General features: G+C 67.8%; 32 protein-coding genes and 1 pseudogene (1 of these 33 running past the window's edge). 10 read left to right on the top strand and 23 right to left on the bottom strand.

Features of this window, described 5'->3' with window-relative positions; all coding sequences use genetic code 11:
• A partial coding sequence (locus AC1D0A_RS18930) for an HNH endonuclease (RefSeq protein WP_476946530.1) occupies positions 1 to 527 on the top strand: 527 nt, incomplete at its 5' end.
• Between the two features lie 407 nt (positions 528 to 934).
• On the opposite strand, the gene AC1D0A_RS18925 is transcribed toward AC1D0A_RS18930, so the two are convergent.
• The 4 genes from AC1D0A_RS18925 to AC1D0A_RS18910 all read right to left on the bottom strand — a co-directional run bounded on the left by AC1D0A_RS18925 (position 935) and on the right by AC1D0A_RS18910 (position 11,574).
• Complete coding sequence (locus AC1D0A_RS18925; RefSeq protein ID WP_476946529.1) at positions 935 to 2,908, bottom strand: serine/threonine-protein kinase; 1,974 nt, start codon at positions 2,906 to 2,908, stop codon at positions 935 to 937.
• Between the two features lie 82 nt (positions 2,909 to 2,990).
• On the bottom strand, positions 2,991 to 7,310 hold the full coding sequence (locus AC1D0A_RS18920) for an FtsK/SpoIIIE domain-containing protein (RefSeq protein WP_476946528.1): 4,320 nt from the start codon (positions 7,308 to 7,310) through the stop codon (positions 2,991 to 2,993).
• 62 nt (positions 7,311 to 7,372) lie between these two features.
• The gene (locus AC1D0A_RS18915) at positions 7,373 to 8,719 is read right to left on the bottom strand and encodes a type 1 periplasmic-binding domain-containing protein (RefSeq protein ID WP_476946527.1); all 1,347 of its coding nucleotides are present in this window, start codon (positions 8,717 to 8,719) and stop codon (positions 7,373 to 7,375) included.
• The gene (locus tag AC1D0A_RS18910) at positions 8,716 to 11,574 is read right to left on the bottom strand and encodes a hypothetical protein (RefSeq protein WP_476946526.1); all 2,859 of its coding nucleotides are present in this window, start codon (positions 11,572 to 11,574) and stop codon (positions 8,716 to 8,718) included. The genes AC1D0A_RS18915 and AC1D0A_RS18910 overlap by 4 nt, the downstream gene beginning before the upstream one ends.
• Positions 11,575 to 11,806: 232 nt before the next feature.
• Here AC1D0A_RS18910 and AC1D0A_RS18905 point away from each other — a divergent pair, with 232 nt between their 5' ends.
• The 7 genes from AC1D0A_RS18905 (at position 11,807) to AC1D0A_RS18875 (ending at position 22,472) form a co-directional block, all read left to right on the top strand.
• On the top strand, positions 11,807 to 12,088 hold the full coding sequence (locus AC1D0A_RS18905) for a pyrophosphorylase (protein ID WP_476944135.1): 282 nt from the start codon (positions 11,807 to 11,809) through the stop codon (positions 12,086 to 12,088).
• A gap of 126 nt (positions 12,089 to 12,214) precedes the next feature.
• The gene (locus tag AC1D0A_RS18900; protein ID WP_476946525.1) at positions 12,215 to 17,854 is read left to right on the top strand and encodes a DUF6531 domain-containing protein; all 5,640 of its coding nucleotides are present in this window, start codon (positions 12,215 to 12,217) and stop codon (positions 17,852 to 17,854) included.
• Positions 17,839 to 18,153: a hypothetical protein gene (locus AC1D0A_RS18895; RefSeq protein WP_243181544.1), complete on the top strand. Its 315-nt coding sequence runs from the start codon at positions 17,839 to 17,841 to the stop codon at positions 18,151 to 18,153. Before AC1D0A_RS18900 ends, AC1D0A_RS18895 begins: the two co-directional genes overlap by 16 nt.
• Before the next feature lie 165 nt (positions 18,154 to 18,318).
• On the top strand, positions 18,319 to 18,783 hold the full coding sequence (locus AC1D0A_RS18890) for a hypothetical protein (protein ID WP_243181545.1): 465 nt from the start codon (positions 18,319 to 18,321) through the stop codon (positions 18,781 to 18,783).
• A 306-nt stretch (positions 18,784 to 19,089) separates the two neighbouring features.
• Entirely contained in the window at positions 19,090 to 19,629 is a 540-nt protein-coding gene (locus tag AC1D0A_RS18885) for a PadR family transcriptional regulator (protein WP_243181635.1), read from the top strand.
• Positions 19,630 to 19,634: 5 nt separating this feature from the next.
• The gene (locus AC1D0A_RS18880; protein ID WP_243181546.1) at positions 19,635 to 21,347 is read left to right on the top strand and encodes an ABC1 kinase family protein; all 1,713 of its coding nucleotides are present in this window, start codon (positions 19,635 to 19,637) and stop codon (positions 21,345 to 21,347) included.
• A 72-nt stretch (positions 21,348 to 21,419) separates the two neighbouring features.
• On the top strand, positions 21,420 to 22,472 hold the full coding sequence (locus AC1D0A_RS18875) for an alpha/beta hydrolase (protein WP_243181547.1): 1,053 nt from the start codon (positions 21,420 to 21,422) through the stop codon (positions 22,470 to 22,472).
• Positions 22,473 to 22,514: 42 nt separating this feature from the next.
• Here AC1D0A_RS18875 and AC1D0A_RS18870 read toward each other — a convergent pair whose 3' ends face one another.
• From AC1D0A_RS18870 to AC1D0A_RS18850, 5 genes are all read right to left on the bottom strand, one after another.
• Positions 22,515 to 24,269, bottom strand: a complete 1,755-nt coding sequence (locus AC1D0A_RS18870) for a gamma-glutamyltransferase family protein (protein ID WP_476946534.1) — start codon at positions 24,267 to 24,269, stop codon at positions 22,515 to 22,517.
• 106 nt (positions 24,270 to 24,375) lie between these two features.
• Positions 24,376 to 24,504: an MFS transporter small subunit gene (locus AC1D0A_RS18865; protein WP_275450873.1), complete on the bottom strand. Its 129-nt coding sequence runs from the start codon at positions 24,502 to 24,504 to the stop codon at positions 24,376 to 24,378.
• A gap of 1 nt (position 24,505) precedes the next feature.
• The gene (locus AC1D0A_RS18860) at positions 24,506 to 25,900 is read right to left on the bottom strand and encodes an OFA family MFS transporter (RefSeq protein WP_476946524.1); all 1,395 of its coding nucleotides are present in this window, start codon (positions 25,898 to 25,900) and stop codon (positions 24,506 to 24,508) included.
• Between the two features lie 199 nt (positions 25,901 to 26,099).
• Positions 26,100 to 28,529, bottom strand: a complete 2,430-nt coding sequence (locus AC1D0A_RS18855) for a Tex family protein (RefSeq protein WP_476946533.1) — start codon at positions 28,527 to 28,529, stop codon at positions 26,100 to 26,102.
• Between the two features lie 107 nt (positions 28,530 to 28,636).
• Entirely contained in the window at positions 28,637 to 29,242 is a 606-nt protein-coding gene (locus tag AC1D0A_RS18850; protein ID WP_459383999.1) for an SOUL family heme-binding protein, read from the bottom strand.
• Positions 29,243 to 29,382: 140 nt separating this feature from the next.
• Here AC1D0A_RS18850 and AC1D0A_RS18845 point away from each other — a divergent pair, with 140 nt between their 5' ends.
• Positions 29,383 to 32,985 carry a TM0106 family RecB-like putative nuclease gene (locus tag AC1D0A_RS18845; protein ID WP_476946523.1) on the top strand — a complete coding sequence of 1,201 codons (3,603 nt, stop codon included), beginning with the start codon at positions 29,383 to 29,385 and terminating at the stop codon, positions 32,983 to 32,985.
• A gap of 521 nt (positions 32,986 to 33,506) precedes the next feature.
• Here AC1D0A_RS18845 and AC1D0A_RS18840 read toward each other — a convergent pair.
• From AC1D0A_RS18840 to AC1D0A_RS18775, 14 genes and pseudogenes are all read right to left on the bottom strand, one after another.
• Positions 33,507 to 34,334 carry a triose-phosphate isomerase family protein gene (locus AC1D0A_RS18840; protein ID WP_476946522.1) on the bottom strand — a complete coding sequence of 276 codons (828 nt, stop codon included), beginning with the start codon at positions 34,332 to 34,334 and terminating at the stop codon, positions 33,507 to 33,509.
• A 70-nt stretch (positions 34,335 to 34,404) separates the two neighbouring features.
• Positions 34,405 to 35,754, bottom strand: a complete 1,350-nt coding sequence (locus AC1D0A_RS18835; RefSeq protein WP_028275652.1) for an MFS transporter — start codon at positions 35,752 to 35,754, stop codon at positions 34,405 to 34,407.
• Positions 35,755 to 35,891: 137 nt separating this feature from the next.
• Positions 35,892 to 36,017, bottom strand: a complete 126-nt coding sequence (locus AC1D0A_RS18830) for a hypothetical protein (protein ID WP_476851398.1) — start codon at positions 36,015 to 36,017, stop codon at positions 35,892 to 35,894.
• A gap of 12 nt (positions 36,018 to 36,029) precedes the next feature.
• Positions 36,030 to 36,797: an SDR family NAD(P)-dependent oxidoreductase gene (locus tag AC1D0A_RS18825; protein WP_476943273.1), complete on the bottom strand. Its 768-nt coding sequence runs from the start codon at positions 36,795 to 36,797 to the stop codon at positions 36,030 to 36,032.
• Between the two features lie 36 nt (positions 36,798 to 36,833).
• Positions 36,834 to 37,820 carry a 3-hydroxyacyl-CoA dehydrogenase family protein gene (locus AC1D0A_RS18820; RefSeq protein ID WP_243181553.1) on the bottom strand — a complete coding sequence of 329 codons (987 nt, stop codon included), beginning with the start codon at positions 37,818 to 37,820 and terminating at the stop codon, positions 36,834 to 36,836.
• 2 nt (positions 37,821 to 37,822) lie between these two features.
• Positions 37,823 to 38,305 carry a ribose-5-phosphate isomerase gene (locus tag AC1D0A_RS18815; protein ID WP_018775886.1) on the bottom strand — a complete coding sequence of 161 codons (483 nt, stop codon included), beginning with the start codon at positions 38,303 to 38,305 and terminating at the stop codon, positions 37,823 to 37,825.
• Positions 38,302 to 39,893: pseudogene (locus tag AC1D0A_RS18810) on the bottom strand (dihydroxyacetone kinase family protein). Before AC1D0A_RS18810 ends, AC1D0A_RS18815 begins: the two are co-directional and overlap by 4 nt.
• 149 nt (positions 39,894 to 40,042) lie before the next feature.
• Positions 40,043 to 41,047, bottom strand: a complete 1,005-nt coding sequence (locus AC1D0A_RS18805; protein WP_028275649.1) for a sugar phosphate isomerase/epimerase family protein — start codon at positions 41,045 to 41,047, stop codon at positions 40,043 to 40,045.
• Positions 41,048 to 41,125: 78 nt separating this feature from the next.
• Positions 41,126 to 42,235: a 2-hydroxyacid dehydrogenase gene (locus AC1D0A_RS18800; RefSeq protein WP_476946521.1), complete on the bottom strand. Its 1,110-nt coding sequence runs from the start codon at positions 42,233 to 42,235 to the stop codon at positions 41,126 to 41,128.
• Positions 42,232 to 43,572 carry an MFS transporter gene (locus tag AC1D0A_RS18795; RefSeq protein WP_476946520.1) on the bottom strand — a complete coding sequence of 447 codons (1,341 nt, stop codon included), beginning with the start codon at positions 43,570 to 43,572 and terminating at the stop codon, positions 42,232 to 42,234. Before AC1D0A_RS18795 ends, AC1D0A_RS18800 begins: the two co-directional genes overlap by 4 nt.
• A 170-nt stretch (positions 43,573 to 43,742) precedes the next feature.
• The gene (locus tag AC1D0A_RS18790; protein ID WP_476946519.1) at positions 43,743 to 44,453 is read right to left on the bottom strand and encodes a GntR family transcriptional regulator; all 711 of its coding nucleotides are present in this window, start codon (positions 44,451 to 44,453) and stop codon (positions 43,743 to 43,745) included.
• Between the two features lie 585 nt (positions 44,454 to 45,038).
• Positions 45,039 to 46,109, bottom strand: coding sequence for an alkene reductase (locus AC1D0A_RS18785; protein ID WP_243181558.1), 1,071 nt, complete (start codon positions 46,107 to 46,109; stop codon positions 45,039 to 45,041).
• Between the two features lie 82 nt (positions 46,110 to 46,191).
• Positions 46,192 to 47,247 (bottom strand): 2,3-butanediol dehydrogenase, encoded by a 1,056-nt coding sequence (locus AC1D0A_RS18780; protein ID WP_243181559.1) that lies wholly within the window; start codon positions 47,245 to 47,247, stop codon positions 46,192 to 46,194.
• 147 nt (positions 47,248 to 47,394) lie between these two features.
• Positions 47,395 to 49,185: an NAD(P)/FAD-dependent oxidoreductase gene (locus AC1D0A_RS18775; RefSeq protein ID WP_243181560.1), complete on the bottom strand. Its 1,791-nt coding sequence runs from the start codon at positions 49,183 to 49,185 to the stop codon at positions 47,395 to 47,397.
• Positions 49,186 to 49,390: 205 nt separating this feature from the next.
• Between AC1D0A_RS18775 and AC1D0A_RS18770 the strand changes: the two genes are divergently transcribed.
• Positions 49,391 to 50,265 carry the 5' portion of a helix-turn-helix domain-containing protein gene (locus AC1D0A_RS18770; RefSeq protein ID WP_243181561.1) on the top strand. Its footprint extends 463 nt past the window's final position, so the window shows 875 of its 1,338 coding nt (coding positions 1-875); the start codon lies at positions 49,391 to 49,393; the stop codon falls past the right edge of the window.

The raw sequence follows: 50,265 nt of genomic DNA, 5'->3' as shown, positions 1-50,265 counted from the left end.
TGGCCACCATCGACTACCGGGACCTGCTCACCCGGCTCGGGACGACTCCCGCCGAAGCAGGCGCCCCTGCCAACACCGCACAGCACGGCACCGGAACCAGACACGGCACCGGGACGCTGCTGTTCACCGGCCCCGTCACCGCCGGCACCGTCCGCAAAATCGCCTGCGACGCCGACATCATCCCGGTCGTCCTCGGCGGCGAGGGCCAGGTCCTGGACATCGGCCGCGCCTCCCGCGTCTTCCCGCCCCACATCCGCAAGGCCATCACGGCCCGGGACCGGGGCTGCGCCTTCCCGCAATGCACCATTCCGGCGCCCTGGTGCGAGGCCCACCACATCACCTACTGGTCCCGCGCCGGAACCACCGGAACCGGCAACGGAACCCTGCTCTGCTCCCATCACCACCACGTGATCCATAAGGAACACTGGAGCATCCAGATGCGCACCGGGATCCCCTGGTTCATCCCGCCACCCCACCTCGACCCAGCCCGGACACCCCGACGGAACACCTACTTCCGCCTGGAGTGACCCCGTGGCCGCCGCGTGACAGAAGCCCTGACGCCTGGGTGACCGTGTGGGTCGAACGGCAGCGGCCCGGACGGCCGGGTGGGCCACGTGACAGTAGCCCGGACGGAGGCGAGCCGTGCGGTTCGGGCGGCAGCGGGCTGGCCGCCCCGGGCAGCGGCCCGGACGGCCGGGTGGGCCGCGTGACAGAAGCTTGGACGGAGGCGGGCCGTGCGGGTAGGACGGCAGCGGGCTGGCCGCCCCGGGCAGCGGCCCGGACGGCCGGGTGGGCCGCCCCGTGAGCAGAAGCCCGGACGGCCGCAGCGGGCTGAGCGGCTCGCACGTCCAGGCCAAGGTCATGGCCGCGGGGGCAACCCCGAGCCCTCAGTCCTGGCAGCCCTCAGTCCTAGGAGCCCTAGGAGCCCTCGGTCTTAAGAGGTTTCCCGGGACGTGATCCCGAAGCTCGGAGACTGCAGCTCGGTGAAGTTCCCGACGCTGGCGCGCACGGTGCACTGGGGCGTGATCTGCAGGGCCGTCACGGTAAGCCCCGCGCTGTCCACCGCGAGCGCCCCGCCGCAGCCGTCGGAGAACCGTACTCCTTTCTCGCCGCCACTCACGGCGGCGAGCATCTGCGAGGGCTTGCCCGACGCGGGACTGACGTAGAGCGGGTTCAGCTCGTCGGCGCCGCCGGCCCAGACTGGCACAAGGGTGATCTTTAGCGGGCTAGGCGTCACGACGCGCGCCGGAGTATGCACCTCCACGCCCTTCAGCCGCTGGACGGTATAGGCCGTGCCCTTGACGGCAGGGTCCTGCGTCGCGGCCGTCGTCGCCTGAGACCCAGCCCGCAGCCACGCGTCGAGGGCCTGCTGGTCCGCGGGTGACACTGACACCTTGGCTGTGACCTGGGCTGCCCCTCCCGCCGGGACCTCCAACCCCGAGACCTTCCAGCCGCACTCGACGTCAAGGCCGGTGATCGAGGCCTGATTCCTGCTCACCGAAGCCCCGTCCCACGTGACGGCCGGGCACGCTTCCCCGTCGGCCAGGCCCGGGATCACCTCAAGGAAATCACCGGACAACGGCGCCTTCTGCGCCGCATACACCACAGTCAGGCGGACCTGACCGGAGGACGGCTCATAGGAGGCCTCCCGCGAGATTGTCAGGCCGGTCGGCAGCGCCGCGTCCTGAAGTTGCTTGGACACCTGGCCTTCCGCGGTGGGCCGCATTTGCTGACCCGAACGGGCGAGGACAACGAACCCAACGACCATCGCGACGACGAGCAGGGCTGCGGCACCGGCGAGCAGTAACGCTTTGCGAGTGCGCCAGAACGGGGTGGCGACCTGTTCCTCGAGCCGGGCCTCCGCCCGGGGCCGCACTTCGCGACGCGGGATTGGCCGGGCGATGGTGGCGCTGTCGGCCTCCCCAAGCTCGGGAGCCTTCCCGGCGTGGTCATCTGGCGAGCCTGACGCGAAGGCCGTGAGGTCCTCGTCCGTGAAGGCGCCCCGGACGACGGTGGCCGAGCGTTCGACGGCGTCGAAGTCCTCCGGGGCCTCGGTACGCGTGATCGGGCTGCTGCCGGCAAGGCGGGGTGCCAGACGCCGGAGCGTCGCCGCGGCCCCACTCGCCGTCGGGCGTTGGGCGGGGTCTTTGGACAGCAGCGAGTCGAGAACGTTCCACACTGCGTCGTCCACAGGGATCCGTGGCGGGCGCGAGGAAACATGGCGGTACGCGACGCTGAAGTCTGTCCCCGGCCCGGCGAAAGGAGTGCGCCCGGCGAGGAGCTCGTAGAGCAGAATGCCCGTTGAGTACACATCGCCCGGCGGGCCGGACCGGCCCTGGCTGATGAGCTCGGGAGGCATGTAGTGCGGGGTGCCGATGAGACCGGTCGTCTGGCGGATCTTCTCGCCCACGACGTCCGAGATGCCGAAGTCGGAGACCCGTACGTCGCCCGCGCCACACTCGGGCCAGGGGCGGGCGAGGAGAACATTGTCCGGCTTAATGTCGCGATGCGTCACGCCTCGTGAGTGCGCGAAAGCCAGTGCGTCGAACACTTCGGCGACGACGTTGAACGCGTCCAAAGGACGCAGCGGGCCCGCCTCCTTGACCGCGTCGCGCAGCGAGCCTCCCGCGACATAGTCCATGACGATGGCCAACCGCGCGCCCTCCACCACCATGTCGCGCACCGTGACGATGTGGGAGTCCTGCAGGCCAAGCAGGACGGATCGCTCGCGGACGAACCGCTCTACAAGCGAAGGATCGTCAGCGTGTTCCGGTCGCAGGACCTTGGCGGCAAAAGTCCGGCCGTCGGCCGAGGTGACGGTCCAGACCTCGCCGACGGCGCCGGAGCCCACCCGCTCGCCGAAGCGGTAGGACGCTCCCAGAGCCTGACCCGTCTGTGCGAATTGCATACCGTACTCCCCAACGCTATCGATCTGATTCCTCAAGGCCCCCGGCCGTCCACTCGTTCGTCCTAGGCGCCCGCCGCCGGGTTCAAACCTCGGCGTTCATCGACTGGATCAGTGCCAATTGCCCGCCGACGCCGACATATCCACGCCCGGCAGTCAGCGCCACCGGCGCCCTGCGCGGGAGTGCGGCGCCCAGCAGTTCGCCGTCGTAATCTACATCCGGTTGCAGCAGCACGCCCAGGCGGGATTTGCGGAGCGTCTTGGTCCAGTGACTGTACAGTCCCCGGAGATCCGCGGCCCGTCCGGCCGCAATGACGCACAGCCCCGGCTGCCCGGAGGTCACAGCCCCCGCGATGGATTGATCGGCGTCCTCGAAGCGCTCTGCGTCGTCGATGAGCAGGAACACCGGGCCGCGCTCGAGTCGCAGGGAGGCCAGCAGGGCAGGCACATCATCCGCGCCGACGGCCACGCGATCCAGATCGGCGAGGGCCAGGGGTGAGCGGCGATCGCAGATGCCCCACACCTGAGCCGGCCCGCGGGAGGTGGCCGCGCCACGCAGGGCTGCGGCCAGGGCCAGCAGCAGCGTGGACTTGCCCGAACGGGCAGGCCCGGCGACGAGCGCGTGCTCGCCCTCGTAGATCTCCAGGAACGCCGGTGAGAGGTCCGCCTCCTTTATCCCCACCGGGATGAGCCAAGGTTCGGCCTCCAGCCGGGGTTCCACGCCCAGCTCCAGCATCGTGACGTTGGCGGGCAGACGCCTGATCGCCGGGGACTTCGCGGGAGCATGCGCCCAGCTTTGCCGCACGCGATCCACCGCAGCCTCGACCCCGATACCGGGCGTGGCCACATGCATCTGGAGCGAGGTGCGGGGATCCACGCAGCGCCCAGGAAGCGCAGCGGGGATTTCCTTGCCCCGGACGCCGAGCGAGGAGTAGTCGTAGTCGTCCGCCAGCCGGAAGAGCCACTTCTGCAGCGTCACCTCGTTCATGGCCGAGGGCACCGCCTTGGCGCGTGTGGTGGAGACCGCGAAGGACAGCCCCAGCGCCGGGCCGTCCGCGTACGCCCGGTACAGCAAAGCCAGCAGTTGCTGCCCTTCGAAGTCCTGGAACTCGTCCCGCAGCGAGGCCAGGCCGTCCAGCAGCACCACGGCGCGGCGGTGCCTGCCAGGCACGGCGCGGCGGCTCTCGAGCTCGGTGTGCAGGTGCCGCAGGAACCGGGCCTGCTGCTCCTTGGCACCGGCCCCGGTTCCCACATACGCCACGGTGTGCGGCAGGCGTTCCAGGGCTTCGAGCTCACGGGAACCCATGTCGAGGATCATCAGGTCCAGCTCGGCCGGATCGGCGTCCTTCGCCAGCGTCAGCGCGATCGAGGCCAGCGTGGTGCTCGTGCCGGAGCCGGCCACGCCCATGAGCATCAGGTTCCCCACGGACATGTCCCATCCCGCCGCGGACTGGCGCTGCAGCTCCGGCTCGTCCACGATGGCCACCTGGACCGTGGAACCTCGGACGGCGCCCACCATCGGCAGCCGCGGGGGTGCGGGATCGGTGGGAGTGCCGGACGGAGCGGCGGGACGGCCGCCGTCGGCCTCCTGGAGGAATCCCTCCAGCTCCACACGCTCGCCCAGGGCCTCCGGCCAGACCTGCCGCGGCTGGGCGAACCCTGCCTCGGCGTTGGCTTCGACAACCGCGTCGATGAGGAGTTCCAGGTCGTTCTCGTCCACGCCCGCAGACCGTGGCGGCGCCGCCGCGGGAACGGGGACGCCGAACTGGCGGATCTCACGCACGTCCACGGCGGGCCCGGCGCCGAGCTGCGCCCGTCCGGTCACGAGGGCCGTCTGCACAGGGGTGATGTCGTCCTGGCCCAGTTTCACGAAGGCCCGGCCCATCTGGGCCCTGCCGATCGCCGAGGCGGCGGGCACACCGATGACGTTGTTGGAGTCGTCGCGGCTCTGCACCCGCAGGGCCACCCGAAGGTTGGTGTTCGCGAGGATGTCGTCGCTGACGACGCCCGCCGGGCGCTGCGTCGCCAGGATCATGTGCACACCCAGGGTGCGGCCCACTGCACCCACACTGACGAGCGCTTTGAGCACGTCCGGGAAGTCCTTGGCCAGCATGGCGAACTCGTCGATCACGAGCAGCAGCCGGGGCATGGGCTCGGCCGGGTTCGTGGCCAGGTAGGCGTTCAGGTTGTCGATGCCCTCGCCGGCCTCCGCGAAGACCCGCTGGCGGCGTTCCATCTCCGCTTCCAGGGCGCGGAGGGCCCGGTCGGCGAGCTGCTCGTCCAGATTGGAGATCGTGCCGATGGTGTGCGGAAGGCGTTCGCATGCCTTGAAGGCGGCCCCGCCTTTGAAGTCGACGAGGATAAAGTTCAGGCGGGTCGGATCGTTGCGTGCCGCGAGGCCGGCCACTAGCGAGCGGAGGAACTCGGACTTGCCGGAGCCGGTGGTGCCGCCCACCAGGCCGTGCGGGCCGTCCTGGACCAGGTCCAGGGTCAGGGTGCCGTTCTCCCCTGTGCCGATCGGCGTGGAGACTCCGGTGGGAGCCTGCCAGAGGCGACGGATCGTGGCCGAGTCCGGGCGATCGTAACCGAGGAGCCCGGGCAGCCGCACGAGCGGGGGCAGCGAGGCCCCGGGCACGCTCAGCTCCGGATCGTCGAAGTGCGCCACGCGCATTGCGCAGCGCAGGGCCTCCTCCTGGTCCAGTCCTGCCAGGATGACGTCCTCCACGCGGGTCAGGTTCTCCGGCTGGTCCACGGTGGCCGCGGCGTCCGCCCCGACCCTGATGATCGTGGTGCAGGAGGCCGGCAGCTGCTCCTCCGAGGTCGCGATGACGATGCCGGCCACCCGTGACGGGCTCTGCTGCGGGCTCCCATGGGCCCCGGGTACGGAGCGGCCCGTGCCGAGCAGCGCGCGTGCCGGTGAGTCCCTGCCCTCCGTGAGGACCTCGGAGTCCAGAACCACCAGCATCGCTGGTGTGGGAAGCTCCTGCACTGCGTCCTTGAGCGTGCGCAGCATGGCCAGGCTCGCCTCACGGTCCGCGGACATCCACCGCTCGCCCGTGCTGCTGCCGGCTTGGCGCGTGTGCGGCAGCCATGAAGCCCACTCCCACTCGTCAGCGCGTCCTGCGTCGCAGAAGACGCCGATGGCCAGGTCGGCTGGGCCGACGTGCACCGCGGCCTGGGCCAGGAGGGATCGCGCGAGCGCCAGAGTCCCCTCCCGCGGCCCGACGATACCCACCACACCGGCGTCGGTCAGGTCCACGAGCACGGGCGCGGCCTGAAGGCGCGCGGCCGCGAGGGAGTCCTTCACGTTCTCATCCAGCCGCGACCCGGCGGTGCGGTCCACCTCGGGCTTCCAGGGGACGTCACCTGTGCCGGCGTGCAGGGCCAGGAAGTCGTCCGCGTCGGCGCGGCGCTGCCACAAGGACGTGGCGGGGAGTGCGGGGCGCCGGACTACGGTCGCGGGATCGGGGATCATCCGATGGCGTCGTGCGGTCTCCGCCGCTGCGGCTGCGCGGATCTGCCGCTCGAATCCCTGGAGCGCCACGGCGAAGCGCTCGTCCTCTTCTTTGAGGCCCCGGGCGTGGCGGCGCTTTTGTTCGAACCACATGCCCACGGCCATGACCGGGCTGAGCATGGCGAACATCGCGAAGCGCAAGTCCCGCAGGATCAAGACCATCGCCGCCGCCATCACGAGGGGCGCGAGCACCGTGATGTAGCTGAATTTGCTGGCTGGCGGCACTTCCTTGCGGCTCGGCGGGACCAGGGGCTCGCCCGCCGCGGCCTGCCCGGGGCGGGGAGGCCGGTTGAAGGGCGCTGTCGCCGCCGGTGTGAGGTTGTGCAGGCTGCCGGGCGCCGGGGCGGGCGTCTCGTCAAGGGACCGGCGCAGAAGGAGCACCGCGCCGCCCGCCGTGATCGTGGCGGTTTCGGTCACCAGGACCCCGTCCTCCCCCACCGGCTCGCCATTGACGAGGGTGCCGTTCGTGGACCCGCCATCGAGCACCCGCAGCCCGTCCTCTTCCCGGCGCAGGCGGCAGTGGTCCCATGACGCGCTTTCGGTGGGAAGGCTCAGATCGGCGTGAGGGGACCGGCCGATGAGCATCTCTCGCCCGTGCGGAACGTCAATCACGCCGCCGGTGCGCTGGCCGCCGGCGAGCGTCACGCTCCAGCCGCGCACGCGCTGCGGAATCTGCCACGGCGCCCGCGAGATGCGGCTGCCCTCCAGGAAGATCAGCTCTGAGACGGGGGTGGAACCACGCACCTCGGCCTCGTTGACGAACACCGCCTCATCGGGTGCCAGCCGCGGGCCACCGGCGGCCTCCACGAGGTCTGTCAGCGTCGTGGCGGGCGCGGCGTGAGCCACGTCGCACTCAAAGCGACGCTCGTCCAGGTCGATCAGCACACGCACCGGGGCGCTCCTTCAGTGGTGGATGGTTCCCGCCCGCTCAGGGGCGAGCCGGGGGCGGGTGGTCAGGGGTTTGCCAGCGCCGGCACCCAGACGAGCCGCGGAGCGGCCTCGTCCGGCGGGCGCAGGCCCAGATCCTGAGGGGAAGCGTAGACCGGGATTGCCTCCGCGGTCAGCGCCGCGGAGCGCGAGAAATCCAGCGCTGGCCCGGCGAGGCCGTCACCAGGACCGAAGGACATGGTGCGCAACGCCGCGCCGACCTTGGACGGCTCGCCGCTTCCAGCCGACGCGGTCGCCCGTACGAGGGCGACGACGGCGTCGTGGCTGCGTGAGTCCGCCGCCCATGCGTCGGCGAAAAACGCGGCATCGCCCGTCAGGTTCTTGACCTTCGGGTCACCGGACGCCAGGCGCACGGCGGACAGGAATGCGGACATCCCGCGCCCCTGGGCGTCCTGCTGGAGCGCCGTGGCATCGCCGCCGGCCGGGGCAACGCTGACCAGCTGCCCGGAGGCGGCGCCGTCGAGCTCGGACAGCGTGGAGGCGAAGGCCGGGGCAGTGGCGCCGTCTGGAATGACCACGGGGACGGACACGTCGCGGGCCTGCAAGGCCTGAACCAGCCGGGCCAGCCGCTGCGGGGTGGCGGCCGAGACAACCACGGCGTCCGCGGGCTCGGCGACCCTAGTGGACCCGGCGCCTGCTGGGGCGTCCTCGGCAGGGGGGCGCAGCTGGTCCCCTGTTTGGATGGCGGCCTCCTGGGCCAGGTCCATCACCGCGTCGAAGCCATCGAGGTTCAGCGTCTGTGAGATCCCGACCGAGGCAGGGACCTCGCCGCCGTCCCCGACGAGCAGCACTCTGTTCTTGCCGTTCAGCGCGGTTCGAAGGGCGGCCGCGACGGATGCGCCCGACGGCCTCGTGGTCCAGGTGGCCTGCGCTGGGTCGGATGGTTCGGCGTAGGGCAGGATCGCCGGGAGGCCGAGCTCCTCGGCGGCCTTAGCCGCGGCCCGGGCCGGCGCACCCGTGGTCGCCACGACGACACCCGATGCTCCCTGTTCGGCGAGCGCGTGGACGGCGGCGCGGGCGCCATCTTCCGTGCCGCGGTCGTTCTGGGCTACGAGGGCGACGGCGGCGCCGCCCTTGGCAAAGCGCTGTGCGGCGACGATCGCGCCCTGTGCTGCGCGGTTGTACTCGGAGCCGGGCTCGCCGGACTGGCCGAGCGTTAGGACGACGCCGATGGAGAAGTCGTTCGGCAGGCCCTCGGCTTTCAGCGCGACGGGAACCGTCGCGGCTACCGGGTCGGGCCGTGAAGCCTCCTTGGGACGGCTCAGCGCCACGGTCGTCAGGGCGATCGCAGCCGCGAGGACGACAGTGATGCCCGCGACGATCAGGGTCGTGAGCCCGGTGCGGGAGCTCATGCGGTGCCGCCGATCTTCAGTGTGTACAGGGTCTGCGACGTGGCGCCGGCCGGCACCTCGAGGTGGAACGGTGGGAGTTCGTCGACAGCGGTGAGTGAGGCCTTGAACTGCGCCTGGCGCAGCAGCAGCCCCGCCACGTCCCTGGAGCGGATATTGGCATAGCCCTCAGCGTTCTGCGATGCCAGTGCCAGCTGATAGTCAGCGGTGTCGGCCTTGGCGGCGCTTGTGGCCATGGAGCCGAGCAGGCCGGATCCGTTCACCGAGCGGTCGCCCAGGTCGAGCATCACCTTGGTGAGGCTTGAGGACAGGAGGGCGCTGGCGCCCTCGACGTCACGGGTTGAGCCGGACGTGCTGGAGGCGATGTTCGCGAGCGAGGACTGCGTGCTCTTGTCCAGGGATGCGGCCAGCGCGTCGCTCTGCCCGCGCAGTTCGTCCCGCTGCTTATTCACCGTGCCCTCGGCGTCGTTCACCACCTCGTCCGAGGTGGACTTCAAACCGGAGATGGACCGGTTGAAGGCCGTGATCACGGCGTCGGAGCCTGCATCGCCGATCTCGGCGACCCGGCGCACTTGCTCGTCCACGGTCTTGTAGACCTCAGCGGCGGTCTCGGCCGAGACCTCGCGGAGGGACTTCTTGATTTTGACGCCGAGCCCGTCCTGCTGCTCCTTGAGCTTCGCGAGCGTCGAGCCTACCCGGCCGGAGGAGTCGATCGCCTTACCGAGCGCGGCGTCCAGGGCAACAAGTTCGCGCTTGTTGCTGTTGACGTCGCCCGTGGCGGCACCATCGAGCGCCTTCGTGGCCTTGTTGATGGCGTCCAGCTTGGCGTCGATGTCGTCGATCGCCGTCCCCAAAGTGGTGAACGCCTGGCCGATCTCCTCGTCCGGGGCGGTGGTGTCGGTGGCCGCCAGGACCGCGTCCCAGGCGGCCGTCTGGGCCTGGATCCGATCGTCCAGCGGGTCCTTGAAACCCAGCGGCGGGCGCAGTTCCTGCGCCGGGTTCCCGCTTTCATCCGTGGGCTCGCACGGTGCGGACGTCAAGTAGGAGCGCAGCCGCTCCGCCTGCTCGGCGGACAGTCGGCCCTCGCGGGGCAAGGCGCCGTCGGCCATCTTGCACAACTCGTCGGCGAGCCGCTGCGTTTGCTGCGTCATCGAGCCGTTCAGCAGCGAGCGGTCACCCAACTCGCCCCGGGCGTTCTGCGCAGTCTTCTTGATGTCGCCCAGCTTCTGCCGCAGGCCGTCGATGCTGCCGCGGACCGCAGCGGCCGCGTCCCGGGTCGCGTCGACGGAGCCCCGGGCGGACTTGATCGCCTCTTCCACGTTTGCGAGGGCAGTCTTGTAGTCTTCGGTGGTCTCGGCGCCGTCGAGGACCGCAGCGAAATCGGCGCGAACCTTTTCCAGCGTGACGGCGGCGGCCTCCTGATCCTTGATCGCGCCCTCGACCATCTGCGGCTGCAGGTCCGCCACGAGCTCGTCGCCCTTCGTCACCAGGCCCAGCAACGCACCCGTGACGGTCACGGCAGAGCCGTAGAGGGAGCATGTCATCGAACCCTGCTCCGCGCATTCCTCCGCGGTGGGGTCCTCGGGGCCCATGGTGGCCTTGATGGCGCCCGCGACGATATCCCGGCAGCCCGCGCTTACCTTCGCGTAGGCGTCGAGCTGCGAGGCCATGGTCTGAATGCTGGAGTAGACCGTGGCCGCCTTCCCCGATTTGGGCACCTCCGCGGTGCAGCCGTCACCGTTGATGGGAGCCGTCGCGGGCACGGCCGAGGTGTCGCCCAGCATCGCGTCCACGGCGGCGACGGTCAGCTTCAGCTGGGACGCGGTAGTGGACTGCGTTGACTTCGTCGCGGCCTCCAGGTCGGCGCCGAGAGTCTTCAGCTGCTCCTTCAGGTCCAACATGGTGCCGGCCAGGGCCGTGGAATTATCGCGCAGCTCGCCCGCCGTCTTCGCACCCAGGGTCTGAGAGGTCTCCTGCAGGTTCTGCCGGACCTCGGTGATGGTGGATCCGGCCTTGGTCAACACGGTGTTGACGTCCGAGACCAGCGAGATGGTGCGGCGTTGCAGCCCCATCTCGGAGCCCGTGCCGGAGGAGAACGCGCCGGCGAGCACGCCGTCCGCGCTGAGGTCGGTGTTGAGGCCCGGCTGCACCGCCACGTCGAAAGCGGGGACCTGAAAGTCCTTGACCTCAGCAACGAGGCGCAGCGTGGTGCTCGCCCCGGAACGCGGCGGGGCGAGCACGGTGGCCCACTGCACCACGGTGGCACCGTCCTCGGTGCTGCTCAGGACGCCGTTGGTGCCCGTTCCCCCGTCCGCAGAGCCGGCGGTGACGTCGTCGGCCCGTACACCGGTGAGCTTCGTTGAGGCGGCGATAGTCAGCGGGGCGCCCACGAGGGCGGTATCGGAGCGGGTTTGGCCCGCGGCATCGTACTCGACGACCCGCGGCTTGACCGTGAGGTTCTCCAGTGTCAGGTCGATCTCGACCGGCCCGGTGTGGCCCTGAAGCTCGGTGAGGTCGGAGCCGGACTTCTCTCCGGCCCGGTACTGCAGGCTCACTCGCACCGGCAGTTCGCCCACCGCCTGGGATGCGTCGTACTTCGTGTCCGCTGCGGAGGAGTCGCCGGCCGCTGACACGGAGATGGTGGTGCCTTCGATCGTCTCGACCCCGGCGGCCGGGGACATGCCCACGCGGACGCTCTGAAGGAGCTTGACCGGATTGGACACCGACTCCGGTTCGGGGGCCGGGCCGCACGACGTCGTCGCGATCAGCCCCAGGGCGGCCAGGAAGGCGCACAGCGCCCGGCCCGGCGCGATCCGGCGCCCCCGGGTGTGCTGGTTCGTGGTAGTCCGTCTGGGCATGATCGTCCCCTCTTCCGTTCATGGTGCCTTCAGCATGATACGGGGTTTCGCGCACGAATGGACTAATCGCGGTTTGCATGTGTCATGCGTATGACATGGGCGGTCATGTCCGGCCGTCCTAGTTTTTCTTTTTGTTGGATTTATTGACGTGTGTTGGTAGCGTCGGCACCGTCCGGTCGCCGGCGGTGCTGCGTCCGGCGGAGAAGCGGTTGTCTCTTGGGAGGAATTTTCTATGTCGCGTGTGTTGTCTACTGAGCAAGCGAAGGCTGCAATTGGGCAGGTGCAGTCGATCATTAACGGTGGTTTCACGGATCAGATCTCGGCGCTGGACGCGCAGGGAAGGATTTTGTCAGATCCGAATATTTGGGATGGCCCCTTGGCTGCGCAGTTCCGTGGTTCTACGTGGCCGGAGACGAAGGCTGCCTTGGATAAGGCCAAGACTGAGCTGGAACAGTTGCGGGGGCAGTTGCAGAAGATCTCGCAGGACATCTTCTCCGCTGGCGGCGGCGCCTGAGTCTGTACTTGCTGGTGTGAGGGCCGGGTAATCGCGCCACTTTGGTGAGTGGTGCGGTTACCCGGCCGATGCACGGTTTGGTGGTTTTTTTATGTTCCGGTTCTTGTTCTGTGGGGGGCTTTGGTTGTGACCGAGTTCGTTGAGATGCCGCTGTTGCCGGCTTCGGATGCATCTGATGGTGGGCGGTTCAGTTACGCCGTGGCCGGGTCGGTGAGGTCGGCGTTCGAATCGGCGGCGTCAAGGCTTGAGGAGCAGTCGGGTTCGCGGGCATCGTACGTCGCCTCAGCGAAGGAGGACTTCAAGGGGCACTTCTCTGAGGTTTTCGAGGCCAACGCTGCCACGGCGAAGAATGACGCAAACGCGTTGGTGTCGGCGTTGCGGACGGTGGCCGGATACGTCGGGCAAATGATCGACGCCGGGCATGAGGAGGACGCCCGGCGTGAGAAGAACAACGAGTGGGTCCGGCGGCATAATGACCGGAATCTGCTCGAGCAGGCCGGTGATTTCTTCTTCGGCGAGGAAGAACGGCCGGGCGGGGAACCGGGGAAGGCTCCGGTGTTTGCCCCGGCCGATGCCAGGACGGGATCGCGGAATACCCCGGCGCCCGGCGGCGGGTACGGGGGCGGGACGTCCTCGGCGCGTCCGGCTCTTCTGCGGTCCTTCGCGGCAGGGTCGCGGGGCCTGGACGACGGTTTGGCGGCCGAGCCGGCCTCGTTGCACGGGCATATGTCCTCCTTCGCGTCTGATTGCTACTGGGGTTCAATAGACGCGTCCGGAGTGATCACCGCATACCGGCGGTACTTGCAGGCGAACGAGAACGACGCGAAGTGGGCGGTAACGGTCGCGGACGCGTTTGCGGCCGCCGGCGGCGAGGGAAACATCTCGACTCTCTCGGATGCAGCCGTGAATGAGGCGTTGGCAGCGGCCGGCGTGAGCGCCAACCGGTCCGGGTTGGTCATCGATCCGCCGACGGCGGCGGGCGCGATGCCCACCAGCGGGTACGCGAATGATCCCGTGAACACTTCGACAGGAAACTTCATCGAGCCGGAGTTGGATCTGGGGTTCGCGGGGGTTTCCTCGAATCTGTTCTTGTCCCGGATGTACAACTCGCTGGCGTCCGGTTTGGAGATGCCCGGGGTGTTCGGTCCGGGCTGGGCCTCGGTTCTGGATCAGTACCTCACGGTCTCGGATGAGGGGTGCCGGTGGGTGATGGCCGACGGCCGCGCCGTGGACTTCCCCCGGGAGGGCACCGGCTGGGGCAGGGGTGTGGGAGAGAATTACTGGCTGACCCGCGAACCCGCCAACACGGCTGTCCTCACGGAGTTGGGCTCCCTGCCTGAGGGTACGGTCGAGCTCCTCGTGGTCCGGGACAACCAGGGCGCATGGTGGGCTTACAGCCCGACCGGCGTGTGGCTCGGTGCCGGCTCCGGGCCTGGCCGGACGGTGTCCGTTCTTCGGGAAAGGCCAGCCGACGGCGGTATTAGCGGACTGGTGACCCGGCTGGCGCATGCGCGGGGCCGTTTCCTCGACGTCGAGTACGTGGACGGGCTTGTTGCCGTGGTGCGGGCCTCGGACGGGCGCCGGGTGGAGTACGAGTACGACGCCGGTGGCAGGCTGACGCGCGTGGCAACCGAACTCGGGGCGCGCACCTACCGGTGGAATGAGCAGGGCCTGATCGAAGCTGTGGTCTCGGCTGCGGGCGTTCTCGAGGCAGAGAACACCTACGACGAACACGGCAGGGTTGTCCTGCAGACCTCCCAGCATGGGCGCCGGACCAGGTTCGCGTATCTGCCCGGCCGCGTCACGGTCGTTTCGGATGAGGACGGCACCCGGTCCAATTCGTGGATCGCCGACGCGAAGGGCCGCCTGGTCGGCGTGCTCGATTCCCATGACCAGCGGCAGTCCATGGCCTACGACGGCCACGGAAATCTGGTGTCGTTCACGGAGCGCGACGGAACCGTCACGGTGCACGCCTACGACGGGCGGGGCCGGAAAATCCGGACCGTGACCCCGGAAGGCGCGGACCTCACCTACGGCTGGGATGAGCAGGACCGCATCACCACGCTGGTGACGGAGTCCGGGTCGGTCGTCTCGTATGAGTATGCCGATGAGATTTCGCGGGACCCCTCGGTGATCGTGGACCCGCTGGGCGGGCGCACCGAGCTTCAGTGGCGGAACGGGCAACTGGCCCAAGTAGTGGACCCGGCCGGAGTGACGGTCGGCTTTGAGTACGACGGGTTCGGGGACCTGGTTTCGACCCGAAATGCAGTGGGGGACGTCGCGAGGATCGTCCGTGACCATGCAGGCCGCCCGGTTGCGGCGCTCAGCCCGTCCGGGGCTGAAACCCGATTCAGCTATGACGGTGCGGGCCTGCTGGTGCGGCGTGAGGACCCGGACGGCGCCGTCTGGGCCTTCGAGCACGATTCGGCAGGGCGGACGACGGCGTTCGTCGCCCCGGACGGCGGGCGGACCGAACTCGAATACGCCGTCAACGGTGAACTGGTCCGGACGATCGATCCGTTGGGCCGGGCCATTGAGCGGGTCTTCGATGAGCTCGGCAACGTCACCGGCGCGGTGCTGCCGGACGGCGCCCGGTGGGGCTTTGTCCATGACACACTTTCCCGGCTGGTCGGGATCACGGACCCCGCCGGTCACGGCTGGGGGCGGGAGTACGACAAGGTCGGCGCCCTGACCGCCGTCGTCGACCCGACCGGGGTCCGCACAGACGCGACCGCAGATCGCAAGGCCGGCACGGCCACCCTGACGGACGCGTTCGCGTCCTCAACTTTCAGCTTCGATGAGTACGGGCGCCCCACGCAGGTCCAGGGTGCGGACGGCTCCGCGGAGCTCGTCTCCTATGACGCGGCGGGCAACCCGGTGGAGCTCGTCGACGGCGAAGGCGGCCTGACGGTCCTGGCCCGGGACGTGGCCGGGAAGATCACGTCGATCACCTCCCCCACCGGTGCCGTCACCCGGTACGAGTACGACGGGTGCGGGCGGCCCTGGAAGACCACGGACCCGCTCGGCGCGGTCACGGAACTGGCCTACGACGCCGATCAGCGTGTCACCGCCCGGACGCTGCCCACGGGCGAGGTCGAGACCTTCGAGTACGACCCGTGCGGGCGGCTCCTGTCCCGCCGCGCCCCCGGCCAGGGCGTTTCCCGGTACGGCTACGACAAGACCGGGCGGCTGACCTTCTCCCAAGACACTTGGTATGGCACCCGCCGGTTCAAATACAACACCGCCGGGGAACTGACTGAGACCGTCAACGGCGTGGGCGGCCGGACCCGGTTCGAGTACGACATCCGCGGGCGCCTGGTCCGCATCACCGATCCCCTGGGCGGGGTGACTACCCGGACCTACACGGCTACGGACCAGGTCGATTCCGTGACCGATCCGCTCGGGCGGGTGACCACGGCCACCTACGATCCTGCGGGGCGGCAACTGTCCCAGACCGATCCTGACGGGCACACCACCACTTGGACTTACGATTCGGCCGGCCGGGAATCCTCCACCTCGTTCGACGGGAAACTCCTGGCCGCCGTCGAACGCGACCTGATCCGCCGCCGCGTGATCATTACCGATTACACGGGCGCCGACGGGCTGGCGGTGGAGCACGAGCTGGCGTATGACCGGCGCGGGCAGCTGACCTCCCGCACCCGCGACGGCCGCGGAATGTCGTGGGAGTACGACGCCGACGGGAACCGCACCGGATTCACCGACGCGCACGGCACCACCACCACCTACATCCGGGATGCTGCGGGCCGGGTGACCGCCGTCAGGAACCCCCGGCTCGGGGAGGCCGTGTTCACCCACGACGCCTCGGGGCGTATCACCTCCGCCACCGCCGGGGACCTCGTCCAGGAATGGGCCTACCGCTACGGCAGCCTGTCCGAGCACAGCCGCACCGACCGCAACGATCTTCTCTCGGCCGATGCCACACTGATCGGCCGGGACGGGGACGGCCGGATCACGGCCCTGACCCGCGCCGGTGCCGTGACCCGCTACGGCTACGACGGGGCCGGGCAGATGGTCTCGGCCGCCACCACCAGGAGCGGGGACCCGGAGGATTCCGCGCCGGCTTCCGTCTCGGAGTGGGTATACGACGCCGGCGGGCGCCCGATCCGCGAATCCACCCCGGCCGGCTCCCGGACCTACGAGTACGACGCCGCGGGGCAACTCCTTGCCGTCACGGACGCGGACGGGTCCCGGACGGAGTACGTCCACGACGGGCTGGGGCGCCGAACCCGGCTGATACTCCCGGACGGGTCCTGGACCGAGTACGCATGGGGCCAGACCGGCCACCTGAAGAGCGCGGCCGACCGCACCCCCGACGGCATGGAAACCTCCCGGCATGAGCTGTGGGTGGACGCACTCGGCGAACTCGCTGCCATCGATGGTGTGGAGCTGTGGTGGGACACCGCCAACCCCATCCCCGCCCTGGCCGGCTTTGACGGTGAACAGGTCCTTTCGCTGCCTGGTGGTGTCACCGGGATCGGCGAGGCCTGGACGGCGCCGGGCTGGCGCGCAGCCCGCCCCACCGACCAGACCGATCCCTGGGCAGTCATCGGCGCGCCGTCTATCCCGGACCCGGGTCCGGGCGGCACGCCCGGTGCTGGGGCCGCCGGCTGGGGAGCTGTGCCGGGGCTTGCCGGTGAGCTGCCCGCCGGGATCACCCTGACCGGCAACGGCGGCCTGGACATCGCGGGCCTGGAATGGCTCGGTGCCAGGGCGTATGACCCGGCCACCCGTGGCTTCCTCTCCACCGACCCCCTTTCCCCCGTCCTCGGCGCGGGCTGGGACGGAAACCCCTACGCCTACGCCGGCAACAACCCTCTGAACACCACAGACCCCACCGGGCTGCGTCCGCTGACGGATGACGAGCTGAAGGCCTACGATGGCTCCAGCCGGGGAGCGTTCGCCGCGGCCGGGAACTGGGTCAAAGACAACTGGGAATACGTCGTCGGCGGCCTGGCCGTTGTGGGCGGGGCGGTGTTGATGTTCGTCCCCGGCGGCCAGGTCGCAGGCTTGGGGCTGATGAGCTTCGGCGCCGACGTCGTGATCCAGAAAGCAACCACCGGGGAAGTCAACTGGGGCCAGGCCGCGATCTCCGGTGGCCTTGGAATGGTAGGCGGCGGTGTGGGAATGATGGCGGGCAAGCTCGTCAACAACCCCGTGGTGCGCATGGCCGTGGAAAATGGCGTTGACGGGGCGATCAGCGGGGCAGGCGGCTACCTCACCGGGCCAGGGCCCCACACTCCGACGGGGTTCATACGGGCTACCGCAATTAGCACTGGGACCGGAGCCCTACCCATCGGTGGTCGCGCGGGTAAAGTCGATGTCCCACCCTCGGCGACCACCAAACTCGGAGACCTGCCACCGACGCTGGAAGGAATGCGTGGTAATCCAGCCGCGAACTTTACAGACGGAGCCTACAAATCTAGATACCTTAGCGAAGATACAATTTTGTACAGGGGCGGAGAAGCCGGAAATCCGTGGGGTCGCTGGTGGTCCGAGGACGCACCGATCAGTGTCGAGCAAGTTAGAAATGACAAAGCGGTGTTGCCTGAGTGGCCTGGCGGCGGCAAGAGCCCCATCGATAGCGCTTTCATGGCTAGGTTCCCAGCCGGAACTGCTGTGCACGAAGGGATGACCGCACCGCAGACCGGGTTGGATGGCACGATTTATCCAGGCGGAACTCCCCAAGTCTATATTCCAGACGCAAGGACCGCGGGAGAAATTCTCAAAGAATGGAAATTGGATTAAACATGGGCACTGATATAGATACTCTGACACTCGATATGCTCAGGTTTGCGAGTCTGCTGAGAATTATGGAGCTCGCCAAACTAGCTCAGAATTACGAAGATCTCGCGGTAAAACTTCGCGCCGATTCGTCAACTAAGGCTGTGGACGAGGCGCGAGAGTGGGTCTTTGGGAGCTTTGGGCAGGGCAGCGGCAGCCTCAGCGACCGATACGTTTACAAGAACGGATCAGTCGATGATGTTCTCAACGCTGAATACGAAGAACTTCTTCAAAAGCTCACCGATTTTGCTAATGGCAGTTAGAAACTGCTCGGGAAAAATGTGCTTACCGATGCTGGATCTGAAATTCGACTAGCTCCTCCAATCTGGTCCTCCCGCGTCGTGCAGTAGAAGCCTTCGCTCGTCAGCCCGCGACGCACTTCGTCCCGCACCGGATCCGCAACATGCAGCCTCCGAGCACCATAGCGCGTGTGGGGCGCCGCCTTTGGAGGTGGCACCGTCGGCTTCGGTGGCGACCAACTGCAAAGCGGACTCGGATGGTGGGCAAAACAGGCCAAGAAAGGGTTGGCTGTTGTGGGAAGGAAAGCTGAGCATCCGGTAAGGAATGCTCTGATCCTTAGTGGCGTGCTCTTGAGCGCCACGGCCGCGGTGATCGTGCTCGGGCCTCAGGACCATGTGATGCAGGAGGTCGTTGCATTACTCGCAGGTCTGGCCGTGGGCGTGTGGTTGCTGCGTTTTTCGCCGCTCTGGCGATGGCTTGCCATGCTGGTTTTGGTGCTGGTCCTCGTCCTCTGTTTGGTGTTGGGCCCAGCCGGAATCGCGTGGTTCGGTGGGTTTATTTCGGGCACTCAGGCAGGACTGGCCTGGCAGCATGCAAGTAAGCGCCGTACGCCCGCTAAGCGGGCCCGGGAAACCGCAAATAAGGAACGCTGACGCCACCAACGAGGGTTCATGGGCGGTGTTGGTGCGGTCGGCATTGGCTAATTTCTTCAGAAGCCCAAAGGCATCGTCGTTCGGTCCGGAAGGCTGACTGGAAGCGAGGCTGAGGCAACACGCCTGACTGCACATTGGCTAATGGGCCGTGGTTCCTTGACCCGTATTTTTTGGCATTCGACGGGTCTCCTTGCTGTGGCATCACGATGCAAGATGTGGATGGCTATCGCTCTTGGTTTCGCAAATCTGCGCGTGTATCGTTGGCTATCGTTGTATATCGCTCACGGTTGTCCAGAGGAGAGCATGATGCGCAGTTCTTACCCGGCAGGCGGATTTCGCGGCAACAATGTCGACGGCATGTGGCAGGCCGTAGAGGAGTTGCGTTCGAGGTTCGAGAAGCGCTCGGGATCCCGGGCGGGGCGCGGCGAGGTGCGCTCGGCTGTGCTGGCACTGCTCGCCGAGCGGCCGATGCACGGCTATCAGATCATTCGTGAAATTGAGGAGCGCAGCGGCGGGACCTGGAAGCCCAGCGCTGGCTCCGTCTATCCAACCCTCCAACTGCTGGCCGACGAGGGCATTATCCGTGCTGAGGAATCCAACGGCCGCAAGATCTATTCCCTGACGGAGGCGGGCCGCGAGGAGGTAGCGGGTGCCGGCATGTCAGCGCCCTGGGAGTCGGGTCCAGCATCGGGCTCGGGGTTCGCGGCGCTGCCCAAGGCGGGCGTCGAGCTCGCACAAGCCGCCTCCCAGGTGGGACGCACCGGGACGCCGAAGCAGGTGCAGGAAGCCGTGGCGGTGCTCGATGACGCGCGCCGCCGGTTGTACGCGATCCTCGCCCAGGGCTGACGGGGGTGACGTCGGTTCGCCGGGACCGGGCAGCCACGGTCCCCGGCGCCGGGAACCACCGGGCCCGTTACCGCCGCATCCTACGTTTCGCCGCGTGGCATCTCGCGGTGACCTGGTGGTTTGAGCTGCTCCTCCCCCGCATCGGGCTGGTGAGGATTGCCGAGCGCACCAGGGCGAAGAGGATGCGGCGCTTCGCGCAGCGCTTCCATGCGCTGGCGGTGGACCTCGGCGGCCTCATGATCAAAGTCGGACAGTTCCTGTCCTCCCGGCTCGACGTGCTGCCGCCCGAGATCACCAAGGAACTCGAGGGGCTGCAGGACGAGGTGCCTCCGGTTTCGTTCTCCGCGATCCGAGCCCTCGCCGAAGCTGAGCTGGGCGCGCCGCTGGAGCGGTTGTTCGCCTCGATCGAGGAGACACCGATCGCGGCAGCGTCGCTCGGGCAGGCGCACCGGGCCAGGCTTCGCCCGGACGACGCCGCCGACACCGGTCTCGACCGTGTGGTTCTGAAAGTACAGCGGCCGGGCATCAACGACATTGTCGACGTCGACCTGGCGGCACTGCGCAAAGTGGGCGGCTGGCTCAGCCACGTACGCCTGGTGTCAGATCGTGCTGACATGCCCGCCCTGGTCGAGGAGTTTGCGCAGACCAGCCTTGAGGAAATCGACTACCTGAATGAGGGGGCGAACGCGGAGCGGTTCGGGGTCGATTTTGCCGATGACGCCCGGGTGGAGGTGCCCGGCGTCGTCTGGGAGCGAAGCACCCGCCGCGTGCTCACCCTCGAAGACGTGACAGCGATCAAAATCACGGACTCGGTGGCGCTGCTGGCTGCCGGTATCGATCCGGCGCAGGTCGCCCCGGTTTTTGCCTCCGTCATGTTCGACCAGATGTTCACCACCGGGTTTTTCCACGCCGATCCGCACCCGGGCAACATTTTTGTCACGCCGGCTACGGATCCATCCGCAGCGCACCCCTGGAAGCTGACCTTCATCGACTTCGGCATGATGGGCGAGATCCCGCCGAGCACACGCAGCGGTCTGCGGAAGCTGCTCATCGCGGCCGCTTCGCGTGACGGCAAGGGTCTGGTGGCCGCCATCCGGAACGTCGGTGTGCTGGTGCCTTCGGCGGACACTGTGGAGCTTGAGCGGGCAATGACGCACCTCTTCGCCCGATTTGGCGGGATGGGCTTCGCCGAGCTTCGCGAGGTCGACCCCAGGGAGTTCCGGGAGTTCGCGGTGGAGTTCGGTGACACTGTCCGGTCCTTGCCTTTCCAATTCCCGGAGAACTTCCTGCTCATCATCCGGGCCATGTCACTGACGTCGGGTGTGTGCAGCTCGCTGGACGCCCGGTTCAATCTGTGGGATTCGGTCGAACCCTATGCGGCGCAGCTGCTGCGCGACGAGCGCGGCAACATCGTGCAGGACGTTGCCCAGCAGGCGCTCGATGCCGCCGGGATGGCGCTGGGTCTGCCGAAACGTATGGATGGGCTGCTAACCCGATTCGAGGACGGTTCACTGTCGGTGGCAAATCCGCGCCTCGAGCGGCAGCTGGGACGGCTTGACCGCACGGCGCAGCGATCAGCATCGGCGCTGATCTTCGGCGCCCTGCTGGTTTCCGGCTCCGTGGTCCGCGCGGATGACATGGTGCTCGGCAATGTCCTGATGATCGCGTCAGTGCTTCCGCTGCTGCATGGGCTGTGGGTGGGGCGCAGCGGCCGCTGATCGAGCCGGTGACGGGGTTTTGCCGCACCCGGACACCATCGGGTTCCGCTGCCGGGGCGATATCATCAAGCCGTGAAGGAAGGCCAGCCTTTTCGTCCTGCGAACCCCACCGAAACCCGCGGCCCCGTCCCCAAAGGGCCCAACTCCACTTCCTGGAAGTCCTCGATCCTGAACTGGAGCGGCGCTCTCGCGGCGGCCGCCCTGATAGTGGTCCCGCTCTGGATGCTGCTCAGCAACCCGGCCGTCCTCGGCGGCCACCCCGCCCTGCCCGCTCTCCTGGTGGCCGCCGTCGCACTGGGGATTCTGTGGGCGCTGATTCTGGTCAGACGCTGGTTCTTCGGCGGCAAACAGCAGCGTAGCGGTGACATTTCCACCTGGCAGTTGGTCCGCGGGATCGCAGGCCGGCTCACGGTCCTCGGTTTCGTGGCGGCGCTGATGTGGCTCAGCCCGTTCCCCCACCAACCCGACCGGGAGAAGACGGCCCCGGCCAATGGGCCCACCGCGACCGCGCCAGCCGGGTCAAAGGCTGCAGAAGACGCCACTTCGATCACCCTTGCCCCGGCGGGCCAAGCCACCACGGGTCTCGTCTTCTACCCCGGTGCCAGGGTCGACGCGCACGCCTATCAGGACCTGCTGCAGCCGCTCGCGGACGCGGGTCATCTAGTCGTCATCCTGAAGCCACCCCTTGGCGTCTCCCTGCTGGACACCAACCAGGCCCGCGCAGCCATGGACCGGCATCCCGAAATCGCTTCCTGGGCCGTCGGTGGTCATTCGTTGGGCGGCGTGAGCGCATCATCGTTCGCGGCGGCGAATCACGACGTCTCCGGGCTGCTGCTCTTTGCTTCGTACCCCGCAGAGAACATGGCGGACGCGCAGGGCCTCTCGGTGCTCTCCATCTCCGGCACAAACGATGGCCTGAGCACCCCGGACAAGATCGCGGCGTCGAGGCCCCTGCTCCCGCCAACCACCACCTACGCAACGGTTGTGGGCGGCGTGCACGCGTTCTTCGGTGACTACGGTGGGCAGCCCGGGGACGGCGAGCCGGGCATCAGCCGCAACGAGGCGCAGCAGCAGATAGTTGCCGAGTCGCTCCGCTTCATGGACCGGCTCAAGGCTTCCGGCTAGGAAGCGAGCATCCCCAGCTCCACCGCTACGCACCGCCAACCGCTACCGGCCCGCGGCGTACCCCTGCGCACCGCGCGGATTTGCGGCAGCCTGCAGGACCCCGGTCTCAGGATCCCGCACGACGGCGGACAACCGCCCCAGCGCCCAGTCACCAGCCCGGCTGACCACATGCCCGCGGCGTTCCAGCCCCGCGATGACGTCCTCACCGAGCCGGTTCTCGACGACGGCGCCGCCGGGCTCCCAGGTGCGCGGCCAGAAGGACCCGGGCATCGACGTCGTATGGAACGTCGGTGCGTCGATGGCCTGCTGCGGCGAATACCCGCCCACGATGGTCCGCAGCAGGTACGGCAGCTGCCACTGGTCCTGCTGGTCGCCGCCGGGCGACCCCAGCGCGGTCACTGCGTGGCCGTCCCGCAGCACGAGCGTGGGCGTCAAGGTGGTACGCGGGCGTTTGCCGGGCGTCAGCGTGGACGGCGTCCCGGGCTCCAGCCAGGTCATCTGCAGCCGGGTGCCCAGGCAGAAGCCCAACTCCGGGATCGCCGGGGACGACTGCAGCCAGCCGCCGGACGGAGTGGCGGAGACCATATTGCCCCAGCGGTCCACGACGTCGATATGGCAGGTATCGCCGCGGGTCTCCCCCGCGGATGTCACGGTGGGCTCGCCGACGCCGAGTCCGGCCGCGGCGGCATGGCCCGCGAGCGCCCGCGGCGTGTAACTGGTGCGCAGTGGTGGCCTGTACGGCTCCCGCCCGGGCACGGTGCCAGGCCGGAAGTCGTGGGACGCCCGCTCCGTGATCAAGGCACGGCGGCCGGCGCAGTAGTCCTCCGAGAGCAGGTAATCGAGCGGCACGTCCGTGTCGCCGTAGTATGCCTCCCGGTCCGCGAGCGCGAGCTTCTGCGCCTCCAGGACGGTGTGCGCCCCCAGCTCGGTGGACGGATCAAGGAACCGGTCCTCGAAACCGGACAGGATGGCCAGGGTCTGCAGCAGCGCCGGCCCCTGGCCCCACGGCCCGGTCTTGGCAATCGTGTGGCCCCGGAACTCCACAGTGGCGGCCGCCTCATACCCGGCTTCGAATCCCGCGAGATCGTCCAAGGCGAGCACTCCGCGGTGATCCGTGCCCGAGGAATGCCGGTGCGGGGACTGAACCGACTCCACCATGGCGCGGGCCACGAACCCCTCCCGCCACTCGCGGCGGGCCGCATCAATTCCCGCCTCGCGGGTGAATTCCCTGACTCCGGCCTGCACGAGCCGTTCCAGGGTGCGGGCATAGGCCGGGTTCCACACCAGCTCGCCCTCAACCGGGACTCGGCCGCCCGGTATCCACAGCTCAGCCGACGTGGGCCAGTGCGCCTCGAACAGCGCGGACACGGCCGCGATGGTGGTTCCGACCCGGCCGAGCACCGGGTGGCCGTCCCGCGCGTAGCCGATCGCGAAGTCCAGGACCGCGTCCAGCTCCCACGTCCCGTGGTCACGCAGCAGCAGGAGCCAGGCGTCGACGGCGGCAGGCACCGCGGCGGCCAGGGCACCCGATCCCGGAACGAGGTCCAGGCCTTCGGCCACATAGTGCTCCACCGTGGCCCCGGCCGGCGCCGGGCCCTGCCCCATCAGGACTATGGGCTGCTCCGGCCGGTCCGCGGTGACGAAGATCCCGGTCATGTCTCCGCCGGGCCCGTTGAGGTGCGGCTCCACCACATGGAGCACGAACGCTCCCGCCACCGCGGCGTCGAAGGCGTTCCCACCGCGCTCCAACACGGACTGGGCCGCCGCCGTCGCAAGCCAATGCGTGGACGCGCTCATCCCAAACGTGCCCTGCAGCGTGGGGCGGGTGGTGAACGCCTCCGGGCGTGTGAACGGTGCGCTCACGGCGCGCGGACTATCACCGAAGACTTCTGTCACCACCGTGTCAGCCAAACAGGGCCGCCACGCGGGTGAGGGTCTCATAGACGCCATACGCGAGCGGCACGCCGACAAGCGCCCAGGCGATGACCAACCTCCCGGTGGACGGTGTGACGGAACTCTGTGCACTGCTCATTTCAGCCCTCCAAGGCAGGTTCTTCGGACCGGACGCGGCCAGGACGTGGTTCGTGGAATCGTGCGTCCACCGGCGTGACCAAGAGGTTCGCCACGAAACCGATCACCAGCAGCCCCACCATGGTCAGCAAGGCGGGCTGGTAGGACGCGGCGTTGAGCGCGCCGGGCTTGCCCTGCGCGTCCAGGAAAGCGTTGACGATCAGCGGCCCGGCGATACCCGCCGCGGACCAGGCCGTCAGGAGCCGGCCGTGGATGGCTCCGACCTGGAACGTGCCGAAGAGGTCGCGCAGGTAGGCGGGGGCCGTCGCGAACCCACCACCGTAGAAGGAGATGATGACGAACGCGAGGGCCACGTAGAGGACGGTGGACGTAGAGCCGGCCAGCGCCAGCACGGTGTAGAGCACGGCGCCGACGCCGAGGTAGACCATGTAGATGCGCTTGCGGCCGGTGACATCGGAGGTGGCGGACCAGGCAAAGCGGCCGGACATGTTGCCGATCGAGAGCAGCCCCACGAAGCCGGCGGCCACTGCGGCGCTGGCCACGGACGTGCCGTCGGGCTGGCGGAAGAAGTCCTGGATCATCGGAGCGGCCTGCTCAAGGATGCCGATCCCTGCCGTGACATTGCAGAACAGGGCGATCCAGACGAGCCAGAACTGCCTGGTCTTGACCGCGTTCCTGGCGGAGACGTTGTCCGTGGTGACCAGCGAGGCGGCCTTGACCTTTGCGGGGTCGAAACCTGCCGGTTTCCATCCCTCGGACGGGACCTTGATGGTGAACGCGCCGAACATCATGTAGGCCAGATAGACGACGGCGAGGGTCAGGAAGAGCTTGCCCACCGACTCACCGCTGGCCACCCAGCCCTTGGCCCCGGAGTTGGGATCATACATTTTCAGCAGGGCCGTGGAGACCGGGCTGGCGATCAGGGCGCCGCCGCCGAACCCCATGATCGCCATGCCCGTGGCCAGTCCGGGCCGGTCCGGGAACCATTTGATCAGGGTGGAGACCGGGGAGATGTAACCGATCCCCAGTCCGATGCCGCCGACGACGCCGTAGCCGAGGTAGACGAGCCAGAGCTGGTGGCTGAAGATGCCCAGGGAGCCGATCAGGAAGCCGCTCGCCCAGAACGCGGCGGAGGTGAACATCGCCTTGCGGGGCCCGTTCCTGTCCACCCAGGTGCCCATGATGGCGGCCGAGAGGCCTAGCATCACGATCGCAACGGAGAAGATCACGCCGATCTCGGTCAGGCTCGCGCCGAAGTGCTTCACCAGCGCGGTCTTGTAAACGCTCGTCGCGTAGGCCTGGCCGATGCACAGGTGCACCGCGAGGGCTGCCGGGGGGACGAGCCACCGGTTAAATCCCGGCGGGGCGATGGTTCGTTCGCGGTCCAGCCAACCCATAAGTACTCCCCCTGCTCGTCAACGACATCGGTGTCCAGCACATTGCGGAAACGGCCCTCTGCCAGGGCCTCTGACCGAGCTTCCGGTAGAGGGCCGTTGCCTCCGGCAATCATGGTGCAGATCGTCAGCAAACGTACTAGTTATGCGCCAAGCGGTAGGGAATCCGCGACGAACGGTGGTGCGGCAGCCGCACCGGGCGCTACTTGCCCAGGCCGGCCTTCCGGAGCGCCTCGGCCATCGCGGTGTTGACCGGCGACGGCGTGGGGGCCGGCTTCTGCGGTTGCCTGCCCGGCGTCCGCCGGTCGGTTGCCGGTTTCCCGGACGGCTGCCTTCCGGACGGCTGGGTCGACGGCTGGGTCGACGGCGCTTGCGACGCCGGCTGCGACGTCGCCTGCCGCGGACGTTCCGGCCGCGAGTCCGCACGGCCGCCGGAGGCCGGTTCGTCGTCGAGCCTGAGGGTGAGCGAGATGCGCTTCCGCTCCGGATCCGCCTCCAGCACCTTGACCCGGACCACCTGCCCGGACTTCACCACCTCACGGGGATCAGAGACAAAGCGGTTGGCCAGGGCCGACACGTGCACGAGCCCGTCCTGGTGCACCCCGACGTCGACGAACGCGCCGAACGCGGCCACGTTGGTCACCGTTCCCTCCAGCACCATGCCGGGCCTGAGGTCCGAGATCTTCTCGATGCCTTCAGAAAACGCTGCCGCCGCGAAGGCCGGACGCGGGTCACGGCCGGGCTTCTCGAGCTCGGCGATGATGTCCTGCACGGTGGGCAGGCCGAAGGAGCCGTCCACGAAGTCCTGCGGGTTCAGCGCCGCAAAGCTTCCCGCAGCGGGCGCTTTACCGGCGGCCGCCTTGATTTTCCGGGCCACGGGGTAGGCCTCCGGGTGCACGCTGGAAGCGTCCAGCGGCTCCGCTCCCCCGGTGATCCGCAGGAAGCCGGCGCACTGCTCAAACGCCTTGGCGCCCAGCCGCGGGACCTTCTTCAGCTCGCTGCGCTTGGCGAAGGGCCCGTGCTCGTTCCGGTACGCCACAATGTTCTCGCTCAGCAGCGGCCCGACCCCTGCCACCCGGCTCAACAGTGCGGGCGAGGCGGTGTTGACGTCCACGCCCACCGCGTTCACGCAGTCCTCGACCACCGCGTCCAGGCTGCGGTCCAGCTTCGCGGCCGTGACGTCGTGCTGGTACTGCCCGACGCCGATCGACTTCGGCTCAATCTTCACCAGCTCCGCGAGCGGGTCCTGCAGCCGCCGGGCGATCGAGACGGCGCCGCGCAGGGACACATCCATGCCGGGCAGCTCAGCCGCGGCAAGCGCCGACGCCGAATACACCGATGCCCCGGCCTCGGACACCACAATTTTCTGCGGCTTGTTTTCTGCCCCGGAGGAGAGCTGCTTGAGCAGTTCGGCGGCGAGCTTGTCCGTCTCCCTCGACGCGGTGCCGTTGCCGATCGCGACGAGTTCGACCCCGTGCTTCGTGGCGAGGCCCACGAGGGTCCGCAGCGCCTCGACCCATTTCCGGGCCGGGGCGTGCGGGTAGACGGTGTCCGTTGCGACCACCTTGCCGGTTCCATCCACCACGGCGACCTTGACGCCGGTGCGCAGTCCCGGGTCCAGGCCCAGGGTGGCACGGTTCCCGGCCGGCGCGGCGAGCAGCACATCGCGCAGGTTCGCGGCGAACACACGCACGGCCTCGTCCTCGGCGGCGGCGAACATCCGGCTGCGCAGGTCTGCCGTTAGCCGCGCCAGGACGCGCGAGCGCCAGGCCAGCTGCGCGGTCTGCAGCAGCCAGGCATCGGCGGCCCGGCCGCGGTCGGCGACCCCGAGGAACCTGGCCACGGCGGCCTCGTACCGGCCGCGCGCGGCGGTCAGGGCGGCGTCGTCGTTCGGATCCGCCTCGGCGAGATCCAGCTCCAGCGCGCCGTCCTTTTCTCCGCGCAGCAGCGCCAGCACACGGTGCGAGGGCATGCCGGCCGGCTGCTGGGAAAACTCGAAGTAGTCCTTGAACTTCTGGCCTTCGGCTTCCTTGCCTTTCTTCACCCGGGACACCATCCGGCCCTGGGTCCATAGCCGTTCCCGGAGCGTGGCGGCCAGGTCGGCGTCCTGCGCAACGCGTTCCACCAGGATGGAGCGGGCACCGGCGAGCGCCGCGGCGGGGTCCCCGATCGAGTGTTCGGCGTTGAGGTACTTGGCCGCCTCGCGCTCCGGGTCCAGTTCGGGGCGCTTGAGCAGGGCGTCGGCGAGCGGCTCCAGTCCGGCTTCGCGGGCGATCTGCGCCTTGGTGCGCCGCTTGGTTTTGAACGGGAGGTAGATGTCCTCCAGCCGCGACTTCGTGTCCGCGTCGACGACGGCGGCCTGCAGTTCCGGGGTCAGCGCGCCTTGGGCGGCAATCGCCTCGAGGATACTCCGGCGGCGGTCCTCGAGCTCGCGCAGGTAGCGCAGCCGCTCCTCCAGCTCGCGGAGCTGGGTATCGTCCAGGGTGCCGGTAGCTTCCTTCCGGTAGCGGGCGATGAAGGGCACAGTGGACCCGGCATCGAGCAGATCCACGGCGGCCTTGACCTGCCACGGCAGGACGCCGAGCTCGCCGGCGATCTGGGCGGCGATGCCGGACTCCTGGGAATGCGGCATGCCGGTCTGTGCTGAGCCGGCCTTCGCGGACGGGCCGGAGGCGGGCGAGGCGGGGTTGACGGGTCGCTGCGGGTGTTGGGTCACCAAACCATTTTGCCCTACCCCGGTCAGCGGCCGGGCTCGCCTGAAGACGGAAGGGGCTCCTGCACGTCCTGAACAACCTCGTTGCGGCGCAGGAACCACGGCTTGAACGGCGGATCAAAACGGGCGAATCGTGGCGGCCCAACACCCTTCAGCCCGGCCAGCCTGAGTGCCTCTTGGAGGCCTTCGTTTCGCCGTAGAAAGGCCGCCTCCGACCCGCTGCCCGAGAACCGAAGAGCGGCTGCCAAAGAACCCGGCAGGGTCCGGACTCTGACGTCGGGGTTGGCCGGGACCGGCGCCGTCTCCGCCGTCACCCCGGCGGGGAGCACGAAGGCGACGATGAAATCAGCGGGCTCTGCGCTTCCCGGGAGCGGTCCGCTTTGCAGTACCGGAGCGGTCATCGCCAGCTTTTGCGACGACCCAGGTTCCTGGATCACCGGGGCCGTCATCGCCAGCTTCCGTTGCGCTGTGTTGCTGCCGCTGATGTAGTTGAACAGGTGCCGGAAGGCGGCATTGCCGGCGCGGTCGAAGGTCGCTTTGACCTCTATTTCCGCCACAGCGTACGCGGGATAGCGGCGCAGCTCGAAGTGCGCGTAGCGCTGGACCAGCTCATACGGTTGTTGTTCCGTCATAATCCTCAGACCCTACGCCGGTCCTACGACAGGAACCAGAGGCCCTTGCCTGGTTCCTGTCCCATGTTTAACTGTCAGAGGGCTTTGATAGCTTGAATAGCGGAGGGCACCAACAACGGGGCACCAACAACGGGGGCACAGTGTTTTTTCTTGAACCTGAGGTACCGGGCTCATTACCGGAGCTGATCTACTCCGCGAGCGACCTCGTGGTGGCAGCGAGTTGCGAGTATCAGCTGCTGCGGAAACTCGACGAGAAGCTGGGCCGGTCCCCCCGAGCTACGTTCGAAGACGACGAGATGCTCAAGCATGCAGCGGTGTTGGGTGACCTCCACGAGCGCAAGGTCCTCGGCGGTTTCGTTGCGGAGTTTGGCGACTGGGATCCGGCCACCGGGCACGGCGTGTACGACGTCGTCCCGGCCGAGGCCATGGACCGCGCCACGCTGGCGGTCAAGCACGCCGAGTCCATTGGGGCGCTGCGCGCGGGAGCCGACGTCGTCTTCCAGGCCGCCTTCTTCGACGGCCAGTTCCACGGCCGCTCCGACTTCCTCGTGCGGCAGTCCGACGGCAGCTACGCCGTGTTCGACACCAAGCTCGCCCGCCACGCAAAGGTGACGGCCCTGCTCCAGCTGGCCGCCTACGGCGACCAGCTGCTGAAGGCCGGGATCCCGGTGGACCCGGCAGTGACCCTCGTCCTTGGCTCGACAGTGCAGCTGCCCGGCGGCGGATTCGACTACGTGCGAAGCCACCACAAACTCTCCGAAATCCTGCCGGTTTTCCGAGAGCGCCGCGAGCGTTTCCTCGCGCTGACCGCCGCGCACATCGCACAGCCGGGACCAGTGGAGTGGGGCGCGCCCGGGCTGACCGCCTGTGGCCGCTGCGATTACTGCCAGGAGCAAGTCAAAGCCACCGACGATCTCCTCCTCGTGGCCCGGATGAACTCCGTGCAGCGTAAGAACCTCCACGAACGTGGGATTCGTTCAGTCACTGGACTGGCGCAAGCGACCCTCACCAAGCCCACACCTACGCTCCTGCGCCTGCAGGAACAGGCGCGGATGCAGAGCGGCGTTGGCCCTGCCGACGGAGAAGTCTGCTACCGCAAGGACGGCGAAGAGCACACCATCCGCTACGGCGTCCTGCCCGGGAACACCCTGGCCGAGCTGCCCCCACCGAGCCGGGGCGATATTTTCTTCGACTTCGAAGGCGATCCGCTGTGGCAGGACCGCGCCACGGGAGTGTGGGGGCTCGAGTACCTGTTCGGCGTGATCGAGGCGCCCACCGAGCCCGGGACTCCGGGGATTTTCCGGCCATTCTGGGCCCACAGCCGGGAGGCGGAGAAGCAGGCGTTCCTCGATTTCCTTGACTATGTCGAGAAACGCCGGCGGGACCACCCGGACATGCACGTCTACCACTACGCACCGTATGAAAAAACGGCGCTTCGAAAACTCTCGGTGATGCACGTTGCCGGGGAGGACATCGTGGACGAGTGGCTCCGCGAAGGCCTGCTGGTGGACCTGTACCAAACGGTCCGGAACAGCATCAGGATCTCCGAAAACTCTTACAGCATCAAGAAGCTCGAACCGCTCTACATGGGGGCGAACCTTCGAACTGGCGAAGTGAAGGACGCCGGCGCCTCCGTGATTGCCTATGCACGGTTCTGCGACGCGAGGGACAATGAGCGGCCCGACGAAGCGGCCACAATCCTCGCCGGGATCTCCGACTACAACGAATACGACTGCCTCTCCACGCTGGAGCTCCGGAACTGGCTGCTCGGGCTGGCCAAGGAACGCCGGCTGGAGCCACACGGCGCGGAGCCGGGCGCGGCGTCCCGCTCGGAGGACGGCCCCGACGACGGCTCGGCACGGGCCGATGCGGCGCTTGCCCCGGCTGAGCTGGCACTGATGGAATTTGCTGAGCCGGGCAGCGGCTTGTCCGAGGACGACCGTAAGGCCGTGGCCATGCTGGCCGCGGCCGTGAGCTATCACCGCCGGGAGCGCAAGTCGTTCTGGTGGGCGCACTTCGATCGGTGTGAGCACGGTCCGGACACGCACGAACGGGACCGGAACGTTTTCCTCGTCGAATCCGCGGAAATCCTCGACGACTGGCAACAGACGGGGACCAAACTTCCGGAACGGCGGGTCAAGCTGTCCGGCTCCGTGAGTCCAGGGTCGGACCTCCGCGAGGGCAGCAAGTGGTTCCGCATGTACGAACTGCCTCTTCCCGCCGGGCTGGAAGGTACCGGCAAGAACGGAACCGGACGGAGCGGATGGTTCGGCACGGAGGTCCTGGAGTTGGGCCATGAGGACGGCAAGGACACCGTCATCATCCGGGACCGGCTGCACCGGAAGATACAGCCCTACAATGACCTCCCCATCGCGCTGACGGAAGACCAACCCCTCGCCACCAAGAGCCTCGAGCAAGCACTGGCAGCCCTCGCTGACACGGTGGTCGCCGGCCTGGGGTCCGGCTCCCTCCCCCGCCATCCTGCGCTTGACCTCGTCCGGCGTCAGCCACCGAGGCTGGCCGCCGGAGCTTCACTGCCGCAGCCTGGCGCCGGACCGGACCGCTTCATTGAAGCCATCACGGCGGCCGTGCTGGCCCTTGACCACTCCTACCTGGCAGTGCAGGGTCCGCCCGGAACGGGCAAGACCCATGTGGGGTCCCACGTCATCGCCCGGCTCGTGGCCCGCGGCTGGAAAGTCGGCGTCGTCGGCCAGTCGCACGCGGTGGTGGAGAACCTGCTGAAGACCGCTGTCACGAAGGCTGGGGTCGACCCGGCGCTGGTGGCCAAAGACGTGAAGCACAACAACGCCCTGCCGTGGGCCCGGCGCACCGGCAAGGACGTTGCGGAGCTGCTGGGTGCGCCTGGAGGCGCCCTCGTCGGTGGCACGGCGTGGACCATGACAGGCGCCACCGTCCCGGCCGGCTCCCTGGACCTCCTGGTGATCGACGAGGCCGGCCAGTTCTCGCTGGCCAACACCCTTGCCGTGGCGCAGGCCAGCAGCCGACTGCTCTTGCTCGGCGACCCGCAGCAGCTGCCGCAGGTCAGCCAGGGCAGGCACCCGGAGCCGGTCGACGAGTCGGCCCTGGGCTGGATTTCCGCAGGCCACGCCACGCTGCCGCCCGAGCTTGGCTACTTCCTGGCCGACTCGTGGCGGATGACCTCCGAGCTGTGCCTGGCCGTCTCGGAGTTGTCCTACGAGGGCCGGTTGCGTTCCGCCCCATCCGCGGATCTGCGCCGTCTGGAGGGTGTGCCCGCGGGGATTGAGACGGTGATGGTGCCACACAGCGGGAACACGACGTCGTCGGCCGAGGAGGCTGCCGAGGTCGTCGGGCAGGTGCGCCGCCATCTGGGCCTTTCCTGGCACACCGCAGACGGAGCCCGGCCATTGGAAGCGTCCGACATTCTGGTGGTGGCCGCCTACAACGCCCAGGTCAATGTCATCCGCGATTCCTTGGACGCCGCGAATCTCGCCGGCGTGCGGGTGGGGACCGTGGATAAGTTCCAGGGCCAGGAGGCCGCGGTCGTGATTGTGTCCATGGCATGTTCTGCGGTGGCCGAGGCTCCGCGGGGCATGGAATTCCTGCTCTCGCGGAACCGGATCAATGTGGCGGTGTCCCGCGGCCAATGGCGTGCCGTGATCGTCCGCGCGCCCGAACTGACCAACTACCTCCCCACGCATCCGGAGGGCATGGAACAGCTGGGCGGCTTCATCGGCCTGTGCCAGAGGTCGGTCAGCGCGTAGCTGTCCTAGCCCAGAAGCGGGACATGCTCATTCTTCGCTTGCCCGCACCCTCCGACGAGGGACATGCCCATTCTTCGCCTCGACCAACGGACATCTAGGCATCATGCCCGTCGCACGCGGTCAGAGCCGGACATGTCCACTCTTCGCCAAGCCACTCCACGGGACATGCCCATTCTTCCCCTCGACCAACGGACATCTAGGCATCATGCCCGTCGCACGCGGTCAGAGCCGGACATGTCCACTCTTCGCCAGCCACCCCACGGGACATGCCCATTCTTCGCCAGCCACCCCAGGGGACATGCCCATTCTTCGCCAGCCATCCCAGGGGACATGCTCATTCTTCCCCTCCACCAAGGGACATCTAGGCATCATACCCGTCGCCCGCGGTCAGGCCCGGACATGTCCACTCTTCGCCACCCACCCCACGGAACATGCCCATTCCCCGGCGGCCACCCCTAGGGGACATGCTCATTCTTGGCCTCGACCAAGGGAGATCTAGGCATCATGCCCGTCGCCCGCGGTCAGGGCTGGACATGTCCCACGGTGGCGGGGTCGGTCGCGAGGAGGCCTTCGGCCAGCACGAGCGCCTCATCGAGCACCGTGCCGAAATTCACCGGGTCGTGTGCAAACCGGCCCAGGAACAGGCCCGAGAGACCCTCAAGCGTGGGCAGCAGACCCGGTTTGGCCGATCCGCCGTAAATGACCGGCAACCCTGGCACGCCGGCGGCGGTGAGCTGGTCCCGGAGCCGGCTGACGACGTCGGACACGTAGGCGGCGGCGGCCGGCTCGGTCGCGCCGATGGCCCAGACCGGTTCGTACGCCACCACCAGGCGGCCGGCGAGGTCCCAGTCGCCGTCGACGGCCGACTCGATCTGGCGGAACACAAAGTCCGCCGCAGCCGCCGGCTGCCCGCCGTCGCGCTCCCCCACGCACAGCAGCGCGGCGAGCCCGGCGTCGTCCGCGGCCCGGACCTTGCGGGTGATCATGGCGTCGTCCTCGTTGAAGTGCCGCCGGCGTTCGGCATGGCCGACCTCCACGAGCCGGACGCCGAGTTCCGCGAGCATGGACGGGGCCACTTCCCCGGTCCAGGGCCCATCCGCCCAGCCGCAGTTCTGCGCACCAAGGAGCAGCGGCGAACCCGCCAGGAGCCGGGCCGCCGCGGGCAGGACGGGGAAGGACGGGATGACAAACGGGACAACCCGCCCGGCCGCGAGGGCCGGGCGGGTGTCCACTTCGTGCTGCAGCCGCTCGAGCCAGTCCAGGCTGTCCCGGTAGCCGAGGTACATCTTGGTGCTGACCCCCACCAGGATGCGGGTGTTGGAGGTCTGGCTGCCGGGGCTCTGCTGCATGTGTTGGTGCTTTCTGCTGGATCCAGTGGATGGGGGCTGGACGTCGCGCTGGAAGTGAGGCCGGGGGCCTTTACTGCTCCAGCAGCTCGTCGGCCTTGTTCTTGAAGCGGCGGGTCGCGAACATCATGGCCGCTGCCAGGAACGGGAGCACGCCGAGGGCGTAGACGCCCATTGTCCCGGTGTCCGAGGCGGTGATCTGGTTGACCGAGGTGCGCAGGATCGGCGCGACGAAGCCGCCGAGGTTACCGAGCGAGTTGATCAGGCCGATCCCCGCGGCCGCGGCGGTTCCGGTGAGGAACGCCGTCGGGTAGGACCACGCGATGGGGCCGATGGAGAGGAACGAGCACACGGCGAGGGTGATGAAGATGATGCCGAGCGCCGGAATGTGGTTGGCGCCGGCCCACGCAGAGCCGAAGATGCAGAGTCCGGTGGAGATGAATAGGCCGGTGCCCCAGACCCGGCGGCGGATCACCGTGTTCGCTGCCTTGCCGATGAAGTAGCAGGCGAAGATGCCGAAGAACCACGGGATGGCTGCCATCAGGCCGACGGCGATGCCCACCTTCTGGCCGGTCAGCTGGGCGACCTGCTGCGGCAGGTAGAAGGTGACGCCGTAGACGGCGATCTGCAGGCAGAAGTAGATGACGGTGAAGTACCAGACCTTGCCGTTCTTCATGGCGGCCAGGACGCCGTGCGGCCCGGACTCTTCCTTGACGGTGTCCTCGAGCGCCATGACCTCCAGGAGCGCGTTCTTCTCGTCCTTGTCCAGGAACTTGGCGTCCTGCGGGCTGTTGATCAGGAAGAAGTAGGCGGCGATGCCGGCAACGACGGCCAACATGCCTTCGACGAAGAACATGACCTGCCAGCCCTGGACGCCGGGGACCTGATCGCCGATGTTGATCAGCCAGCCGGAGAGCGGCGCGCCCAGCATCTGGGAGAACGGCTGGGCCAGGTAGAAGATGGCGAACATCTTGACGCGGACCTTGTTGGGGAACCATGCGGCCAGGAACATGATGACGCCGGGGAACAGCCCGGCCTCGGTGACGCCCAGCAGGAAGCGCAGGATGATGAAGGACGTCTCGCCCTGGACGAACGCGAAGCAGGCCGAGACGATGCCCCAAGTGATGGCGATCCGGGCCAGCCACACCTTGGCGCCGAATTTGGTCAGGAGCAGATTGCTCGGGATTTCGAACAGTGCGTAACCGATGAAGAAAATCCCGGCACCCAGGGCGAATGCGCCGGCACTAATGCCCTTGTCCACGCCCAGCGCCGCCTCGGAAAAGCCCACGTTGGTGCGGTCCAGGAAGGCCACCACGTACAGGATGACCAGCATGGGCATGAGCCGCCGGGAGGCCTTGGAGATGGCCGATTTAAGGACCGGTGTCTCCAGTAGGTCCCGAGTGGACGTTGTTGTTACGGTCATCAAAAAAACTCCTCGTCGAGCAATCAGTGGTGTAACTCAGTGGGGTGAATCAGTTGCGTGGAGAGCGCCGGATCGGGCCCAGCCACGCCGGATCCGGCCCGGCCAAGGCAGGCCAGGCCGGATCCGGCCGGAGAAAACTAGCGCGAAAAAACCATCATCAGAACGCCGGCCGCGCAGGCCAGGATCCCGACGGCGAGGTAGATCTTCCGTCCCTTGCTCCAGGCTGCGAATCCGGACGCGGGGGTTTGGCTGTGTTGGGCCACGAGGCTTCTTCCTTAGTGCATGTAGAGTCCGCCATCCACATTCAGCGTCTGGCCGGAGATATAGCCGGCGTCCTCGCTGATGAGGAAGGCGATGGCTGCTGCGATGTCCCGGGTGGAACCGACCCGGTTGACCACGAGGTCTTTGGTGAGTTCGTCCTTGCGTTCCTCGCTGAGGGTGCCGCCCATGATGTCGGTGTCGATGGGCCCGGGTGAGATGGCGTTGACCGTGATGTCGTATTCGCCCAGTTCACGGGCCGTGGCCCGGGTCAGGCCGATCACGCCGGCTTTCGCCACGGAGTACGGCGTCTTGGAGAAGGTGCCGCCGCCACGCTGCGCGGAGACCGAGGAGATGTTCACGATGCGCCCGATCCTGTTCTTCACCATTGATTCTGCGACGCGGCGGGTGGCGTAGTGGACGCCGTTGAGGTTGATGTTCAGCACCCGGTCCCATTCGGCGGCGTCGAGTTCCAGGTAGGGCACCGGAGAGCTGACCCCGGCCACGTTGGCGAGCGCAACGATCTGCGGCAGTTCCGCCTCGATGGCGTCGATTGCCGCGCGGACCGAGCCTTCGTCGGAAACGTTGGCGCCGGCGCCGAAGGCCTTGACGCCGTGCTCGGCTGCCAGTTCCTTGGCCGCCGCCTTGCAGAGGGCGTCATCGAGGTCGATGATGCCTATGCTCCAGCCCTGTGCGGCCAGGTAGCTGGCGGTGGCGCGGCCGATGCCGCGCTCGGACACGGCGCCGGTGATGATGGCGGTGCGTTCTGTGGGGAAAGTGCTCATGGGAAGGCTCCTGAAGTGAAAGAGGAAGATGCGGAATCAGCTGATGGGGGCGGGGCCGAGCTCGTCGATGAGCTTCTGCATGGCCACGTACGCCTTGTTCCGGTAGGCGATCAGTTCCGGCGTGCGCTCCGCCGGGACGTTGAGGAAGCCAGCTCCGGTCTTGGTGCCCAGCTTTCCGGCCTCCACCAGGTCGGTGAGGATCTTCGGCGTCGCGAACCGTTCCGGGAAATCGGTCTGGAGGGACTTGTAGCAGAAGTTGTAGACGTCCAGCCCGGCCATGTCGGCAATGGCGAAGGGCCCGAAGAACGGCAGCCGGAAGCCGAAGGTGGTGCGGACCAGGGTGTCGACGTCCTCCGCGGTCGCGATCTCCTGCTCCACCAGCTGGGCGGCCTCGTGGAACAGCGCGTACTGGAGCCGGTTGAGCACGAAGCCGGTGACGTCCTTGACGACGGCGGTCTGCTTGTTGGCCGCGTGCACGAGGTCGCGGACGGCGCCGACCGTGGCGGCCGAGGTGCCGGCATGGGGGATGATTTCAACGCCCGGGATGAACGGGGACGGGTTGGAGAAGTGCACGCCCAGGAAGCGCTCCGGGTTGGTGACCGGCTCGGACAGGTCCGCGATGGAGATCGTGGACGTGTTGGACCCGATGATGGCGTCCGGGCGGGCGGCCGCGCTGATGCGGGCGAGGGTCTGGTGCTTGATCTCGATGACCTCGGGGACGGCTTCTTCGATGAAGTCGGCGTCCGCCACGGCCTCCTCGATGTCCTTGGCGGGCCAGAGGTTTTCCTTCAGGATTGCGGTGGCGCCTTCCGGGAACAGCCCGGCGGCAACGAATTCGTCGGATTCGGCCAGGAGCCGCTCGTAATTCTTCTGGGCCACTTCCGCGGACACATCCGCGAGCGCCACCCGGGCGCCACCGAGTGCCAGGACCTGCGCGATCCCGCCGCCCATGTAGCCGGAGCCGACGACGGCGATCTTGCGGGCGGCGTTGATGGCGGCTGCGGTTGCTGTTGATTCGGTCATATTCAGACTGCCTTCGTGTATTCGGGTTCGTACGAGCAGATGGCGTCCACCTTCGCGGCGGAGGAGGAGTTTTCGTCGAAGCGGTGGCTCAGCCATTCACCCACGAGCTTCTTGGCCAGTTCCAGCCCGATGACGCGCTGCCCCAGCGTGAGCACCTGGGCGTTGTTGCTCAGGACGGACCGCTCCACCGAGTAGCTGTCGTGGGCCGTGACGGCGCGGATGCCGGGGACCTTGTTGGCCGCGATCGCCACGCCCAGGCCGGTGCCGCAGATCAGCAGCGCCCGGTCGGCGTCGCCGTCGGCGATCTTGCGGGCCGCGTCGACGGCGACGTGCGGATAAGCGGTGGAGTCGTTGGCGCCGACTCCCACGTCCTGCACGGACGCCACACGGGGGTCGGCTTCGAGGAGCGCCTTCAGCGCGTTCTTGTATTCGACGCCGGCCTCATCGTTGCCGATGACCACGCGCCAGCCTGTTGCTGTGCTCATGCTTGTGCTCCTTGTTCCGCCGGCTCGGGGGTGCCGGGCCGGGATCCTGTGTCTGCGGTGTCGGTGTGGGTGGATATCCGGGTCGCGATGAGGGCGAAGGACACCGCTCCGGGGTCGGGGTGGCCGAGGCTCTTCTCGGCGAGCGGGCGGGCCCTGCCTTTGAGCGGACGCAGCCCGGCGGTCCGCTCTGCGGCGGCTGTGGCGGCGGCCGCCGCCGCGGCGAGGGAACCGGCCACTGGTGTGCCGGCGTCGAACGCGGTGAGGAAAGCGTCCTGGAACGGCAAGAGGGCGTCCACCATGGTCTTGTCCCCCGGCTCGGCCTTGCCGAGCGCGGTGATGGCATCCACGAAGGCCGTGACCGCGGCGGCCGCGTCCTCGCCGCTGTAGCTGTCCTGGTTGCCCGGGGGGGGCGGCGGGCGGGGCGGGCGTCCAGGTGGCCCAGTTCTTCCTCATGCTCGACCACCACGTCCCGCGCCTGGCCGAGGAAGTCGGCGGCCAGCCGGCCGAGGGCTGCCGCCGCGGCGGTGGGCCGTTCGACGTCGGCGGTCTCTTCGGCGTCCGGACCCGCGAGTTCGCGGCGGGCACGGGGTGCCAGGTTTCCCTTGCGGAACGCCGGGGTGTCGGCCGGGGCGGCCCAGTACTGCTCGAGTTCCTCGTCCAGCCACAGCAGGGTCAGGGACAGCCCGGACATGTCCAGGCTCGTGACGAGCTCGCCGCATTCGGGTTCGACGACGGTGAGCCCGGCGGCGGTGAGGAGCTTCTCGATCTTGCCGAACAGCAGGAAGAGTTCGTCGTACTTGACCGTGCCGAGGCCGTTGACGATTGCGACCACGCGGGTGCCGGCGTCGTCCGGTTTGTCGGCCAGGAGCCGGCTGACCAGGAGTTCGGCCAGTTCGGAGGCGGTGGGCATGGGGTGGTCGGAGATGCCCGGTTCGCCGTGGATGCCCAGGCCCAGGGACATGTGCCCCGCGGGGACAGAGAACAGCGGGGCCTCCGCGCCGGGCAGCGTGCAGCCGTCGAAGGCCACGCCGAGGGACCGGGTGCGGTAGTTGGTCCGGATGGCCAGCCGTTCGACGTCGTCCAGGCTCAGTCCCGCCTCTGCGGCAGCGCCGGCGATCTTGAAGACCGTCAGGTCCCCGGCGATGCCGCGGCGCTTCTCGATCTGCTCCAGCGGGGCGCTGGCGATGTCGTCGGTGACCAGGACGGTGCGGGTTTCGATGCCTTCGGCGTTGAGGCGCAGCTGGGCCTGGCCGAAGTGCAGGACGTCGCCGGCATAGTTGCCGTAGCTCAGCAGCACGCCGCCGCCGGCGTTGGCGGCCTTGGCCACGCGGTAGACCTGGCCGGCCGCGGGCGAGGCGAACATGTTGCCGCAGGCCGAGGCGGTGGCCAGGCCGGGCCCGACGAGGCCGGCGAAGGCCGGGTAGTGCCCGGAGCCGCCGCCGACCACCAGGGCCACCTGCCCGGAGGGGACTTCGGTGGAGCGGACGACGCCGCCGTCGACTCGGGCCACGTAGCCGCGGTTGGCCGCAACGAAGCCGTCCAGTGCCTCATCCGCGAAATCAGCGGGATTGTCGAAGATCTGGGTCATGGTTCCTCATTGAATCCGTGTTGGAGAACTAATGCTGTGGGTTGAGGTGGGTGGTGCGGCCGCCCCCCAAGTGGCTTGACGGCCGCACCACGCGCCGGTGTCGGCGCCCGGTCAGGCGCTGAGTTCAGAAGCTGGCTTCAGGCGCCCGTTCAGGCGCTGGCGAGTGCCGTGGCTGCCGGCAACTGCCGGCCCTGGGCCACCTGGCTCGCGCCGAGGGCGTAGCCGTCGGTCTTCGGCAGGACCTGGCGGCGGAGGTAGTCCTGGTTGCTGGCCGTGACGCTGAGGCCGTCGCCGCCGTAGTGCTCGGTGCACAGGATGCCTTGGAAGCCGACGGAGAGCGCGGTCTTGAACGCCTCGCGGTAGTTGATGAGGCCGCTTTCCATCGGGGCCGGCATCGCCACGTAGGTGTCCCGGGCGACGTCCTCGTCGCGGATGTAGTTCTTCATGTGCCAGTAGTTGGAGTACGGGAGGGTCTTGGCGACCATCTCGCGCCAGTCCTCGATCGGGCGGTGCAGCCGGATGAGGTTGCCGATGTCCGGGTTGATGCCGACGTTGGCCAGGCCGATGTCCTGGACCAGCTGAACGGAAGAATCCGCGGTGCCGAGGTAGGTGTCCTCGTACATTTCAAGCGAGAGCAGGACGCCGACCTCGGCCGCGTGCTGGCCAAGGTCGCGCAGGCGGCTCACAGCTTTGCCCCACGTTTCCTTGTCCCCTACCGGATCCTTGTACCCTTCGACGGTCCAGAACCAGAGCTGCTTCTGCTGCTCGGCGGTGATGGCCTGGTGCAGTCCGAACGAGACGACCTCGCAGCCCAGCTCGGCGGCGGCGTCGATGGTGCGGTGGCTGTACGCCAGGTTCGCTTCCCAGTTGCCTTCCTCGATCACGCTGCGGCGGATGGCCGAGATGACGGGGATGCCGATGCCGACGTTGTCCGCGGTCTGCTTGAACTCGGCGAGCCGCGCCGAGCTCAGGTCACCGGGGCGGACCCAGCTGTCCGTGAGGTCGGCATTGGCAAAGCCGGCGTCCTTGACCTCGGTGAGGACCTCGGCCCAGGCGGAGGCGTCGGCGTCGTTGATGTGGTTGCCCTGCGCGTCGGTCCCCGGGAACTGCAGGAGCGCTGCGGTGATGGGCCAGTTTTCGGCTGTATAGGCCATGGGTTCACTCCTTCGTGGAATCCTGTTTCCTATAGGATTTACTATCTAGAGGGATGTTGTCAAGGTCACACCCCCGGGTTACGAGCGTTTCGCGGCGAAGGCCGCTGTCGCGAAGACCTCCGGATTCAGGACGTTGGCAGGGCGCTCCCCTGCCGCGACCGCCAGGATCGACCCAATGGCGCTGGCCGCGACGTCCCGCGTGAAGTCCTCGGTCCAGCACAGGGAATGCGGGGAAAGCACCACGTTGTCCAAGGTCAGGAGCTCGTCGTCGGGAAGCAGGGGTTCCGGCTCAAAGACGTCCAGGCCGGCGCCGGCGATCCGGGCCTCCCGCAGGGCGTCCCGGAGGGCATCCGTGTCCACGAGCTTTCCGCGGCCGATATTGATCAGGTAGGCGCTTGGCTTCATCCGCGCCAACGCGGCCGCGCCGATCAGTTTTTCGGTCGCCGGTGTCAGCGCGGCGCAGAGCACAACGTAATCCGAGCGCTCCAGGAGCTCATTCAGGCCCAGCAGTTCGACGCCGAGTCCGGCGGCCTCCGCGTGGCGGCCGCTGCGGTTGTTGCCCACGACTTTCACCCCGAGCGGGGCCAGGAGGCGGGCGAGCTCAGCGCCCACACTGCCGAAGCCCACGATGCCGACCGTCTGGCCCACCAGCGGCGCGCCGCGGTAGTGCTCGCGCTGCGCCCAGTCAGAGGTCCGGGTCAGCCTGTCCTTGGCCAGGAGCTTGTGCGAGAGCGCCAGGAGCAGCGTCAGTCCCGCCACCGCCAACGGCCGCCGGATGGCATCCGGGGTGTTGGTGACAACGATGCCGGCGCGGGTGCAGGCGTCCAAGTCGATGGTTTCGTAGCCGGCCCCGAACCGGGCAATCAGCCTCAGGTCCGGGGCGTGGTCCACGGTGCGTGAATCGAAGGCGATGTGCCCCAGGGACAGCACGGCCTGGACCCCGGCGAGGTCGGCCAGCGGAACCGGGTCTGTGTAACTGGGCAGGACGCTCCAGCTGATGCCATGTTCGCTGAGCCGCTGCAGCCCCAGATCCCCGTGAATGGAGCTTCCGTCCGGCCGCGCGGCGTCGGCCGTGACGGCCACGGTGAACGGCGAGCGGGCGGTGCCCGCGGTGGTGGTTCCCGCCGCCGGGGCGGCCGCCGTGGTGGCGACCGCCGTCGTCGTCAATGCATTTGTTGCTGTGCTCATGCGTCGGTTCGGCTTTCTGTCTGCGCTGCTGCGGTCTTGTCCTTGATGGGTTCGCGGACCAGCACGGTGTACGCCACTGCGGCCAGGGCGGCGATGACGCCGCCGATCACGAACGACGGCGCGTAGGAGCCGGTGGCATCGGCGATCACACCGGTCAGCAGCGGGGCAAAGGCGCCGCCGAAGTAGCCGCCGAAGTTCTGGATGGCACCGACGGAGGCAACCTGTGAGTTGTCCACGATGTCGCCGGGCATGGCCCACGCGGCCGCCTGCATGGTGGCGACGAAGCCCAGTGCCACGGTCATGACAGCGATGGCGAGCGGGAGGGAATCTACGAACGGGATGAGGCAGATCAAGATGCCGGCGGCAACCGCTGCAATGGACATCACGTGGCGCTTGGCCAGCAGCGGATCGCGGCCGGCCTTCTTCGAGTAGCGCGTCATGACCCAGCCGCCGGTGATGCCGAGGATGGCTGCGCCGAGGTACGGGACAGCCGCAAGCCAGCCGGAGCTGGCGATGCTGGCACCGCGTTCTTCCTGCAGGTAGAGCGGCAGGAAGACGATGAAGATGTTCCAGATCCAAATGACGCAGAAGAATCCGGCCATCATGCCCCAGATCTGGCGGTGCTTAAAGAGTCCGAGCCACGAAACCTTCTTGGCAGTCAGGAGCTGGGTGGTGCGCTGGCTTTCGATGTAATCCAGTTCCTTCGCGCTGATGCGCTTGTGCTCTTCGGGAGCGCGGTAGTAAAGGAAGAAGGCCAATGCCAGCACGATGCCTGCGACACCGAGGAAGAGGAAGATGGCCTGCCAGCCGAACGCGAGCATGATGGCGGTCAGGACGGGCGGCGCGATGGCGGGTCCCCATTTGGAACCGCTGTCCCAGATGGCGGTGGCCTGTCCGCGCTCGGCCCGGGGGAACCAGTCGGCGGTGAGCTTTGCCGACGCCGGCCCGTTGGGGGCCTCGGTGATGCCGAGCAGGAAGCGGAAGGTGACGAACTGCCACATCTTGGTGCCGACGGCCATCAGCGCGGTCGCGATGCTCCAGCCCGCGATTGCGAGGAAGTACATCCGTCGGGCGCCCAGCTTGTCCACGAGCCAGCCAGCGGGCAGCTGGGCAAAAGCGTAGGTCCAGGAGAACACGGTGCCCAGGAGGCCAATGTCCGTCCGGGTCATGCCGAAGTCTTTAATCAGTTGCGGCGCGGCGATGGAGATCGCACTGCGGTCCATGTAGTTGATGATGCCGGCGGCCAGCGCCCAGCCGAGAATCCACCACCGCAGATTCTTGATGGTGCGGCGTGTTGCGGACTCCTTGGGCCCTGCGGCCAAAGTTTCTGTTTGCACTCTTCACTCCCTTGTGACTCCCCATGCCGGCACCGTAGCCGTCACAATCGAAGATCCTATAGGGTCTTCGATCAGCTGTGAAGGGGGTCACAAAAAGTGGGCGCAGAAGCCGGGTGCGGCGCACTGTTACGCGGTGTTGGAGCCGCGTGCGTCACCCTGGGAAGCGAGGCTTATTCCGCGGGAGCGTCCGCGATGGCGCGGCCGCGCACCTTTTGCACGTGCTCGGCCATTGCAGCTGCGGCCTTCTCCGGGTCGCCCGTCGCCAAGGCATCCAGGACGGCCTGATGTTCGGCGATCGCGTGGTCGGCGTCGGTGATCCCCACTCCCCCGAACAGGCGGAAGCGCTGAATCTGCCCGCCGAGGGCGGCATAAGCTGCCACCATGAACTGGTTGCCCGTCTGCTCCGCGATCAGCCGGTGGAACCGCTCGTCGGCCTCGAGGTAGCCGCGGAACTCGGCGAACGAGGGCCCGCGCGGTGCGTCCTTGAGATCGGCGACAGCCCGTTCCAGTTCGGCCAGGTGGCCGGGCGTCAGCCGGGCACACGCCAGGCGGGCGTTCACAGGTTCGATCGCGAGCCGGGCTTCCATAAGCTCGGCGAAGTCTTCCCGGGTGAACACCGGAGCAACCCGGTAGCCCTTAAGGGCCACGCGGCGCACCATCCCGGTGTGTTCCAGCCTGGCGAGCGCCTCCCGCACGGGGGTGGGCGAGACGTCGAGTTCCCGGGCAGTCCCGTCGATGCTGACCGCGGTTCCGGGTTCCAGCCGGCCATCCATCAGCGACGCCAGAAGTTCCTCGTAGACGTGGTCCGCCAGAACCTGCCGGCTGACGGGGCGGCCGGCGGGGCGCCCCTCAAAATGGCTGCCGGTGGAAGCTAATTGCATCTTCAGATCCTATAGGACCAGGCACGGCGAGGCCCCCTCCGGGACATGCCCATTTGCCGCCCCCCACCGCTGGACATGCCCCTCGCTCCGCGTCATGGGCCCACGGGGGACATGCCCAATCCCGGCGCCAGCCACAGGACATGTCCAGTGGCCAATTCGTCGAGGGACCATGTCCCGGTGGCCCCGATGTGCAGGACGGGACATGCCCACCCGCACATTCCAGCGAGGCACATGTCCAGTCTTAGGCCCAACCGGCGAGGGACATGCTCATTGTTAGGCGCGGCCAGTGGGCAGAATGGCATTCTGCCCACTGGCCGTGGCTGCCGCCGGGCATGTCCGGTGGCCATGATGCGCCGCGAGGAACATGCTCTCTCGTGCAGATCATCGCGGCACATGTCCGGCAGCGGGCGCGGCCCTGTGACTCGCGCATCCTGTCTCGGACCTGCCCTGCGAGGGACATGCTCATTGTTAAATGCGATCAGTGGGCAGAATGGCATTCTGCCCACTGGTCGTGGCTGCGGCTGAGCATGTCCAACCGAGCGTGCGCTGCGCGGCTCCGCGGGAGTCACCGCGCCGCAGATGGCCCTAGTTCTGGTAGACCGGGTAGTCGGTGTAGCCCTCGGCGCCGTCGGCGTAGAACGTGGATGCGTTTGGCTCGTTGACCGGCAGGCCTTCGCGCCAGCGGCGGGCGAGGTCCGGGTTGGCGATGGCCGGGCGTCCGACGACGACGGCGTCAGCGTGCCCGTCGGCAACCAGCGAGATGGCCTCATCCCGTGTGGTGATGACGCCGAATCCGGTATTGACGAGGAAGGCGCCGTTGAACCGTGACCGCAGGTCCTGGACCAGCTCGCCGGTGGGATCCTTGTGCAGGATGCTCAGGTAGGCCAGGTTCAGCGGCGCAATAGCATCCACCAGCAGGCGGTACGTCTCACGAACATCTGCGGCGTCCAGTTCGGTGACACCCTGGACGTTGTGCTCCGGCGAGATCCTGATGCCGACGCGTTCGGCGCCCACGGCCTCCACCACGGCCTGCACAACTTCGATCACGAAGCGCGCCCGGTTCTCGGGCGTGCCGCCGTAGGTGTCGTCACGCTGGTTCGACGACGGTGCCAGGAATTCGTGCAGCAGGTAACCGTTGGCAGAGTGCAGCTCCACGCCGTCGAACCCTGCCTCGATGGCGTTCCGCGAGCCCTGGACAATTTCCTGCAGGACGCCGGGCAGTTCGTCGGTGGTCAGGGCGTGCGGCACGGGGTGCGCCTGCTTGCCCTTGGACGTACGGGTCTCTGCCTCGACGGCGATGGCGCTAGGCGCAACTACCTGGTGGCCGCCGGTGATGTCCTCATGTGAAACCCGGCCACCGTGCATGATCTGCGCGAAGATCCGGCCGCCTTCGGCGTGAACGGCGTCCGTGACCTTCTTCCAGCCGGCAATCTGGTCCGGGGTGACGATGCCGGGCTGGCCCGGGTACGAGCGCCCGGCCGGGCTCGGATAGGTGCCCTCGCTGACGATCAGGCCCAGTGAGGCGCGCTGGCGGTAGTGCTCGGCAACCAGGGGCCCCGGGATACCTTCCTGGCCGGAACGGAGACGGGTCAGCGGCGCCATGACGAGCCGGTTGGGCAGTTCCAGCTCGCCGAGGGTCATCGGGGAAAACAGCATGCGCAATTCCTTTCGCAGTAAATGGGTTCACTGGCGGCAACTGCGAGGCGTCTGCAACTATTCCCGCGTGAGACTCGGATCACTACGGGTGGACAATGATCTTCACCGCGGTGTCGTTGTGGTTGATCAGCGTGTCGAACCCCTTGTCCACTAAGTCGTCCAAGGCGATCCGCCCCGTGATGAAGGGTTTCAGGTCGACTTTTCCTTCCTGGACGAGCCTGATGGCGGCTTCGTGGTCGCCGCAGTAGGCGATGGTGCCGCGCAGGTCAATTTCCTTGAGCACTACTTTCTGCATGTCGACCGTGGCCGGGTGCCCCCAGATCGAGACGTTGACGACGACGCCGGCGGGCCTCACGACGTCGAGCATGGTGTCCAGCACCGCATTCACACCGGCACATTCAAACGCCGCATCGGCCCCCGCACCGTCGGTCAGTTCCAGCACGCGCGCCTTGACGTCCTCGGCACTCGGATCGAGCACGTGATCCGCGACCCCGGACGAAGTCGCCTTGTCTTTGCGGGCGGCAGACAGCTCGGTAACGATCGTGGTGACGCCGATGCCTTTGAGGACCGCGGCGGTCAGCAGGCCGATGGGTCCGGCACCCCCGACGACGGCGACGTCCCCGGCTTTGACGCCGCTCCGGCCGACGGCGTGATACGCCACCGCAAGGGGTTCGATCAGGGCGGCCTCGTCCAGGGGGATGGCGCCGACAGAGTGCACCCACCGGGTGTCGACGACGATCTTCTCGCTCAAGCCGCCACCGCCGCCCGCCAGGCCGATGAAGCCCAACTTGGTGCACAGGTTGTAGTGGCCGCTGAGGCAGGGACCGCATTCATTGCAGACGTAGTACGGCTCCACGACGACGTTGTCTCCGACGGCCAGACCGCTGACGCCTTCCCCCAGCTCCTCGATGGTGCCGGAGAACTCGTGGCCGAGGGTGACCGGGGCGGCCTCGTGGGTGAGCCCGTGGGGGTGGCCGGGCGGCGGGGTGAAAATGGGTCCTTCCAGGAATTCATGGAGGTCGGTGCCGCAGATACCGCACCAGGCCACGGCGATCTTCACCGTCCCCGGTCGCAGCTCCGGCTCTTGAATGTCTTCGATCCGGAGATCCTCGCGGGCGTGGAATCGTGCTGCTTTCATGGTGTTTCACCTTCGCAGTCCAGGACCGTGGATGCGCCCGATCAGGCGCATCCACGGAATAGAAGTTGGATTTTCACAGCGGGGCCGTAGCCCCAGTCTGGTGGCCGTGCCTGAGATTGTCACGACCCCGTGAGTCAGCGCGTCCGGTTAGCGCGCGTGATGCGTGGGCTGCAGCTCGAAGACCGGCGTCGGCAGCCCTTCCATCCTGGCCTTGAGCTGCAGGGCAAGATAATTCGAATAGTGCCGGCTCTGGTGCAGATTGCCGCCGTGGATCCACAGGTTCTCCACGTTGGTGGGCTTCCACATGTTGCGCAGTTCCCCCTCCCACGGCCCCGGATCCTTCGGCGTCTCCGATCCGAACCCCCAGCACTTGCCGACGGCGTCCGCCACCTCGGGCGAGACCAAATCAGCCAGCCAGCCGTTCATCGACCCATACCCCGTGGCGTAAATAATGACGTCGGCATCCAGCTCCGTTCCGTTGGCCATCACGACGGAGTTGCCGGTGATCTTGCTGACCTGGCCATTGGCCAGCTTGACCCGGCCGTCGATGATCAGCTGCGAGGCGCCGACGTCGATGTAGTAGCCGGAGCCGCGCCTCAGGTACTTCAGGAACAAGCCCGAGCCGTCAACGCCGAAGTCCAGGTCAAAGCCGGCAGCCTCGAGCTGGGCGTAGAACTCCGCGTCCCGGCGGGCCATCTCCGCATAAACCGGGATCTGGGCTTCGGGCAGAATCCGGTACGGCAAGGAGGCAAACAGCAGGTCGGCTTTCTCCGTGGTGACGCCGTTGGCCAGCGCCTCTTCGGAGTACAGCCCGCCGAGAGCCAGGTCCATGAGGGATTCACTGCGGGCAATATGCGTCGAGGACCGCTGGACCATGGTGACGTCCGCGCCGTGTTCCCAAAGGTCGGCGCAAATATCGTGGGCCGAATTGTTGGAGCCGATGACCACGGCCTTCTTGCCGGTCCAGTCGCCACCGCCCGGGTGCTTGGACGAGTGGTACTGCTCCCCCAGGAAGGACTCGGCGCCGTCGAACGTGGGGACGCTCGGGTACCCCGATACACCCAGGGCGAAGACGAGCTGCTTCGGGCGCAGGGTGACCGGTTCGCCGTCGCGCATCACCTCCACCACCCACTCCTGGGACGTTTCGTCGAAGCGGGCGTTGGTGCACTCGGTCTTGGACCAGTAGTTCAGTTCCATGATCCGTGTGTAGTTTTCCAGCCAGTCGCCGATCTTGTCCTTGGCCGCGAAAACCGGCCAGTCGTCGGGGAACTTCATGTAGGGCAGGTGGTCGTACCAGACCGGATCGTGCAGGTGGAGGGACTTGTAGCGGTTACGCCAGGAGTCACCCGCGCGCTCATTCTTTTCGATGATGATGGTGGGCACTCCGAGCCTCCGCAGCCGCGCGCCCAGCCCGATCCCGCCCTGGCCGCCGCCAATGATGACGGTGTAGGGCTGGTCTTCGTAGCCGAGCCTCGCCTCCTGCTCCTCCTTCAGTTCCAGCCAGGATTTGCGTCCTTTGGTGATCTCGTGGGCGACCCCCTTGTCCCGGTTGGGGCCCTTCTTTTCCTCAAAGCCCTTCAGTTCCTGCATGGTGGTGAGCAGGGTCCAGCATTTGCCATTCCGGAGGCGCAGATGGGCGTAGCCCCGGGCCTGGGCGGTCTCGAAGTTCACCCAGGCCTCGGCATTGGCGGCGTCCCCGGTGGCGTCCTCGGCGAGGATCCAGTTGCTGGGCTGCACGTCGTCCAGGGTCGTCTCGAGCATGCGCCGGATGTCCTCTTTGCCCTCCAGCGTCTTGAGGTTCCAGGTGAAGGAGACGAAGTCGCGCCAGTACGAGTCGTCGTCGAAAAGTTCCAGTGCGGCGTCCGTGTTGTGGCTGCGCAGTGCCTCATCGAACTGCGCCAGCCACGCCCCGACGACGCCGTTTGGTGTCTCAGGCATGTTTCCTCTTTCCATTGCTGACAGGGGGCCGCTCCCGTTGCGTGGCGCGTAGACCACGCAGTGACCCGCATCACAAGTAAATGTCGCAGGGGGTTACAATCGGGTTACACGGAGCTCTCAAGCTGTCGGCGGGCGCGCAGGTTGGCCGACGGCGGCAGGGACCCAGCCGGGTGCGACGATTCGAGGGCGAGTTGAGAGAATGAGCATGCGGCAGGGCAACGGCCCCATCACGCATCCCTCGGACCTCAGGTTTTCTGCACCGGCGGAATACGCCCGAATACTCCGGGCGGCGCACGAGACCACGATTTCGGGCATTCCGGATCCGCACCTCTCGCCGTCGCTTATCAAGTCTTGGCAGCGTTCCCTGGCACTGGGCATCAATCCGGACCAGCACCGGCCTCTGCACCGGCATGAAGTCTCCGAGGCGCGATCCCTCAGCGCCGGCCATCGGCTGGCTGCGGTGATGCCTGCGCTGTCACAGCTTCTGGCCGATGAGACCGCGACCGGACGCCATCTGCTGATCGTGACCGACCACGAGGGCGAAGTGCTGTGGCGCGTCGGCAGCAAGCAGGCCTTGCGGCTCGCGGACTCGCTGGAGTTCGTGGAGGGCGCCGACTGGTCCGAATCAGGGGTGGGCACCAACGCCATCAGCGAGGCCTTGGTGACCGGCGCCCCGGCGCAACTCTTCTCGGCCGAGCACCTCGTGCGAACCCACCATGACTGGGCTTGCACCGCATCCCCCATTCGCGACCCTTTGACCGGCGACATCGTCGGCGTCCTGGACGTCTCTGGCCCGTTCGAATCGGTCACACCGGACAGCCTGCGGCTGGTGCGTTGCGGAGTTCGGCTCGCAGAGGAGCTGCTGAAATCGGCCCCGTTTCCCGACGGCGGCATCGGTCACTCGGGGCAGCGGGCACCCCGTGGCGAGCGGGCAGTGCGCGACGGCGGCGCCCGACCCCAGCTCGTGCTGCGGCTCTTGGGGGACGCGCCATCCGCGGCAGTCGACGGCGGCATCAGCCGTCCGCTGACTGTGCGCCGCGCCGAGATCCTGGCCCTTCTGGCCTCGCGTGATCAGGGCTG

It is taken from the genome of Arthrobacter sp. P1_D4 (genome assembly GCF_056406115.1).
The sequence above is the reverse complement of the archived record's forward strand: the minus strand, read 5'-3'. Positions and strand labels throughout refer to the sequence as shown.

Coding starts and splice junctions, on each gene's coding strand:
- AC1D0A_RS18925 (WP_476946529.1), bottom strand. CDS start 2,908: ATGCAATTCGCACAGACGGGTCAGGCTCTGGGAGCGTCCTACCGCTTC.
- AC1D0A_RS18915 (WP_476946527.1), bottom strand. CDS start 8,719: ATGAGCTCCCGCACCGGGCTCACGACCCTGATCGTCGCGGGCATCACT.
- AC1D0A_RS18910 (WP_476946526.1), bottom strand. CDS start 11,574: ATGCCCAGACGGACTACCACGAACCAGCACACCCGGGGGCGCCGGATC.
- AC1D0A_RS18905 (WP_476944135.1), top strand. CDS start 11,807: ATGTCGCGTGTGTTGTCTACTGAGCAAGCGAAGGCTGCAATTGGGCAG.
- AC1D0A_RS18895 (WP_243181544.1), top strand. CDS start 17,839: ATGGAAATTGGATTAAACATGGGCACTGATATAGATACTCTGACACTC.
- AC1D0A_RS18885 (WP_243181635.1), top strand. CDS start 19,090: ATGCGCAGTTCTTACCCGGCAGGCGGATTTCGCGGCAACAATGTCGAC.
- AC1D0A_RS18870 (WP_476946534.1), bottom strand. CDS start 24,269: ATGAGCGCGTCCACGCATTGGCTTGCGACGGCGGCGGCCCAGTCCGTG.
- AC1D0A_RS18865 (WP_275450873.1), bottom strand. CDS start 24,504: ATGAGCAGTGCACAGAGTTCCGTCACACCGTCCACCGGGAGGTTGGTC.
- AC1D0A_RS18860 (WP_476946524.1), bottom strand. CDS start 25,900: ATGGGTTGGCTGGACCGCGAACGAACCATCGCCCCGCCGGGATTTAAC.
- AC1D0A_RS18855 (WP_476946533.1), bottom strand. CDS start 28,529: ATGCCGCATTCCCAGGAGTCCGGCATCGCCGCCCAGATCGCCGGCGAG.
- AC1D0A_RS18850 (WP_459383999.1), bottom strand. CDS start 29,242: ATGACGGAACAACAACCGTATGAGCTGGTCCAGCGCTACGCGCACTTC.
- AC1D0A_RS18840 (WP_476946522.1), bottom strand. CDS start 34,334: ATGCAGCAGAGCCCCGGCAGCCAGACCTCCAACACCCGCATCCTGGTG.
- AC1D0A_RS18835 (WP_028275652.1), bottom strand. CDS start 35,754: ATGACCGTAACAACAACGTCCACTCGGGACCTACTGGAGACACCGGTC.
- AC1D0A_RS18825 (WP_476943273.1), bottom strand. CDS start 36,797: ATGAGCACTTTCCCCACAGAACGCACCGCCATCATCACCGGCGCCGTG.
- AC1D0A_RS18820 (WP_243181553.1), bottom strand. CDS start 37,820: ATGACCGAATCAACAGCAACCGCAGCCGCCATCAACGCCGCCCGCAAG.
- AC1D0A_RS18815 (WP_018775886.1), bottom strand. CDS start 38,305: ATGAGCACAGCAACAGGCTGGCGCGTGGTCATCGGCAACGATGAGGCC.
- AC1D0A_RS18805 (WP_028275649.1), bottom strand. CDS start 41,047: ATGGCCTATACAGCCGAAAACTGGCCCATCACCGCAGCGCTCCTGCAG.
- AC1D0A_RS18800 (WP_476946521.1), bottom strand. CDS start 42,235: ATGAGCACAGCAACAAATGCATTGACGACGACGGCGGTCGCCACCACG.
- AC1D0A_RS18790 (WP_476946519.1), bottom strand. CDS start 44,453: ATGCAATTAGCTTCCACCGGCAGCCATTTTGAGGGGCGCCCCGCCGGC.
- AC1D0A_RS18785 (WP_243181558.1), bottom strand. CDS start 46,109: ATGCTGTTTTCCCCGATGACCCTCGGCGAGCTGGAACTGCCCAACCGG.
- AC1D0A_RS18780 (WP_243181559.1), bottom strand. CDS start 47,247: ATGAAAGCAGCACGATTCCACGCCCGCGAGGATCTCCGGATCGAAGAC.
- AC1D0A_RS18775 (WP_243181560.1), bottom strand. CDS start 49,185: ATGCCTGAGACACCAAACGGCGTCGTCGGGGCGTGGCTGGCGCAGTTC.